The sequence below is a fragment of the Bartonella sp. EBT8 genome (assembly GCF_055796165.1).
In genome coordinates this window covers 115344-173014 of sequence record NZ_JBTTDJ010000004.1, presented here as the reverse complement: position 1 = coordinate 173014, position 57671 = coordinate 115344, and the positions used below count along the sequence as shown (strand labels likewise).

Here is a 57671-nt window from a genome sequence, read left to right as displayed (position 1 = left end):
CAAGGTTATTGTAAGAAACACTGTTTTGTATGAGGGCATGGGTTCCGATAATAAGGGAAGCTTGACCTGATATAATATCGTTTAAAATATTTTTGCGCAATTTTCCTTTTTCTCGTCCCGTTAAAAGAACTGTTCGTAGTCCAATCTTTTCAGCAAGAGGTGCAATTTTTGCAAAATGTTGCCTAGCGAGAACTTCTGTAGGCGCCATTAAAGCTGATTGACTTGAATTTTCAGCAATTTGTGTCATTGCCATGAGGGCAACAACGGTTTTTCCTGATCCCACATCACCTTGGAGAAGTCTTAACATTGGTTCTGGTGAAGCAAGATCATTTGCAATCTCTTGTATTGCTTTTATTTGTCCATTTGTCAGCTGGAAGGGAAGGGCTTTCAGCAGTTTTTGAGTGTAAGCTCCTGTTGGTGGCCGAGAAGTTCCAGAAAGAGATTTGGTTTTTAAACGCACTAAGCCAAGCGCCAGTTGACAAGCGAGCAATTCATCATAGGCAAGACGTTTGCGTGCTGTACTTTCTAAGTTTAAATCAGCAAGATCGATGGGCGCATGGATGCGGCGTAAAGCAACAGGAAAAGAGGAAAAGTTTTGTTGCTTTTTCACGCTTTCTTCTATCCATTCTGGTAAGAGAGGAATATAATCTAAAGCATTTTGTATTGCACGTCTTAGTGTTTTTGCGGATAATCCGGCGGTAGAGGGGTAAATAGGTTCAATGAAGGGAATTTGATTTTCTTGCTCACTTGGTACGATATAATCGGGATGGACCATTGAAAGTTGTCCATTAAACCGTTCAACTTTCCCTGATACAATGACTTTCTTTCCTTCCGGTAGTTGTCTCTTTAGCCAAGAATGTTGTGCATGAAAAAAGACTAAATTTATTTCTCCCGTTGGATCGTGTGCAGTGACGCGATAGGGTAAACGTTTACGACCAATTGGTGGTGGTTGATGTTGGTCAATAACAATTTCGAGAGTGAGAGTGATCCCCTCTTGTGCACAAGCAATGCTAGGACATCTTCTACGATCTATAACGGAGTGAGGCATTAATTGCAGGAGATCAATAAGGGTAATTTCATGTTGTGTAGGATTAATATTTAAGACTTTAGCCAGTAAACTATATATTTTAGGAGTAATCCCAGAAAGGGTGCGGATAGAAATAAAAAAAGGTGTAATAAGGCTTGGAGGCATGAGGAAATTTATCCTGCTCTTGTTATTTTTTCTAGTCCTTTAAAAGAGCTTTTTGGGGATAATTTATAGAAGAGGATTTTTTATTTACATTTTAAAATTTGAAGCAGAAAAATTAATGTTTTAAAATGTTTAGAATAAAAATTGTAAAAAAAGAATATCAATATTGGTCATATTCTCTCTCTTTTTCTCTTTGTGTATTTATTTGCTGTGCATAGAGATATTTTCTTAATGGAAGTCTTCTGTAAATATCATAAAAATAAAATGTCTTGTGAAGGCGCTGAATTCCATATGCTGAGTGATGCGTTTATAGATTCAAGGGTATAATAAAGGGTATAATAAAGTTAGAATATTTTCTAGTATAGACAAATAGCAGTTGCGATTTGGTATTTATTTTGTTGTAGGAAATTTAAGAGTGGCAGAAGATAAAAGTAAAACACGAGATAAAAAAAAATCTCTTCCTCGCTTTATTCATTTAAGGGTGCACTCTGCCTACTCATTGCTCGAAGGGGCTTTAAAAATTCCACAAATAATTCAACATGCGATTTCAGATCATACACCAGCAATTGCTATTACAGATACGAATAATTTATTTGGTGCTTTGGAGTTTTCACAATATTGTTTTTCTCAAGGGATTCAGCCTATTGTTGGTTGTCAGCTCGCGGTTGATTTTGGTGATGAACATGACAATCGAAGTTTTGCTAAAGGGCGCCATTCTTCTGATTTTTGCTCTGTTGTTTTGTTAGCTGCAAGCGAGGCTGGTTATGCTCATCTGGTTCGCCTTGTTAGCCGTGCTTACCTTGATAAGTGCGACACTGATCCTCCTCATATTAAAATGGATTGGCTGTCGTCACACAGTGAAGGAATAATTGCTTTAACAGGTGGCAAGGGAGGCCCACTTAATTTTTCTTTGGCAGAAGGTAGAAAAGAACGTGCTGTTGAACGTTTGATTTCTTTAAGAAAAATTTTTGCTAATCGTCTTTATATGGAATTACAGCGACATGGCTCTTTTGATCAACAAGTAGAAGATACGCTTCTTGAATTGGCGTATAAATATGAAATTCCTCTTGTTGCAACCAATGAAGCTTTTTTTCTGAATAGGCAAGGGTATGAAGCACATGATGCACTGATGGCAGTTGCAGAAGGGCAAATTGTTTCTAATCCAGAGCGTAAACGTGTAACACCAGATCATTATTTGAAGTCACAAGATGAAATGGTTGCATTATTTTCTGATCTTCCAGAAGCTTTGGAGAACAGCGTTGAAATTGCATTGCGTTGTCATACTGCTACCCCTATTAGAAAACCAATTTTGCCGCGTTTTGTAGAGAAGTCTATTGATTCAAATCGTGCTTTAGAAGTAGAAGATAGGGAATTACTAAATCAGGCTAAGGCTGGTTTAAAAATGCGGCTTGAGACAGTTGGATTGGCCGAAGGATATACAATTGCAGATTATGAGCAGCGGCTTGATTATGAAGTTTCCGTTATTACGCGCATGCAGTTTTCTGGCTATTTTCTTATCGTTTCAGATTTTATAAAATGGGCGAAGTCTCATGATATCCCTGTTGGTCCTGGGCGTGGTTCTGGTGCTGGTTCACTTGTTGCTTATGCGTTGACTATTACCGATGTTGATCCATTACGTTTTTCTCTTCTCTTTGAACGTTTTCTTAATCCAGATCGTGTTTCTATGCCGGATTTCGATATTGACTTTTGTCAAGAGCGACGCGAAGAGGTTATTCATTATGTTCAGGAAAAATATGGACGCGATCAAGTTGCCCAAATTATTACCTTTGGTAAATTACAAGCGCGTGCCGTGTTGCGTGATGTTGGACGTGTTTTAGAAGTACCTTATCGTCAGGTGGATTATCTTACGAAATTAGTTCCTGCTACACCTGGAAGCCAAGTTGAATTGGCTGATGCTATCAAGGATGAGCCTAAATTTGAGGAGGAAAAGAAAAAAGACCCTGTCATTGGGCGCACATTAGATATAGCGCTTCAACTGGAGGGGCTTTATCGTCATGCATCAACCCATGCGGCAGGGATTGTTATTGGTGATCGTCCACTGTCAGAGCTTGTTCCAATGTATCGCGATCCTCGTTCTGATATGCCTGTAACACAATTTAATATGAAATATGTTGAACAGGCGGGGCTCGTAAAATTTGATTTTCTGGGATTAAAAACACTGACTATTTTGAAAATGGCGGTAGATTTTGTTGCACGGAAGGGCATTAAAATAGAGTTGTCGAATATCTCTCTCAATGATGAAATGACCTATGCTATGATGGCACGTGGCGAAACAGTTGGCGTGTTTCAAGTGGAAAGTTCTGGTATGCGTAAGGCGCTGATTGGGATGAAACCAGATCGTATTGAAGATATTATTGCTCTTGTCGCCCTTTATCGCCCTGGTCCAATGGAGAATATTCCAACCTATAATGCACGCAAACACGGGGAAGAAGAAATTGCTTCTATTCATCCTAAAATAGATCCTCTGATTAAAGAAACACAAGGTGTTATTGTTTATCAGGAACAAGTGATGCAGATTGCTCAGGTTCTTGCTGGTTATTCGCTTGGAGAAGCGGATTTATTGCGTCGCGCTATGGGTAAAAAGATTCATAAGGAAATGCAAAAACAGCGTACGCGTTTTGTGAATGGGGCTATTGCTAACGGTGTTGATAAGGATCAGGCTGATATTATTTTTGATCTTTTAGCAAAATTTGCAGATTACGGTTTTAATAAGTCACATGCCGCTGCTTACGCGATTGTTTCCTACCAAACAGCTTATATGAAAGCGCATTATCCAGTTGAGTTCTTAGCCGCTTCAATGACGTATGATATGACAAATACAGAGAAGTTAAATGATTTCCGGCGTGAAGCATTAAGATTAGGTATTAAGGTTGTTGCACCTTGTGTGCAAACATCACATCGAGTTTTTGAAGTTGGTGATAGCTGTATTTATTATTCTCTTGCTGCCATTAAAGGAGTAGGGGAAGCGGTTGTCGATCATATTGTCGCTTGCCGTGGAAATAAACCTTTTAGAGATCTAGAAGATTTTTGTGAGCGTATTGATCCCCGTATTGTTAATAAACGTGCGATGGAAAGTTTGGTTTGTGCGGGCGCCTTTGATTGTTTTCATATTGCACGTGAAGTTTTATTGGCAAGTCTTGAAACGCTCAACGCGCGTGCACTTCGTATCCTTGAAAACAATTCTAGTGGGCAGACTGATATATTTGCGATGATAGGTGGATTAAAAGAACCTTTGATCTTGTCGCAAACCTCTCCTTGGTTACCGGATGAAAAACTTCATCGAGAATTTCAAGCAATAGGTTTTTATTTTTCTGCACATCCTTTGGATGAGTATCAAGCTATTCTTGCAAAAAAACGCGTACAAACTTGGGCTCATTTTGCCAATGCCGTTAAAGGAGGAGCAGTCGCCGCTAGGCTTGCTGGAACTGTTGTGGCAAAACAAGTGCGCAAAACAAAATCCGGAAAGAAAATGGGAATTATTCATTTTTCTGACACGAGTGGACAATATGAGACAGTTCTCTTTTCTGAGATGCTTTCGGATTACGGGGAGATTTTAGAGCTTGGAAAATCTTTTATCATTACAGTGAGTGCAGAAAATCGCTCTGAAGGTGTGAGTTTGCGACTTGAGACAGTTCAGTCTTTGGAAAAAGAGATATCACAGCATCATAAAATGATGCGCCTCTTTATAAAAAAAGTCGATATGCTTGCACAAATTGAGAAAAATTTAACCCCTAGTGGAAATGGAGAAGTAGGGCTGATCCTTATTCAAGAGGATGGAGTAAGGGAGATCGAAATTGCGCTTCCAAAGCGATATAAGGTTAATTCACGTGTGGCGAGTGCTATGAGATCAATTGAGGGTGTTGTTGAGGTGGAATTGATTTAAAACAAAAATTGTAAGGTAATTGCTTATTTGAGATTCTCTTTTTTTGAGTGGTAGCTTTATTTTTTGAATCGGATTCTAGATTTTGAAAGTTCTTACTTTATTAGGAATAAATGATGACAGTATCTCAGTATTATAAATTCAAGAAAATGTGTTTAATGTATCAAACATCATTAGAGGAATTTTATAAGTTTTTATCATATGTTTTTGTGCGATTCATCGCGTCGTACATATAAAGCCAATTAAGGCTGGACATGATACTTTCTGCTGTGCGAATTTTCATGATGAAATTACGTGCAATTGCTATGGGCCCAGTTGCATGGTAAGCTATTCTATTAAAATCTCCACGTCTTTTTACGGCTTTAATTCGGGGCATGCGTATTTTTTCGTAAAGTGAAAGAGCTTTGGTTAATGAAAGCTCTTTAAGCGAGAGAACTTCTGCTAATGTAGCGGCATCTTCGATTGCCATAGCAGTGCCTTGTGCTGCAAAGGGTAAGGCGGCGTGCGCACTGTCCCCAACAAATACTTGTCTTTCTAAACCTAAAAAACGATTCCGTTCCATTTGAAAGAGTGGCCAATAGCTCCATTCATCAATATGATCAAAGATTTGCAAAATTTGCAGATTCCAACCTTTAAAAAGAGATTTCAAATCTTCTTTATTTCCTCTATGTGCCCACCCTTTTTTTGAATTTTCTCCATGAGTAATGGCTACGAAATTAAAAACCTTTGCGGATGATTGAATGGGGTAGACGACAAGATGATTTTTAGGTCCCATCCAAGCGGTAATCGTTTGCATATTTCGTAATAAAGAACAAAAGCTTTTAGGAAGATTTTTAAATTCTGCTGTAGCACGCCAAGCAATAAAACCACTGAAACTTGCCCTTTCATGGAAAGGAGCGAATTGCCGTAATGTGGACCAAACTCCATCACATCCAATAAGAAGTGGTGTTGAATAAAACTGCTGTTGTTGTTCAGTTGCTGCACCTGTCTTTCTTGTTTTTATATGAATACTGTTAGAAGCTGTTAGAGTAGACGATATGACAGTTTCGCCTGTTTTATATTTGATAAAAGGATTTTCAATTACAGCATTGTATAAAACTTTTTGTAAAGCGGCGCGGTGAATCGTAATATAAGGAGCTTGCCAATTTTTTTCCGATAAAGTAGTAAGATCAATATGAAGTCGCGTTTTTAAAGATACCCCATCTCGTAACTCAAGAAAATATGGTCTTGTTCCTCCTTCAAGAAGCTTGTTAAGAAGTCCCCAATGTGCTAAGATACAGGTTGCATTTGGGGTAAGCTGAATACCTGCTCCGACAGCGTTAAGCTGTTTGCACTTTTCTATAAGTGTACTTGCAATCCCTTTATGAGCGAGTGCTAAAGCAGTGCTTAGACCAGCAATGCCTCCTCCAACGATGATTGGTGATTGATTCATGTGTTTCTTTCATATTGAAAGAGCAGAAAATGCACTATAATGGATTGTTTGTATGGTATAAACATCCAGTTGGATTTGTTTGATCGTATGATAGTGAAGGATTATAGCGATAAAGTGTTGAACAATAAGGGCAAATTTTTTCATCCATTGCTCCCATATCAATAAAAATATGAGGATGATCAAACGGTTGTGTAGCGCCTACACACATAAATTCTTTTACACCAATTTCAATTATTTTATATCCAAGATCATTTTGGAAATGGGGGATGTTATGATCGGCCATGGTATAAAAGCTCCGAATAAATTGCTTCAATCAGGGATGATTTGGATCATCTATCTTATATATTAGTTTGTAATAAAGCTTATAACAATGCAAGGTGCTTTTTTATACAAATCAAAGATCTTTTTGTTATTCAGGGTTATTACCGCGTTTTTAGTATTTTGGCATGGGAATGTTTTCAAGTATTTTGAAAGTTTACATGCAAATAATGTAAGAAAAATTGAGCAATTGATTATGTTATTATACGGTAATATATCATAAAGTGTTCTATGATATATTTATCGATAATGGGTTTATAAAGTATAAAGGAAGATTAGCTAAAATAGATGGAACAGAGGGTGGCAGATCAGGTTGCTATATCGGATATAACAATGAAAAATCCGGTGCGGTTTATTAATAGAGAATTTTCATGGTTACAATTTAATACCCGTGTATTGATGGAAGCTGCTAATACAAAGCATCCTTTACTAGAACGTCTGCAATTTCTTTCGATTTCGGCAGCAAATCTTGATGAATTTTTTATGGTTCGTGTTGCGGGCCTTGCTGCTCAAATTCGTGATGGGGTTACAAAGTGTAGTGCAGATGGACGCACTCCACAGGAGCAACTTGATTTTGTGTTAGATGAGATTTCACGTTTACAGCTTCATCAATTACAAGAATTGCGTGTTTTAGGTCACGAATTAAGACAGAATAATATTGAAATTATTGGTTCTGATAGGCTTTCAGAAATTGAGAAATCATGGCTCGAAAAATATTTCCTTGATATAATTTATCCTGCTCTAAAACCTTTACCTATTGATTCTGATCACTTGTTTCCCTTCATTCCTAATTTAGGGCTTTCGCTTGCTCTCCAACTATATCGGTGTATTGATCAACATACAAATAGAGTATTGTTGCCTATTCCAACGAACTTGAAGCGTTTTATTCTTCTTCCTCAAGAAGGTAATCATTTTCGTTTTATTGCTTGTGAAGATGTTATTAGCCTTTTTATCAACCATATATTTCCTGATTATAAAGTTGATGGAATTGGTACATTTAGAGTGATTCGTGATAGTGATATTGAAGTAGAAGAAGAGGCTGAAGATCTCGTTCGTTTTTTTGAAACTGCTCTTAAAAGGCGTCGTAGTGGGCAAGTTATTCGAGTCGAATTTGATGCGAAAATGCCGGAGAATTTATGCCAATTTATAACCAATTGTCTCGCCGTTCCTGATAATTTTATCAGTATTATCGATGGATTATTGGCGCTTAATATGGTGTCAGAAATTGTATCTATTCCACGTGATGACTTAAAGTTTGTGCCTTATAATCCTCGTTTTCCTGAATGTATTCATAAGCATAAGAGGGATTGCTTTGCGGCTATTCGTGAAAATGATATGGTCATTCATCATCCTTATGAAACATTTGATGTTGTTGTGCAATTTTTACGTCAAGCTGCTAGCGATCCTGATGTTGTAGAAATCAAACAAACTCTTTATCGCACATCAAATAATAGCCCAATTGTCAACGCTTTGATTGAAGCTGCTGAAAAGGGAAAATCTGTGACTGCTTTAGTAGAACTTAAAGCACGTTTTGATGAGGAAGCGAATATCCGTTGGGCGCGTGATCTTGAGCGTGCGGGCGTGCGTGTTTTTTTTGGTTTTATTGCATTAAAAACACATGCTAAGATATCACTGATTGTGAGACGTGAAGGAAAACGTCTTTGCTCTTACGTCCATCTTGGAACTGGAAATTATCATCCAGTTAATGCTAAAGTTTATACTGATCTTTCTTTTTTTACTACTGATGATGATATTGCTTATGATGTTGCCTTACTGTTCAATTATATTGCTCAATATAAACGTCCAAATGCAGTAATGAAGATTGCGTTTTCACCCTTAACATTGCGTAGTCGTATTCTTAAGCATATTGAAGAAGAAATTACCAATGCGCAACAGGGGCGATTGGCTGCTATTTGGATGAAAGTTAACGCACTGGTTGATCCTGAAATTATTGATGCTTTGTATCGTGCTAGTCAAGCGGGGGTGCAGGTTGATCTGGTGGTGCGAGGCATATGCTGTTTGCGTCCTGATATTCCAGGAATTTCAGATAATATTCGTGCAAAATCAATTGTCGGGCGTTTTCTGGAACATAGTCGCGTTTTTTGTTTTGGTAATGGTCAAGATCTCCCCAGTGAAAATGCAATTGTTTATTTTGGATCGGCTGATATGATGCCTCGTAATCTGGATCATCGTATTGAAATATTGGTACCAGTTTTAAATACAATGGTTCGGAAGCAGATTCTTTTACAAATTATGCTCGCCAATATTATTGATAATCAACAAAGCTTTGATATACTAAATGATGGAACATCAAGACGTATAACACCGCAAAGAGGTGAAAGTCCGTTTAATGCGCAGGAGTATTTTATGGCCAAAGAAGGTCTTTTGAGGTGGAAAAAATTGTTTGAATCTTCTGCTTCGCATTTGGTTGCGTTGCATCGACAGTATGCCAAACTGCGTAAAGACTGAAATCCAATGACATATATAAATGCTCAGGGTCGGCTGAAAGGGTGTAAGCCTGTCGCTGTTATCGATATTGGTTCAAATTCTGTTCGACTTGTTATTTATGAAGGGCTTGTTCGTTCACCAACAGTTTTATTTAATGAAAAAGTTCTCTGTGGTCTTGGGCAAGGTGTTGCAAAAACTGGATTTTTAGAAGAAAAATCCATGAAAATGGCTCTGCAAGCATTAAAACGGTTTCGTGCGCTTTGTCGGCAGATTGGGGCAGATGATGTTTATACACTGGCAACAGCAGCGGCGCGTGAAGCTAAAAATGGATCAGCATTTATTCAAAATGCGGAAAATATTTTGCAAAATAAAATATGCCTTCTTTCAGGAAATGAAGAGGCTCTTTATTCAGCATATGGGGTTATTTCTACTTTTTATCAGCCAAAAGGTATTTCTGGAGATCTTGGTGGCGGAAGTCTCGAACTTATTGATATTGAGAACTCTGATGTAGGAGAGGGGATAACTCTGCCGTTAGGTGGTTTACGGCTACAGTATATGTCTAATAATGATATTGCTGTTGCCACAAAAATTGTCCATGAGCATTTTTGTAAATCTGCTGTTGTTCGTAAAGGGATGGCACGTTGTTTTTATGCAGTAGGAGGAACTTGGCGCAATTTGGCAAAACTCCATATGGCAACCAAACATTACCAGCTACCTGTTATGCATGGCTATGAAGTTGATGCTGTTGAAATGGAGGATTTCTTGCGTTTTATCATGAGTGGCAGTATCAATAATATGAAAGGAATTTTCGCTGTTTCAAAAAATCGCCGTCAGCTCTTGTCTTATGGAGCGATTGTTCTTATTGAACTTATTCAGTCTACCGGATTTGAGAAAATAATCTTTTCTGGAGCTGGTGTGCGTGAAGGTTTTCTTTATTCAAAATTGCCGCAAGAGATTCGTGTTTCAGATCCTCTCATTGCAGCATGTACTGAAACGGCTATTCTCCGTGCGCGTTCACCAAAGCAGGCAGAAGAACTCATTGATTTCACTACCAATGCTTTTGATATTTTTGGAATTGCAGAGACTGAAAATGAATATCGTTATCGTAAAGCAGCTTGTCTTCTTGCAGATATTGGTTGGCGCATACATCCAGATTACCGAGGTAATGAGGCGGCAAATCAGATAGCGCTGGGATCTTATCCAGGAATCTCTCATGAGGGGCGCCTTTATGCTGCACTTGCTGTTTTTTTTCGCAATACGGGTATGTCGATTAATGAAGAATCTCTTCCTCTTTTTCAATTAGCAAGCAAAAATATAATTGAGAAGGCGCGCATTCTTGGTGAAATTATGCGTATTGCTCATCTTTTTAGTGCTTCTACCGCAGGAATTCTTCCTCATTTTTCATGGCATAAAAAGACAGATCATATTGTTTTATATATTCCTAGGCGTTATGCTGATTTATTAGGAGAACGCCCTCTTACTCGGCTAAAAAAATTATCAAAAATAATAAAATCTCCTCTTTCTTTTGAAACTTTCTAAATCGTTTTCTATCGTATATTCTTTCTATGTATTTTGATCGCTATACAGTTTCATCTTTTAGTTGTTGGGTTGCTTTTTCAATAAGGCATTTAATTTTTATGATACAATGATATGGAATATCGTATCTCCATACTTTTTTGCATTAAACTTCTTGTTTTGTAATATATCAAGCTCTTGTTTATAAAGAAGTTTTTTCTGTTTCTATTTAAATTGGAAACTTTCTGTTGTTAAGATATTGGATTATCATTTTTAAAACATATTCTAAGTAATCCCCAAACATAGATAATAGTAGATTTTATGGAATGAGAGACCTTAAAGTTTGATGAGAGCTCTTCTTTATTTTTTCAAACAAAATTGGCTTAGCAAGTTGATTGCTCATTTTTCTCTTTTTAATTTTTTACTAACTTTCACATTAATGAGGCATATAAGCTTCTTTAGAAGATTTTTTGGCGATAATCACAAAATGCAAAGGGTTGTTTTTGCAAATTAAAATTGTTTGATACTTATTTTACCATCCTGAAAATAAAATCCTATCTGTCCTTTGAGCATTTGCTCAGCTTTTTGACCAAATATTTCATAACGCCAACCATTCATAGCAGGGATATTTTTCTTTCCACATCCATTGGCGATTTTTTCTAAATCATTGGAAGTTGCAATAATTTTAGGTGCAATACCGTTTTCGTTCGCAACGAGTTTTAATAACACTTTGAGAAGCTCAATGACGGCAGTCGATGTTTCATTGAGTGGATTATGTTTGGGAAGGGGAGGTAAAGTAGCAAGATCGACCTCTAAGCCTTCGTGAATAGCTTCGATTAAAGTTTGTGCATTTGCAAGTTTATTCCAATTTTTATTTAGGCTGCGCAAACGTTTTAAAGCAGATTCGTCTTTTGGTTGTTGGGTTGCAATTTCGATAAGGCATTCATCTTTCATGATATGACGACGTGGGATATTATATTTTCGTGCTTTGCGTTCACGCCAAGCTGCTATTTTTTGTAATATGGCAAGTTCACGCAGTTTTTTTACTTTGCCTTTTACTTTTTTCCACGCTTCATCTTCAGGCATATCATAGGTTTTAGGATTTAAGAGAATCGCTATTTCATCATTCATCCAATGTATGCGCTTGTTTTTTTCTAACTGTTTTTTTAATAAGAGGTAAACATCTCTTAGATAGGTTACATCGGCAAGTGCGTAGAGTAGTTGTTTTTCGGAAAGAGGACGATAACTCCAATCTGTAAAGCGGGATGATTTATCAATTTGATGACCCGTGCAGCGTTGTACAATTTGATCATAGGAAATAGAATCACCAAATCCGCAAATTGATCCTGCTATTTGTGTATCGAAGAGAGGGTAGGGAATGATACCTCCGAGATGATAAATAGTTTCGATGTCTTGACGTGCAGCGTGAAAAACTTTGGTGATTTTTTTATCGATCATGAGATCAAAAAATGCTTGTAGATTGATATTTGGCGCTCTTGGATCAATCAGTAGCGTAACGTCTGGTGAGGCAAGCTGAATTAAACACAGTTGAGGCCAAAAAGTCGTTTCGCGGATAAATTCGGTATCTACTGTTACAAACTCTGAAGTCCGTAGAGCAGAAACTGCAATTTCAAGATCTGTTGTTTGTGTAATAAGATTCATCATTCCATTATAGCTAGATAAATTAAATTTGTCTTTTATTGACTTTTTTTTCGAGTCTTTATCCTCATATCTTGACAAGTGGTTGTTAAAAAGCGTTTGTAGCGCATGTAAAATTGTAATCAAAGGTAAAAACTATGCATCGTTATCGCAGTCATAATTGCGCTGCTCTTCGTAAATGTGATGTAGGAACAAAAGTTCGTCTTTCGGGATGGGTTCATCGCGTTCGTGATCATGGCGGAATCCTTTTTGTAGACTTACGTGATCATTTTGGAATCACACAGATTGTCGCTGATCCTGCTTCGCCAGCTTTTAAAATTATTGAAACAGTGCGTTCTGAATGGGTCATTCGCGTGGATGGGCAAGTGTGTGCACGTTCTGATGAGGTTATTAACACATTTCTTCCAACAGGGGAGATTGAAATTTTTGCCCAAGAGGTAGAAATTCTCTCAAAGTCTGATGAACTTCCTCTCCCTGTTTTTGGCGAGCCTGATTATCCAGAAGATATTCGGTTAAAATATCGTTTTCTTGATTTGCGTCGCGAAACTATGCACAAAAATATAATGCGTCGTACTGAAATTATTGCTGCTATCAGACGCTCTATGCAGGAGAATGGTTTTACGGAATTTATGACACCACTTTTGACAGCTTCATCACCGGAAGGAGCGCGCGATTTTTTAGTTCCAAGTCGTATTCATCAGGGAAAATTTTACGCATTGCCACAAGCACCTCAGCAGTACAAACAGTTATTGATGATGTCAGGTTTTGATCGTTATTTTCAAATTGCTCCATGTTTTAGAGATGAAGATCCAAGGGCTGATCGTCTTCCAGGAGAATTTTATCAATTAGATGTTGAAATGAGTTTTGTTGAACAAGAAGATGTTTTTGTAACAATGGAACCCATTATGCGTTCTCTTTTTGAAGAATTTGCAAATGGAAAACCTGTAACACAAAGCTTTCCTCGTATTTCTTATGATGAAGCAGTGCGAAAATATGGTTCTGATAAGCCTGATTTACGCAATCCAATTATTATGGAAGATGTTTCTCAGCATTTTTGTGATTCTGGTTTTAAAGTTTTTGCTCAAATTTTGGCAAATGATGAGAATGCACAAGTATGGGCTATTCCGGCTAAAACGGGAGGAAGCCGTGCTTTTTGTGATCGTATGAATGGATGGGCACAAGGTGAGGGGCAACCAGGACTCGGTTATATTTTCTGGCGTGAAGAAGAAGGAAAGTTTGAAGGTGCTGGACCTATTGCCAAAAATATTGGTGAGCAGAGGACTGAAGCACTCCGTATGCAGCTTGGCCTTGAAAGTGGTGATGCCTGTTTTTTTGTGGCGGGAGATCCAAAGAAATTTGCATCTTTTGCGGGAGCAGCGCGAACACGGGTAGGGGAAGAATTAGACCTTGTGGATCGGGAGTGTTTCTCTTTAGCGTGGATAGTTGATTTTCCATTTTTTGAATGGAATGAAGATGAGAAAAAACTTGATTTTGCACATAATCCTTTTTCTATGCCCCAAGGTGGGGAAAATGCTCTTGAGTGCCAAGATCCTCTTACTCTTAAAGCTTTTCAGTATGATCTTGTTTGTAATGGTTATGAGATTGCATCAGGTGGAATCCGTAATCATTCACCAGAGATGATGCTTAAAGTTTTTAATCTTGCTGGTCTTTCTAAAGAGGTCGTGGAAGATCGTTTTGGTGCTCTTTATCGTGCATTCCATTATGGAGCACCGCCGCATGGTGGTATGGCTGCTGGAGTTGATCGTATTATTATGCTTTTACAAGGTGTTAAAAATTTACGTGAGGTTGCTTTATTTCCTATGAACCAACAGGCGCTTGATCTTTTGATGAGTGCACCATCTGATGTTTCTCTTCCGCAATTACGTGATTTAGGGATACGAATTGCTCCTTCCGTCAAAAATGGTTAATAAATTGATTGTGTGTTGTTACCATTTTTATTCCCAGTAAGGCTTTAGGGACTTTGAATTACATTAGTGTGTATGTTGTTTATAAAAAGCTTTAAGATATATGCTTTCTTTAAGTTTTTTAACTCAAGGTAAAAGATCTTGTGTCCCAATGTTAAAAAAACAATGCAGTGTGGCTAAACGTTGCATTATTCCAAGAGAGAGATAAGATTTTATAAGTTTAGATGCTTTGTAAATTTTATCATATCAGATCGGACTTTGTGTTCATATAATATGCCCGCCTATTAAGATATAAGGAAAGAGAAGTCATTTTCTCAGAAGAAAGTGCTGTATGAATAAGTTTTTTAAAAACTCATATTTAAAATAGTGCTAAGATTATTCTTGCTGAAAATTTATTTTTAGAAAGTGTTTTCGTTGTCTTTAGAAGAAAATCATCTGATGCTTTTGATGAGTTTAGTTTAGATAAGCCAAACTTAAATTAGCAAATAGTATTATTGTTTTTATTTCCTGTTTATTCTGAATAATATCCATCGTTAGACTTAATGAATAATGTATTTTACACTTTTTTGTTTATTTGTTGTTTATGTTATTTTTTTAAGACCATATTTTACTATTTTCAAAAAGATTTTTAATTAACACATTAAGTATTTTCGTATATTGTTCAGCTGAAGTGTAAATCACATGTATAAATTTTCAAATTGATATAATTTTCTGTTCATGTTTTAATCACGGTGTTTATTTTTATATAGTCGATTTTTAATAAAAATAGTTGATTCATAGAAGATTGACCGAAGAAATCTTATAGAATAATTGCTCGCTCTTTTGGGAATTGTTGTCATAATATTATGTCTGATAAAATAAATTTACCTTTTGATAAAGAACATATTGAGCCAATAGAATTACGTTCTGCTTTACAGGAGCGCTATTTGGCTTATGCACTTTCTACTATTACTCACCGTGCATTGCCTGACGTCCGTGATGGTTTGAAACCAGTGCATCGGCGTATTGTTCATGCGATGCGTTTACTCAAACTTCATCCAGGGCAGTCCTATGCGAAATGTGCACGGATTATTGGTGATGTCATGGGAAAATTTCATCCACATGGTGATGCATCTATTTATGATGCATTAGTGCGCTTGGCTCAGAGTTTTGCTGTTCGTTATCCCTTGATTGATGGACAAGGCAATTTTGGTAATATTGATGGAGATAATGCTGCTGCTATGCGGTATACGGAAGCACGTATGACTGAAGTGGCTGCATTGTTGCTGGAGGGAATTAATGAGAATGCGATTGATTTTCGTTTAACCTATAATGAGGAAGATGAAGAGCCTGCTGTTTTACCGGGAGCTTTTCCTAATCTTTTAGCAAATGGTTCATCTGGTATTGCTGTTGGTATGGCGACATCTATTCCACCCCATAATGTTGCTGAGCTTTGTGATGCAGCGCTCCATTTGATTGCACATCCCGATGTTAATGATAAGGAATTGAATCAATTTGTGCTTGGTCCTGATTTTCCAACAGGTGGTATTTTAGTTGAGCCTAAAAAGAGTATTGAGGAATCTTATCGTGTTGGGCGTGGTTTTTTTCGTTTGCGTTCACGTTGGCATCAAGAGTCCGGCAGCCGTGGTTCTTATGTGATTGTTGTTACTGAAATTCCCTATCAAGTTCAAAAGTCACGCCTTATTGAAAAAACAGCGGAATTACTGCTTGCACGCCGATTACCAATGCTTGAAGATATTCAAGATGAATCGGCAGAAGATATTCGCATCGTTCTTATTCCTAAAAATCGCACTGTTGATCCTGAGCTCCTTATGGAATCTCTTTTTAAATTGACCGATTTTGAAATAAGATTTCCTCTTAATCTTAATGTTTTGTCTTTAGGAAAAATACCAAATGTTCTCTCTCTGCGGGAAAGTTTGCAGCAATGGCTTGAACATCGTCAAGAAGTTTTGATGCGTCGCTCTACTTATCGACTTGATGAAATTGATCGCCGATTAGAAATTCTTCATGGCTATCTTATCGCCTATTTAAACCTTGATGAGGTTATTCAGATTATTCGTGAAGAAGATGAGCCCAAAAAAGAACTTATCGGCCGTTTTGAATTAACAGAAAATCAAGCTGAGGCAGTTCTTAATATGCGCTTGCGCTCTTTACGTAAACTTGAGGAATTTGAAATTCGTAAAGAATTTGAAAGTTTGAAAACTGAAAAAGAACAATTGCAGAATTTATTATCCTCTCGTGCTAAGCAATGGAAAATAATTTCAGAAGAAATTATAAAAATTCGCAAAACTTTTGGCCCTGATACTTTATTAGGAAAAAGGCGTACCACATTTGAAGAAGCACCAAGGCATGATATTGATGATATTCACCAAGCGATGATTGAAAAAGAGCCGGTAACTATTGTTATTTCTGAAAAAGGTTGGATGCGTGCTTTGAAGGGACATTTGAGTGATTACAAAGCACTTGCCTTTAAAGAAGGCGATTGCTTAAAGATAGCATTTCCAGCATTTACAACAGATAAAATTATGGTGATAAGTACTGGTGGAAAATTTTTTGCTATTTCTGCAAATAATTTGCCTGGAGGGCGGGGACATGGTGAACCAATTCGTATTTTAGTCGATATGGATGATGAGCATGATGTCTTGACAGCTTTTGTCTATAATGCACAGGAAAAACTTCTTTTAGTTTCATCTCATGGAAATGGCTTTATTGTACCAGCAGCCGAAGTCATTGCCAATACACGAAAAGGCAAGCAGGTTATGAATGTGAAGTACCCTGATAAAGTGAAGCTTTGTGTTCCGGTAAAAGGTGATCATGTTGCAGTGGTTGGTGAAAATCGCAAAATGCTTGTTTTTGCCATTGAACAAATACCAGAAATGAGTCGTGGTAAAGGTGTTCGTTTGCAACGTTACAAAGAGGGGGGTATTGTTGATATAAAAACCTTTAATTTATCAGAGGGGTTAAGCTGGCAAGATACGGCTGAACGCTGCTTTAATCGTCAAGCTGATGATCTCATTGAGTGGATAGGAATGCGTGCTGGGAGTGGGCGTTTGGTGCCAAAAGGCTTTCCAAAATCAGGAAAGTTTGCCAATTAAATTATAAAAACATGAAAGAAAACATTGTGTGGTTTTATTAACTTTTTCATAGCAGCATCTATTCGTTAGGACTGTTATGATGTGGCCTAAAAAGGTGTCCACGTTCCGCGCATAAGACAAGAAGTATGGCGATGAGGCTGAGAAAGAAAAATCCTGCCGAATTTGGGGTGGTTGTTTCATTAAATTGTTGGGCAATAAAAAAGCCAAGGCCTGTTGCAATAGAGGTTTGAAGAAAACCAGATACAGAAGATGCTGTACCGGCGATTTCACCGACAGATTCGAGAGCAAGTGTGTTGAAATTGGCCATAATACCGCCGCAGGCAAACATCAATATACAAAACAGCAGCATGTAAAGGGAAAAAGGAATAATACCATCTGTTAAGGTGCAACTAACAAACCAGAGGCATGACGTGGCACAAAATAGCAAAAGCATCGTATGAGCTATACGGCGCATTCCAAGGCGCCCAACCAATTGAGAATTAAAAAATGATGAGAGTGCTTGAAAAGCTGCACCGACGGCAAACGCAATTGGAAACCAGAGTCCTAGATTATAAATCCCTTCGTATGTTTGCTGCGATGTATTAACAGCGGTAAAAATACAGCCTAAAATAATGGAAGTTGCCAGTGTGTAGCAAAGTGTTGTCCGATTAGTAAGAACAATCCATAAGTTATGTTTGATTGAAGAAAAGGAAAGAGAGCGTTGTCTATGAAGAGTCTCGGGTAAACGCAGTTGAATCCAAATCATCAGTCCAAAACCGATAATTGCCATGAATATAAAGATAAATTGCCAGTTCCCGAAGAGTAAAATAGCTTGTCCTGTTGCGGGTCCAATCATTGGCGCAATAAGAAAAACCATCATGACGATAGACATAACTTCTGCCATTTTTCGACCACTATAAAGATCACGTACAATGGAAACTGTGAGCACGCGCATAGCAGCTCCTCCCATACCTTGTAAGACACGTAAAAAAAGTAATAGAGAAAAATTGGAAACAAAAGCACAACCAATTGCTGTAAATGAATAAAAAGCAAGACCAATAAGAATAATTTTACGGCGCCCATAACGATCGCTTATGGGACCAAAAAATATTTGTGAGATGCCATAGCTAATGAGATAACTAGAAATGATATAATGTTGATCATTTTCATTGATAGCGTTTAAACTGTTTAAAATGTCAGGCATGGCTGGTAGCATAATATCAACGGCTATAGAATTGATAGCCATGAGCGCGCCAATAAGAAGAACAAATTCTTTATAGCCAATTCTTTTTCTAATTGTATCACTATGCTCTTGTTCATCGATTGAATATGACATATTGCATCCTTGAAATAAAAATTTCGATTGAACACAGCTCTATAAAAGGATAAAAAGTAAGAGATATCTTCTTAAGAGATTCTTATGATTTATTGCAGGAAATGCCTTGTTCTTTTAGCAGCTCTTGCAACTCATTATTTTGGAACATTTCTTTAATAATATCACAGCCGCCAACAAACTCACCTTTGATATAGAGCTGCGGAATTGTTGGCCAATTGGAATAATCTTTGATTCCTTGACGTAACTCGTTAGAAGCTAAGATATTAACTCCTTTATAGTTTACCCCTAGATAGTCGAGAATTTGAACAACTTGTCCTGAAAATCCGCATTGTGGAGCATCAGGTGTTCCTTTCATGAATAAAATGACATCATTTTCTTTAATTTCGTTGTCAATAAAATCATGAACAGTGTTCATCTCTATCCCTCGATATTGTAAATTTATGTGAGTGTCTATTTACGCTTGTACTATTTTCTAATCGTATTGAGTGATTGAATGCAAGAAGAAATTTTAAATTATTTAGGAATATTTGTTTGCAACATTAAGGCATGAAGGTCATTTCCCATATTGCCTTTAAGAGCATCATAGACCATTTTATGTTGCTGAATACGGCTTTTACCACGAAAACTTTCGGAAATAACTTCTGCAGCGTAGTGTTCTCCATCTCCAGCAAGATCACGAATCGTTACAATTGCATCGGGAATGCCTTCGCGAATAAGCATTTCAATTGCATGAGCACTCATTGCCATGATTATCCTCCTTTATTTATTTTTAATTAAGAATAGCATCCGCCAATAGGGAAAAATAACTTTCTATTCTTTGCCCATAAATTGCGGGAACCAATTTTCATAAGCTTGTGTGAGTTTTTCTAGCGAAAGTGTCAATACCCCATCTATATTGAGAGAATTCCCCTCAACTAAACCAAGCTCTGTGAAAGGAATCGCACTTACTTGTGCAAGTTCTTTAAGTTTGTTGAGAGCACGAGGTTTGACCGCTAAAAGATAACGGCCTTGATCTTCTCCAAAAAGCTCCGCATGATGTGGTAGTTTATTGCTTAATTGGGCTTTAATCCCTTTACCTGCTTTAATTATCATTTCTGCAAGTGCAATGGCTAATCCTCCATCAGAAATATCATGAGCAGCATTAACAAAATCGCCATGAATGATATCTCGAACAAATTGTCCATGTTTTTTTTCAAGCTCTAAATCTACAGGAGGCGGGGCGCCTATATCAATATTTAAAATGTGACGTGCGTAAATTGACTGTCCTAAATGAGAGCCACACGCTCCAATTAAAACAATCCTATCTCCATTTTGCATACCACTGATTGTTACCATTTTAGACCAGTCGTCTAGAAGTCCTACACCAGCGATTGTTGGTGTGGGAAGAATGGCTTCTCCATTGGTTTCATTATAAAGGGAGACATTGCCTGAAACGATAGGAAAGTTAAGAATTCTGCAAGCTTCACCTATGCCTTTAATGGCTAAAACCAATTGTCCCATAATTTCAGGTTTTTCAGGATTACCAAAATTAAGATTATCTGTAGCAGCGAGGGGGATTGCACCTGTTGTGCTAATATTTCGCCAGCATTCTGCTACAGCTTGCTTTCCTCCTTCATAAGGATCAGCCTCACAATAGCGAGGCGTAACATCAGAAGAAAAAGCAAGAGCACGTTTGTCATTATTGCTTACGCGTATGATTCCTGCATCGCCTCCTGGACGAACAAGGGTATTTCCTTGAATAAGCGTATCATATTGTTCATAAACCCATCGCCGTGAACTTTGATCAGCAGAATTGAGCAAGTGAAGGAGCGCATCACCAAGATTTTCAACCCTCTTAACATCTTCTACTTTAAGAGTTGGTTGTTTTTCCAGCTCACTCCAAGGGCGATCATAAACAGGTGCTTCATTACCGAGTTCTTTGATAGGAAGATTGACGACTTCTTCTCCTTGATGCAATACACGGAAACGCAAATCATCTGTTGTTTTTCCAATAATAGAAAAGTTAAGACCCCACTTATGAAAAATTGCTTCTGCTTGTTTTTCTAATTCTGGTTTTAGCACCATGAGCATGCGTTCTTGGCTTTCGGAAAGCATCATTTCATAGGCTGTCATGTTTTCTTCACGGGTGGGAACTTTATCAAGATTAAGCTGTATTCCTAAATTCCCTTTTGCTCCCATTTCAACTGCAGAGGACGTTAGTCCTGCTGCACCCATATCTTGAATAGCAACAACAGCTTTAAGTTCCATGAGTTCTAAGCAAGCTTCAAGAAGGCATTTTTCTGTAAAAGGATCACCTACTTGAACGGTTGGGCGTTTTTCATCGATTGAAGCATCAAATTCTGCGGAAGCCATTGTTGCTCCACCAACACCATCACGTCCTGTTTTGGCTCCAAGATAAACAACAGGAAGTCCTACTCCTTGTGCTTTAGAATAAAAAAGGGAGTCTGTCTTGGCAATACCAGCGACAAAAGCGTTAACAAGGATATTGCCATTATAACGCTTGTCAAAGTTTATTTCTCCACCAACAGTTGGAACACCAAAAGCATTACTATAGCCACCAATTCCAGACACAACACCAGAAACAAGATGGCGTGTTCGGGGATGATTAGGAGATCCAAAGCGTAAGGCATTCATAGCAGCGACGGGGCGAGCACCCATTGTAAAGACATCACGTAAAATACCTCCTACACCTGTTGCCGCACCTTGATAAGGTTCGATATAAGAGGGATGATTATGGCTTTCCATTTTGAAAACAACGCATTGCCCTTCACCAATATCGACAACACCAGCATTTTCACCAGGTCCTTGAATGACACATTTTCCCTCTGTTGGGAGTGTTTTAAGCCACTTTTTAGATGATTTATAGGAACAATGTTCGTTCCACATGGCAGAAAAAATTCCAAGTTCAGTAAATGTTGGCTCTCTTCCAATTAAAGTGAGAATGCGTTGATATTCATCATCTTTTAGGCCGTGCTGTGCAATTAATTCTGGTGTAATGGCGATGGTATTGCAAGGATTCATGAGTACTTTATCCGTTAAATTAATCGAAATTTAGCATTTTTATTATTTTAAATCTAGCAGCTTAAATTATAAGTGATCTGATTGTTTGATAAGAAAGAAGTCCCTAAAGCGTTAACTGAAATATTGGTCATTTATTTTGTAAATTCAAAGACTTATAAATAGCTCTTGAATATTTTTTCATGTGTTAAAAGAAGTGTTATCCATTTTATCCATAATGTGCCTGATTTGTATCCTTACTCTGCGTAGGAGATATTCAGATTTTTAACTTTAAAATAGCACAAGAATACACTCTACTTTTTATCATCAACGATTTGCCAATTCTAAAGCACTTTGAAAAAGTAAACGACCATCAGTACCACCATGTGCCGATTCAATGAAGTTTTCAGGATGAGGCATCATACCAAGAATATTTCCAGCTTTATTGATGATACCGGCAATATCGTGAATTGAACCATTAGGATTTGTATTTTCTGCATAGCGAAAAACAATTTGTTTATTGTCTTCCATTTTTTTTAAAGTTTCATTGTCAACAAAATAGTTTCCATCATGATGAGCAACAGGACAACGAATGATCTGTCCTTTTGAATAGAGTCGAGAGAATCGCGTGTTGGCATTTGCTACTTCAAGCTTTATTTCACGACAAACAAATTTTAATGAAGCATTCCGCATTAAAGTGCCAGGCAACAATCCGGCTTCCAATAAAATTTGAAACCCATTACAGATACCGATTACTGTAACACCTTTTTTTGCTTTCTCATGAACAGCTTGCAAAACTGGTGTTCGCGCACCAATTGCACCACACCTTAGGTAGTCTCCATAAGAAAAACCACCAGGAATAACGATGACATCGACATCTGGAATTGTCGTGTCTGTTTGCCAAATTTTAAACGGTTCACTGCCTGTTATATGATGTAATGCAGCAATCATATCCCGATCGCGATTGAGTCCAGGTAACTGAATGATGGCAGTTTTCATGAAGAGCCCCCACTTAAAGAAGTTCTATAGTATAATTTTCAACAACAGTATTTGCTAGTAACTCTTCACACATCTTTTCAAGTTTTTCCTTTGCAGCCTCATAAGGCTGATCGTCAAACACGATATCAAAAATCTTTCCTTGACGAATGGAATGAATGCCTTTGAAATCTAAACTTTTTAAAGCACCGACAATTGCTTCTCCTTGTGGATCAAGAACGCTGTTTTTTAAAGTAACTGTAACGCGTGCTTTCATTTCTTATTTCCTATTTATAAAATTCCTCTCCTTCAAGAGGTGTATTGACCAATATAACGAAAGGTGACATAATGCCACCTTGTTGTTTATTTTACTAAAACTGGACCACTTGGTCGTGGAGGTTCATTTTCATTGATGATACCAAGGCGTTTTGCAACCTCTTGATAAGCATTAATAAGCCCTCCCATATCACGCCGAAAACGATCTTTATCCATTTTTTCTCGTGTTTGCATATCCCATAGTCGAGCAGAATCAGGCGAGATTTCATCAGCAAGAACAATGCGCATTGCTTCATCTTCCCATAATCGACCAAACTCCATTTTAAAATCAATAAGTTGAATATTAACGCCTGCAAAAAGCCCAGAAAGAAAATCATTAATACGAATCGATAGTTGCATAATGTCTTCTATTTCTTGTGGAACAGCCCATCCAAAGGCAGTGATATGTTCTTCCGTTACCATTGGATCATCAAGAGAATCATTTTTATAGTAAAATTCTATGATGGATTGCGAAAGAGCAGTTCCTTCTTCTAATCCTAAACGCTTAGAAAGGGAGCCAGCAGCAACGTTACGAACAACGACCTCCAATGGAATAATTTCAACGGCTTTAATGAGTTGCTCGCGCATGTTTATACGCTTGATAAAATGCGTTGGAATACCCAAACGGCCAAGATGGCTAAAAATATATTCCGAAATGCGGTTATTTAAAACCCCTTTTCCGTCGATAATTTCATGCTTTTTTGCATTAAAGGCAGTTGCGTCATCTTTAAAAAATTGAATATAGGTCCCTGGTTCAGGTCCTTCATATAAAATTTTGGCCTTGCCTTCATAGATACGGTTGCGACGATTCATTATGATTCTCTATTATTTGAGAGGTTTTAATAATACTGAGAGATAGTATTATCCTAATTGGTGGAAATTCTCAATGATTGCTATAACACTTCTTATCATTTTTGTCATTGTGGCTCTGATCCCAAGAAGGAGTAAATTTCATGGATGGAGATAAAGTGAAAAGAATTCACTTCCTTAAATTAAATTTTTGCAAGAAAACGGGAGAGAACCATAAGTCCCTCCGGCCAAGGACCATGCCCAGACTCTTCATTAATGTGGCCAGATTGTCCCGCATCAACAAAGAGCGATCCCCAATCATTGGCAAGTTTTTCTGCTACTGAAAATTGACAAAATTCATCATTTTGACTGGCGATAACAACAGAGGGAAAAGATAATTTTTTGCAATGATAGGGACCAAATGTCATTAAATATTTGGGGCGTATTTTTTCATTGGTGACGTCTGGAGGTGCAACTAAAAAGGCACCACAAACTTTTTCTGCGTTTTGTTGCGTTGCATGAAGAGCTGTGGGAACTCCTAATGAGTGGGCAATAATCACAACGGGTTTTTCAGCTTGTGCAATGGCGATTTTAACTTCATTAACCCATTGTTTAAAAATAGGTTTTGACCAGTGGTTTTGTTTAACGCGGCGGGCTGTAGACAATTTATTTTCCCACCGTGTTTGCCAATGATCAGAACCAGATCCTTTGTAGCCAGGAACAATAAGAATATCGAGTTGATTTGCTTTCATGAATTGTTTCCTTCACTACAACAGGTTTTACATCATCGCTGGAAAACAAGACGTTTATGTTTGTTTTTGTATTCACTTTTTATCATTTCCCAAAAACACGTCTAAAAATTGTGTTGATATGTTTGGTGTGGTAAGAAAGGTCAAATTTTTCACGAAGTTCTGCTTCACTTAAAGCTTTTGTCACATCTTTGTCGTTGAGTAATTCTTCTAAAAAATCTTTTCCTTGTTCCCAAACCTTCATCGCATTTCGTTGTACAATTCGATAAGAATCTTCCCGACTCATTCCAGCTTGCGTGAGTGCTAACAGGACGCGCTGTGAATGAACAAGTCCTCGAAATTTATTGAGATTTTTTTGCATATTTTCTGGATAGACAATTAAATTTTCAATGACAGATGTGAGTCTGGCAAGAGCAAAATCAAGGGTAATTGTAGCGTCTGGACCAATATACCGCTCGACAGAAGAATGAGAAATATCACGTTCATGCCAAAGTGCTACATTTTCCATTGCAGGTATTGAAAATGCACGCACCATACGCGCTAAACCCGTTAAATTTTCTGTTAGGACTGGATTACGTTTATGCGGCATGGCCGATGAGCCTTTTTGTCCAGGTGAGAAGTGTTCTTCTGCTTCAAGGACTTCGGTTCGTTGTAGATGCCGTATTTCAATGGCTAATCTTTCAATAGAGGAAGCAATAACACCAAGCGTTGCAAAAAACATGGCGTGACGATCGCGCGGAATAACTTGAGTAGAAACCGGTTCAGCACACATTCCGAAGGCTTTTGCTACGTGTTCTTCAACGCGTGGGTCAATATTCGCAAAAGTTCCTACAGCTCCTGAAATAGCACAGGTAGAAATTTCTTCTCGTGCTGCAAGAAGACGTTTGCGACAACGAGAAAATTCAGTGTAGGCGAGGGCGAATTTAACACCAAATGTTGTTGGTTCCGCATGAATACCATGACTTCGTCCAATGGTGATTGTTTCTTTATGTTCAAAAGCACGTTTTTTTAATGCTTCAAGAAGTTGATCTATGTCTTTTAGTAAAAGGTCACTAGCACGCATCAATTGAATATTAAGCGTTGTATCTAGGACATCCGATGATGTCATCCCCTGATGAATAAAACGTGCTTCTGGTCCAATAAATTCAGCGAGATGTGTTAAAAATGCTATAACATCATGTTTTGTAATCGCCTCAATTTCATTAATGCGATTGACATCAAATTCGGCTGCTGTTCCCTTTTCCCAAATGATTTTTGCTGCTTCTTTTGGAATAATTCCTAGTTCAGCTAAGGCATCACAGGCATGTGCTTCAATTTCAAACCAAATACGATATTTCGTTTTTGGTGACCAAATTGTTACCATTTCAGAACGAGAGTAACGTGTTATCATAATTTTTCCTTATTGTGAGAGAAGTGCTGCTTGGCGCAATGCATTAATGCGTGTTTTATAAAGCTCTTTGTTTCCATTTTTATAAATTGCAGAGCCTGCAACAAATACGTTTGCACCAGCTTTTGCTGCTATCCCGATTGTATCAACTGTGATACCACCATCAACCTCAAGGTCAATAGGTCTGTTAGCAATCATGCTTCTAACACGTTTGATTTTATCTTGCATTTCTAGAATAAAACTTTGTCCGCCAAAGCCAGGATTGACGGTCATGATCAGAATAAGATCTATTTGATCAAGCAAATATTCAAGGATATATTCTGGTGTACCTGGATTAATTGCAATGCCTGCTTTTTTCCCACTTTTTTTTATTATTTGCAGTGAACGATGAAGATGGCGACTTGCTTCAGCGTGAATGGTTATAATATCTGCACCCGCTTTTGCAAAAGACTCAAGATAAAGATCGACTGGTTCGATCATCAAATGAACATCAAATATTGCTTTGGTTAAGGGGCGTAGAGCCTTGACGACTTCAGGACCAAAAGTAATATTAGGAACAAAATGGCCATCCATGATATCAAGATGGAGCCAATCTGCACCGGCATCAACAACATCCAATATTTCCTGTCCAAGTTTGGAAAAATCAGAAGCTAAGAGTGAAGGTGAAATGAGTTGCAAATGGGGCATGAATGTCTCCTTAATTGACTGTTCTTATCATGTAGTTCTGTATACTAAAATAACTTTTGTGTTATGACGTAAAAGAAAAAATACGTGTAAGAGATATTTTTATGAAAAGAGCCTTTGAAATTTTAAAGCTGTATAAGTGAAAGACATGCAAAATCATACAACACATTTAATGCCTGAACTTCAATGTAATATGACTGTTTCTTCGCAAGAATATCGGGATGCTATGAGTCATTTCGCAGGGGCTGTGCATATTGTGACAACAGATGGCCTTAAGGGAAAGCGCGGGGTGACAGTTTCAGCATGTTGTTCTTTATCTGATGATCCCCCAACACTCCTTGTTTGCCTTAGGCGGCATAATCCTAAAAATCGATTATTTATAGAGAATGGAATCTTTTGTGTTAATAGTTTGGCAGGAAAACACCGTTTACTAGCAGATATTTTTTCTAGGCGTTACAACTGTATACAAAATGAACGTTTTGATAGAGCACAATGGGGTACTTTGGAGACTGGTGCTCCTAGCCTCTTAGACGCTTTAGCATCTTTTGATTGTCGTTTGATTTGTTGGCATGAACATGCAACGCATTGTATTTTAATTGGTGAAGTTGTTGCCGTCAATTGTAGTCAAGAAAAAGACGCTTTGATGTATTTGAATCGTGAATATCATACTCTTCTTTTGTAGGGATTTTTATTTTTTCATATGAGATGATTTGTTGTTGGTCCATTTGAGGCTGAGCTTAATGACGCGGTAAGATTATTTCTCATGACATTGGATGTCTGTGTTTTCCTTTTTTATAGGTTTATAGGGGTAACCAGAAAAGGAAAGTATAAAAAATGTCCTAATCAACAGTCGTGCTAACAGAGAGTGTATGCTATGCAAAAAAGTGGCTAAAGATTTGAATTATGATGACTTTAAACATATTTATAGGGTGCTATAAAAAGACATTTTACTCTTGTGTTGATGGTGGTTGCACAATATATAGACCTCACATACCATATACGGAGGTTTTTATGGCATGAGCGAAGAGGTTGATGATCAATATCGCCCTAGTGAAGATGAGCCTTTTATGAATGAACGGCAAAAGGCGTATTTTCGTGCTAAATTAGTTTCTTGGAAGAATGATATATTAAGAGAAGCTCGTGAGACTTTGGAAAATTTGCAGGAAGAGAATGTTGGTCAGCCTGATTTGACTGATAGAGCGTCTTGCGAAACTGATCGTACAATCGAATTACGTGCTCGTGATCGCCAGAGAAAACTCATTTTGAAAATAGATGCTGCTTTGGAGCGCATAGATAATGGGACTTATGGTTTTTGTGAGGAAACTGGAGAACCCATTAGTATAAAGCGTCTTGAGGCCCGACCAATTGCAGTTTTATCGTTGGAAGCACAAGAACGCCACGAGCGGCGGGAAAAAGTTTATCGTGATGATTAAACGTCAACGAGGGTGATAAAAAAATGAAATACATGATAGTAAAATGTGTGTATTTTATTTTTTATGGGGAGGGATAAATAAAGATGGCTCCTGCCGTCCTTCAATTTCGGCGGTGATGGCTGAATCTTCCACGTTTTGATTCGTAAAAGAACGAGAGGTTTCCTTCTTCGTATGCTCGCTTTTTACGGAAAGAAATTCTTTTTCTGTAAGATCTAAAGGAAAATTGGCTTGTGTCGTTATTGATGTTGGCTGGATTCCTTTTTTTTGTATGAGAGATGGACTGGTGATATTGGATTCTACAACAATATCTGTGAATCCGCCAATAAGAAGCAGATGTTCTTTATCATCACAACGTATTAAAACAAGACGACGTGTACGATCGATAGCAATTGTATCACAGAGAGTTAGTCGTGGTGGGTGCTTTTTCCTCTTGATGCTGAGCTTTCCTCTCTTCAAACGGCGTAAAAAGAGGATGATTGTAGCAATAGCTATTATTGTTATTATACAAAACATAAAACTTATGGTTATGTTAGTGGCGGATTCACCTATTTGACTTGATAACCAGACATACATAGAATTTCTCCCATTTTAGAATGAAAATATTATTTTCTATTGAGATGTTTGTAAATACACCCTTAAAAGGTTCACTCATAATATAAAAACAAAGCTTTTAACATTGAGTGATTTTTTTTAGAAAGATATTATTGATATAGACTTCATAAAAATGATTATGGAGGCAATTTATGGCGTAAGCAACAGCAATCAAGGTAAACTGAGATGGATAAAGGTTTTGAGAAAAGTAAAAGATCATCATCTTTTTTTGTAGATCGAAGAGGTATGATTCTTAGCATTATTGTTATAATAGCTTTTCTTTTCATTATAGGTATTCTCAGTTTTTTTTATCCGCACAGCTATTTGCAAAAAACTGTGTTACTATCTTTTTGGGCTTTAGCGGTGATAGGGGTTGCTGCACTTGTTTTGAGTGGGATAGGGGTGTTAAGATACAATGCTGCGCAGTGGCATGATGAATTTGATCTTAGTATCTTCAATAATATTGATGATGCAATTATAGTTTCTGATTTATCAGGTGTTGTCCATTATTCTAATCAACGTTATCGAAAACTTCTTACCTATAAGCCTCAAGCTTCTTGTTATGTGGTTATTGCTGATCTTCCAGGAGCTGGTGCACTTTCATATCGCTTAAAGGTTGCAGCATGTAGTAATCTTGTAGCACAAGAAGAATTAAGGATAGAACGGTCGATCTTTACCTATCCTACACAAAAAAAAATCTTTTGGTATAATATCTCTGTTCAACCAATTACAAAACACAGAAAAAAACTTTTATTTTGGCGTATTGCTGATATTTCGCATTTAAAGGAATATCGTGAAGTTTTTTTCTCGGATCTTCAAGAAGCTATCAATCACTTAGATCAAGCTCCTGTTGGTTTTTTATCTGTTAATACACAAGGGATGATTGTTTATGCAAATGCGGTTTTTGCTGAATGGTTTTCAATTGATTTAGCAAATTTTACTGTTGGTCAATATAGTTTTGATCAATTGTTAAAGAGCGTTGGAGCGAATAGCGCATGGAATGATATTTGTTTGCAAAGCAACAAATATCAAAATTCAGGTTATTCTTTGCCTTATGCGTTTTCGTTATATTTAAATTCAGAGACTGCTGATAAGAAAATATTGAATTGTTTTATGTGTGCTTCTTCTCTCCTAGAGAATGAAGCTCTTTATCGTATTGTGATAATTCCACAACAAATACAAAAGAGAGAAAACGACGATCAATTAAAATTACCCAGTGCATTGTTAGAGTATTTTGATGCGAGTCCCTTTGCAATAGCTGTAGTGGATCAGAAAGGACAATCACTTCATATGAATAATGCCTTTTCGTTACTTATGGGATGTACGGGAAAAACTCTTAATTTTTATGATGTTATATCCAGTCGTGATCATGCGCAGTTAGAACGCGCATTGCAAAAAATTACAACAAGTAAAAATTATACAGCTCTGATAGAAACTATTTTGAAAAACAATGAAGAACGTCATGTGCGTCTCCATGTTATGTCTGTAAAGTTATCTTATGATGATGTCTTAAGAGATTTTGCCATTCTCTCTGTCATAGAAACGACAGAACAAAAAGTGCTTGAAGATAAAATGGTGCAAAGTCAGAAAATGCAAGCTGTTGGGCAATTGGCTGGCGGCATTGCTCATGATTTTAATAATGTGTTAACAGCAATTTTGATGTCATGCGATCTTCTTTTAAATACACATCGTAGTTCTGATCCAGCTCATGCTGATCTTATCAATATCAAAAATAATGCCAATCGCGCTGCTGCACTTGTGCAGCAATTGTTAGCTTTTTCTAGAAAGCAAACCCTTCGCCCTGAAAAGGTTGATTTTACAGAATTTTTATCAGATATGCGTAATCTTATTCTACCCCTTTTAGGAAATAACATTCAGTTAAAAATTATTCATGGTAGAGATTTGTGGAGTGTCGAAATCGATCAAGGGTCTTTCCAGCGTGTTATTATGAATTTAGTCATTAATGCGCGTGATGCCATGCCAGATGGAGGTTTTGTTACGATTGCAACAAAAAATATTACAAAACAACAGAGTGCTGAATTTGATCATGTTGGTTTTGGAATTGGTGAGTATGTGCAATTGACTATTTCAGATACAGGAACTGGTATATCTGCTGCTGCACAAGAAAAAATGTTTGAACCATTTTTTACAACAAAAGAAGTTGGAAAAGGAACAGGGCTTGGTTTATCAATGGTTTATGGAATTATCAAACAGACAGGTGGTTACATTTCCTGTGATAGCAAAGAAGGCGAAGGAACAGCATTTCATATCTTTCTTCCTCGTTATATTCCTAATATTTGCGATGAAATTTCCCCGCAGATTGAAAAAGTGAAAGAGCAAGAAAAAAATACAGATTTAACAGGATCTGCGACTGTTTTATTGGTTGAAGATGAAGATTCTGTCAGAATGGGTGGGGTAAGAGCGCTTCAAATGAGAGGGTATACTGTTTTAGAAGCAGCAAGTGGGGTGGAAGCCCTTGCTGTTCTTGAAGAAAACAAAGGTGCTGTTGATATCATTGTTTCCGATGTAGTAATGCCAGAAATGGATGGTCCTACTTTGCTCAAAGAGTCGCGTAAAAAATATCCTGATATCAAATTTATTTTTGTTTCTGGATATACGAAAGATGCTTTCACTAAAAATCTTCCACAAGATGCTGTTTTTAGTTTTTTATCTAAGCCTTTTACACTCAAACAGTTGGCTCTAACAGTTAAAGAGACACTCGAACAATAAAATGAAAACTTATCTAATAGAAAAATTGTTTATTTTAAGATTTTTTAGATAAAAGTTAGAGATTCTTAAAAGGATAATCATGATAATTTTTAGAAAGAATTACTTAAAAGAGTAATTAAATACTTGTAATTATACACCTCAAGAAAGCTATTGCATAGATTTTATACAAAATTATTCATGAAACAAAGGATTTCATTCCATCAAGATCTTTATAATGTTTAAGAAGAATAAATTAACGGTAATATTGAAGTGAGCTGGTTGGCAGAATCAAAAGGATAAAAGCTGTTGTTGAAGATCTAGCATTTTATCGTTTCCTTTAATGAAGGCTTTTAAAGCCGCGGGATAGAGTTTATGTTCCACTTTAAGAACTCTTTGGGCTAAGCTATCAGCGGTATCATTTGGACAGACGGGAACAGCTGCTTGAGCAAGAATCTCTCCTGCGTCCATGTCTTCTGTAACAAGATGAACAGTGCAACCAGTGATTTTAACGCCTGCTTGTAAAACTCTTTCATGTGTATTTAAACCTTTAAATGAAGGTAAAAGAGAAGGATGAATGTTTAAAATTCGTCTCTCATAAAGTTTTACAAATTGCGGTGAGATGAGGCGCATATAACCAGCAAAGCAGAGTAAATCCGGTTGATATTGGGCTAAAACCGCAAAGATAGATTCTTCATGTGCTTCCCTAGTAGGGTAACTTTTGCGATCAATAACATGAATAGACAAGTTATTATGATAAGCTTTTTCAATACCAGCAGCATGAGGCTTATCACAAATAACTGCAACGATTTCAGCAGGGTATTCCTTTTGTTTACAGGCTTTAGCAAGAGCAACCATATTGGATCCGTTGCCAGAAATAAACACAACAATTTGTTTTTTCATAAATGAAGTACACCTTTGTAGAATATTCCTTTATCTTGGCTTTTTGTTAAAATGCCAAGAAGGGTAACTGTTTCTCCTTGCATTTCAAGCGCTTGTATAACTTTTTCAACTGCATATTGTGCTACGATAATAACCATGCCAATACCGCAATTGAATGTTCGTAGCATTTCTACTTCCTCTATTTTTCCTTGTTTGGCAATCCATGAAAAGATAGGCGGAACATTAATGACAGAAAGATTAATTTCAGCGCACAGAGAAGAAGGAAGTATTCGTGGAATATTTTCAGGAAAGCCCCCTCCTGTAATATGAGCAAGTGCTTTTATTCCTTCATGATTTCGCATGATAGGAAGAAGAGATTTTACATAAATGCGTGTTGGTGTGAGCAATGCGGTACCAACGCTGATTTGAGGATTAAAAGGAGCAGGATCTTCCCATTTTAGATTGCTTTGTTGAATGATTCGTCTTACCAGAGAAAAACCGTTGGAATGAACTCCAGATGAGTTAAGTCCTAAGATAATATCGCCTTCCGTAATGTCTTTTGAAGGGAGTAATGCACTACGTTCGCATGCTCCTACAGCAAAACCTGCTAAATCATAGTCTCCCTCTGCATACATATCTGGCATTTCTGCCGTTTCTCCGCCAATAAGAGCTGCACCTGCTTGTTTACATCCTTCCGCAATTCCGGAAACAATTGCAGTACCTTGTTCAGGGTTAAGTTTACCAGTTGCAAAATAATCGAGAAAGAAGAGAGGTTCGGCACCTTGTACCAGTAAATCATTGACACACATAGCAACGAGATCAATGCCCACAGTGTTATCAATACCGGTTTCAATGGCAATTTTTAATTTTGTTCCTACACCATCATTGGCTGCTACGAGAATGGGATCTGTGAAGCCTGCCGCTTTTAGATCAAAGAGACCACCAAAGCCACCAATTTCGGCATCAGCTCCTGCTCGTTTTGTTGAGCGTATGAAGGGTTTAATTTTTTCTACCATGACATTACCCATATCGATGTTTACACCGGCTTTTGCGTAGGTGAGACGACATTTGGACTCATCATTTATGATATCTTGATTGCTCATTGGAGCTTTCCTTCTGAAAATCAGGTTTTGACGTTATGTAAAGCCATGATAGAGTTATCCCTACAAGAGATATTGATTATTTACCATTTAAGAGAAAATAAGCAACTCTTCTTGAGACCCATGTTGAAGAAGTTTATAATCTTTGTGAAGAGTTTTTTTTAGGATATTTTATGAGCAAGATATCAGATAATCATGGACAGTCTTCTTGGCAGTTAATGAAAAAGAAAGTTAGTAAGAATGGTTCCCATGATCGTTATAAGGCTTATGTGCCGGCTTATACTCAAATGCCGTTGCCGAATAATATGAAAAAACAAGTTTTTTTCTGGCTTGGTACGCTGGTTTTTTTTATTCTTTTTATGTTTATTTTTGGATCTATTTTGCTTCCTTTCGTAGCAGGAATTGTCTTAGCTTACTTTCTTAATCCTATCGTTCAATTGTTTGAAAAAATTGGTATTCGTCGTGTTTTTGGCACTATTCTTATTACCTTGTTTATCATTGTTGTTTTTGTTGCCGCTTTAATCATTTTAATTCCTATTATCAGTTGGCAAATACAGCAGTTCATGAGTGATGGTCTGCCTGTTTATATTAATCGGATTCAAACGTTTTTCGTTGAGCATGATTTTGATTGGGTTAGACGCTATTTTGGTAGCGATCCACATGAATTACAGAGTAATATTAAAGGGCTTTTGGGAAAAAGTTCTGATTTTATTACCTCTCTGTTAAATTCACTTTTGAAGTCAGGAAAATCTATCGTTAATCTTGTTAGTCTGTTTATTGTGGCTCCTGTAGTGACATTTTACATGTTATTAGATTGGCCGCGTATGGTTACAGCAATTGATTCGTTGATACCACGAGATCATCTTGAAACCGTTCGCAGTATTTTTTATGAAATGGATAGAGCGATCGCTGGTTTTGTTCGTGGACAAGGAACAGTTTGTTTAATATTGGGAGGGTATTATGCTATTGGTCTAAGTATCACAGGGCTTAATTTTGGTCTTTTGATTGGTATGTTTATTGGTCTTATCAGCTTTGTTCCTTATATCGGTACAATGAGTGGTTTTCTGCTTTCAGTTGGTGTTGCATGGGTTCAGTTTTATCCGGATAATTGGGTATGGATTATCGTTGTTATAGTTCTCTTTTTAATTGGACAATTTATTGAAGGCTCCATTCTTCAACCAAAACTTGTGGGTTCATCAGTGGGGCTTCATCCTGTGTGGTTGATGTTTGCACTTTTTGCTTTCTCTTCACTTTTTGGTTTCACTGGTATGCTTGTTGCTGTTCCTGCGGCAGCGGCTGTTGGCGTTTTAGTTCGTTTTGCTCTTCATACTTACCGTAACTCTCAGTTGTATTCACGAAGTGGAAATTCGGAGTCATTAGAATGAATGGGCATGAGACGCAATTACCCTTAAACTTTTCTTATAATTCGGTTTTCCATGATTTAGTGGTGACAGAAAGCAATCGTATGGCTTTTGAACTCATTGATCATTGGCCAAACTGGATCTTACCTATCGCAGTTTTGGTTGGAAAGGAAGGATCTGGAAAAACCCATTTTTCTAGTATATGGGCGCAAAAAGCTGAAGCTTTAACGATTCCCCGTAATGAAATTGATCAGGCTATTGCAGTAGCTTCTTCAGGAAGATCTTTTTTAGTTGAGGATATTGATGCTGGTGAAATTAGTGAGACAGGGCTTTTTCACTTGATTAATAGTATTAAGCAAGCAAATCTTGATGCACGTCATGCTACTTTGTTGATAACTGCATGTACAGTTCCTTCTGTGTGGGATTTAAAGTTAAAGGATCTAAAAAGTCGCCTTAATTCTGTTATGTTAGTTACCATTAATCAGCCTGATGATGCATTGTTAACAGCTGTTGCTTTTAAACTTTTTTCTGATAGGCAGATTATCGTTCATCCAGATGCTGTTTACTATCTTGTAAGTCGTTGTGAACGTTCTTTATCTTCATTAAAGCGTGTGATTGATTCTGTTGATCAGTTAGCATTACAGAGAAAAAGTAAAATAACGCGGGCTGTTATTGGTGAAGTTCTTAACATGCAAATGCAGTAAATACTTTGAGCGTGATACAAATTATTTAATAAGAAGTGCTTGTGTTCTATTGTAATTATAGCGTGCAGATAGAAAATTCATGATTTTAGTTTTTAGCTTTTTAGGCATTCGTCGCGAATAAATAAACATATGTTTTCATTTTGCTCCTTTTTTGCATGATGCACCTTTCTATAATGTGCTTAATACACATTATTTTATAGTTATAGAGAAGAGTTCAATGTTTGTTGACCTTAGAGTGAATTCTTTCTCTTGTGGATATCCTTTTCTTATTTTTGCAATAAATTGGTCATTTAGAGGAAAAAAAATTAAAAAAGCTTGTTCTCTGTAAAGAAAAATAACAAAATTAAATAAAAATGTGTTTTTCTCTTGCACTTCTGTTATGAAAATTTTAGGGAATATGCATTGAATCAATGTAAATGGCGGAGCGTAGCGCAGCTTGGTAGCGCACCTGATTTGGGATCAGGGGGTCGTAGGTTCGAATCCTATCGCTCCGACCATATTTTGTGGTTTTATTATATTAAGAAATCACCCAATTGGGTGCCTGTGGTGGAGAAATTATCATTCAAGCATTGTGTGTTCTGAAGGAAAGTTATCATGATCGCACGTATTTATAGTCCTGCGAAGACAGCGATGCAGTCAGGCAGAAGGAATGTTGGTTTTTGGATTTTGCAATATGAGCCGTTACAGGCAAAAATGCGTGAACCTCTTATGGGGTATACGGCGACATCTGATATGAAGAATCAGATAAGAATCCGATTTAATAGCAAAGAAGAGGCAGTTTCTTTTGCGCGTAAGAATTCTATTCCTTATCGTGTAGAAAGAGCACAGAAGCCGATTCGGCGTGCTATTTCTTATTCTGATAATTTTCGCAGCGATAGGCAGCAATCTTGGACGCATTGAGTGAAAGATGCTATTTTGGATTGAGAAAATGATCAATTGGTCCCGTAGCTCAGCTGGATAGAGCAACGGCCTTCTAAGCCGTGGGTCACAGGTTCGAATCCTGTCGGGATCACCATATCTCAGGACAATCAAATAAAAATTGGGAAATCTTTCTTCTTTTAATTTTATTGATTTATTTTTCATTGTTCTGAGTATTTTTGTAATTTTTTATAAGCTTCTTAGGATAGAAAAACGCTGTGCTATTTTCTGTTCAGTTAAGAAGACACTTTCATTTTAAAACTAATAGTACTTACAATAACTGTGTGTAGTGCTGGTTATCTTCCAATTCATGACTGTTTTAATTTTTCTACATTGCATGTTTTATAAAGTGAGTTGCTAAAATTAGCTCTAATGGGCTTAGTGCACTTTATTACAGGAGAAAGTTTCATCTCTAATAGAATCAGGTTTAGAGGATGATTCCCATTAAAAAAATCAGAAGGAAAACAACAATTTTGTTTTCAATGAATGATGTTATTAATTAAATTTTTCTAGATTTTCTAGATCATATCCTCATAATACAAATATCTTCAGATACACTTTAAATACCTTTTAATGCTAGTATTTATTAATCTCTTCTTTAGCTATGGTTGAAGTTTTCTGCGTTAAAAAATTTTAGTAGGTTTATATTAGAAGCAGAATTTTTGTTCGAAAGAGTATTATAGCTCCTACTTCCCATGCCGTATTAAGATTTTTGATAATGACTTAAATGATCTTCTCAATTGGTTGGTCTATGTATTGCTTATGGATTCCATATAAAGTTATAAACATGAAAACTCTTTATATTTATTTTGAGTATCGCAAATTTAAATTGGATTAAAGCAGCATTCTCGCTGGCGAGTCTTCGTCGTTAATTAAGATAGAAAGATACCGATTTGTTACGTTTTTCTTGATAAGAAACAATATCTTTTTTCGATACAAAATGCTGTTTATCGGATGCTTAATTTTTTAGATAGTGTATCGTTATTTTCAAATATTTTTCTTGTTTTCTCTCTTTTTTCTTTATAATTTTTCAGCCGATTCTGTTGGGTGTTTTATATTGAAAGGCTAACAGCCTTTTTCAGTTACACGTTAAAAATATTATGCAAATAAGATATATAAATCCACGAGCTTCAAAGTAACCATTGCTTATTTTTAAATTTCATTAGGAATGTGGTGCGAATACAGGCATTCAGCTTTTATTGGAATTTTTTCTTTTAATCTTTATTGTAAAATAGCTATATTATAACCTTGTATTCAAAGATTTTGGCTAAAAGTTTGCTCTCCAACGAAAGATTCAATGAGTATGTGGATCATATCAGGTGATGATGAAAGAAAAGCAGTTTCTTATTTTAAAATTATTTAGAATAAAGCTTCTGAGTTATTAAACTGTAAAATTGTCGGTATGTTTGCTAGAAACATGAATAGTCATTTTATAATATGATTTAGCAAAATTCAAAGAATTATTAAAAATCATGTTACCAATACCTGTGCTTTATAAACATAGGCTCTGAAATCCTTTTATCTGCATGCCTCTTACTGAAAATAGAAAGACAACTAATAGCTTAATAGAGATATAAAGTCATGGTGGGCGTGACAGGGATTGAACCTGTGCCCCCTACGATGTCAACGTAGTGCTCTCCCGCTGAGCTACACGCCCATTCAATGATGTTGCATACAACACATAGAATTACAAACGTCAATGCCTAATTTAATTTTCTAATGAAATAGGCATGAATAATTTGGAAAAGTGCATTTTAAGCAGCTATAAGTATCTTTTCAACCTCATTCACGAGTTCACGTAAATGAAACGGTTTAGACAGTACTTTTGCATCAGGAGGTGCATCGCTGTTTGAATTAAGGGCAACAGCTGCAAATCCTGTAATAAACATTACTCGTAAATCAGGATCAATTTCGGTAGCGCGTCGTGCTAGTTCAATTCCATCCATTTCTGGCATTACGATATCAGTAAGCAAAAGCGAAAACGGTTCTTCTTGTAGACGTTCATATGCGCTAGCACCATTATCAAAATCGGCGACTTCATAGCCTGCACGTTCTAAGGCTTTTGCCAAAAAGCGACGCATATCATTATCATCTTCTGCGAGCAGGATTCGTTTCATGATTATGTTCCAATGGCTCCATTCGTCATAGTTTTTTGCCACATCAATTATACAATAGCGGATATTTATAAAAAAGATGATAAAATGCTTATAATTGGAATGAATGGCAAAATGGTTAATTCTTATATTCTTGTCAATAATACAGCGTATTAGTTGTTAGTTCGTTAAATTCGAAATGTATGTCACATTGAAAGAGAAAAGCAGTATCGGAATATTTAAAACGTAATTAATGGCAGTTTCTTTTTGCTTTTTCTATTCTCAACACAGTTTCATTAAAGAAATTACGAAATACACACTTGAAAAATTGCCTAGCTAGGGCAGTCAGAACAATGTTATATTAATTACTATTTTTGAAAAGGTATAAAACAGAGCAGAGTTTTTCTTATTATTTTTTTCCGTATACTTTGAGTTGTCATTTGTAAACGTATAAGATTTATTTATAGAGTATTTTCTTTAAATCGATAAAATCACTATTTTCTGATGATATAATATAATAACCTTTATTATCAAATAATAATATAAATATATTTTTGCTATTTTATTTAATAATATATTCTATTGTATTAATACTATTTTTTAGTATTTTAATTGTTTGTAAAATAATATTAATTTTCTACGATTGTTAAAATACATTGGAAGTAACCGTTTTATTTTTTTATTAAAAGTATAAATTGTTTTAAGTTTTTATAGAACAAAAAATATTGTAAAAAGGCCTTTTATATAACAAAGAAATAATCTTAAATCTGTATTTTTACTTAAAAACCAATATATTTACTCTCATAGAATTCAATTATGGTTTTATTAAGAAATATTATCTTATAGCCATGCTATTGGGAATAAATGCATCAAATGCAGCCCAAAATTGTTTTTTGTAACTTTCTTTATACATGATTGTATCAAGTTCAGCACCTGTAATGGTTATACTCTCTGTCAGGCGTGTGTGTTGGCATAATTGTCGCACTTCAATATTATTGATAATATTGTTTTGATTAGCGAGAATAAACAGTGTGGGAATTTGTAAATGTCCATGAAGTACACTTTTTTTAATAGAATCAATTGTGTTAAGTGCTGATGCCATCCATTGAGATGTTGGAGTTTTGATGAGGGGGATGTGTGTTTTTTTTTCCTGCTTTAATTGCATATTTGCTTGTTTTGTTTGTTTTAGTTTTTTCCCACCTTTAGCTGGTAAGAAACCAAGACCTATATCAGAAAGAAGTTGTGTTAATTTATGTTGAAAGCCATTTACCTTATTGCCAAACGGAGCAAAAAGAGGCGATACGCAAAGCATTCTATTAAATTGATGATTAATAAGATCCAGTCCGCCAAGTGCTATCAATCCACCCATACCATAGGTTAGCATATAGTAAGGTGGTGGACAATCAGAATAAACAATATTTTTAAGAAATTCATATAAATCTTTGAGATCATTGTTAATATCAAAATAATGATGACGATTCTGTTTTCTCGTCCTGAATTGCGATTTTTCTTGACCATACCAATTAAATATTGCTGCATGAAAACCGCGTTTAGAAATTTCATTCATTGGTGAAAAATATTCTTCTAAAGTAGAAGCATAGCTTTCAAGAATAACAACAGTTCCTTTGGATTTTTTCATTTCAGGATACATTATTGCAAAACGAATTTCTCGATCAATGGCTGTCTTAAGATAATTATTATGGATATTAGAAGAAAAGTGATTCCAGTTTGTCGAGTAAAGAGGTGTTTCCAATTGAAAACCTTTACAGTGTATTTTTGCAACTTAATGCGAAATATGAGAACGAAAGGATTGATGTTTATATAATGATGAAGAAGAGTTAAGAAACGGTTATGTTACTTTAATATAATATGTTTTACGAATTCAAGCTCAAAAGAGTTGACAGAGGAGAGAGCAATTCCCAGATAAATAGTGTGGTCGCCATTCTGGGACTGCTGGTTTACAGTTAGGTTTGCTATTTGGGAACTTTGTAAATCAATTCACTATAGTCGCTCTAAAGGAGGGCAATATTATGCGTCAAGTAGATTTTTCACCATTTTATCGTTCAACAGTAGGTTTTGACCATCTTTTGAATTGGTTTGATTCTAGAACACAACCAGATGACATTTCTTCTTATCCACCCTATAATATTGAGCGTTTAACTGAAGATTCTTATAGAATTTCTATGGCGGTTGCTGGTTTTTCTCAAGATGAAATCGATATAGAAACGCATTGCAATCAATTGATTGTTAAGGGTGAGAGAAAGCCGGACAATGATGATAAAGAACGGGAATTTCTTTATAGAGGCATTGCTTCACGTGCTTTTGAGCGGCGTTTTCATTTGGCTGATCATGTTAAGGTTATTGGAGCAGAGCTTGGTGATGGACTTCTTCATATTCAGCTTAAAAGAGAAATGCCGGCCGAACTAAAACCAAAAAAAATAACTGTGAAGACACTCTCTGCTATGAAAAATGATAACAACCATGGTATGCGTAAAGAGAGTGTAGAAGTTGAGAAAACTGAATGATTATCAATATCTTAGGATAGTAAGTTAACGCGAGATAAAAGTCTCGCGTTTTTTATATTTTTTTTATTGAAAAGAAGATTTTTTTGAATAATTTTTTATCAATTGATAATTCATTGTAAACTAAGACAGTAGAGTAAATTTTTGAAATTTCATATCTGTATAAAAATAATAATTATAGTTTGATATGAAGTTTTGTCCTACATAGGATCAAGGGAAAAATTGGGTAGGAATATGTAATAATTTGTTGTTTTTATGCATATTTTTTACCATTAAATAAGTTGTTGATGAAATTGCATTTTTGTACATAAAAATTAAAAAAGTAGAATATTTTGTAAAACTTTTAAAAAAGTGAAATAAATATAAGTAAGCTCATTCCAAAACAAGCCAAAAACAATAGAAATATCCGATTATAACATTAGTAAGTTGTTTTTATAACGTACATATTTTAAATATTAATAATATTTTTGATGTAATTATTCTTAATAAATAATGTATTATTTGTTTTATATAAAAAATAATTAATTACTATAAAAACATTAAATATTTATTTGTACATATTTATATAATTTATTGTATCTATTAATATTTTTTATATGTATTTATTTTAAACTGTGTTATGCAATCACAATTGCTATTATTATAGATAGCATATTTATGTAAGTCATTTTATTTACAATCAGTTATCAGTATTTATTCAGACTTGTCAGAGAAAAACATAAAGGGGAATTCTATTGAAGGTTCAATTATTTTGAGATCAGTACGTCAACCATCGTTAACAAGGACTTTAGCTAATTGTTTAGCTGATTGCCTATTGACGCAGGGAATGTTGATACATTGGGTTGATTTACGTGAACAGTCCTTGCCGATTACTGATCCAGACTATCATCATTGTGTAGAGGATAATCCAAGTCTTGCGGTACGTCAGTTTATTAAGACAATCGCGGAGGCTGATGGTATCATTCTCGCCAGCCCTCTTTATCAAGGGTCTTATTCGGGTGTTTTAAAAAATGCTATTGATAATTTGGCTTATGATGCTTTTTAAATAAACCTGTTGGGATTATCTCTCATGGTAGTACAACCCAAAAATGCGCACAACCGTGTGAGCATTTAGTGCCAGTGGTGCGTACACTTTATGGGCACACGCTACAATGTCAAGTCGCTTCAGCCAAAGAGGATTTTACATCGGATGATGAAGGTCGTACATGGAAAGTTATAAGTGAAGAGGTGCAAACACGTTGTGAGCGGCTTGCTGATGAAATGTACGTATTTTTGTGAGCCAAAAGGGGGGGATGATAAAAAATGATGCAATATCGTTATTTAATGTTAGATAGTACGGAGCTGCTTATTTCCCTAGTGTCAAGTCTTTAAAGCTACAAGAAGTGATTATTGTAGTACGTTTTCTATCTCATTGATATTAGCTTGAGGTATTGTAAAAAAATATCCGTGTGTACCGTTGGATTATTATTTTACAGCTTCATGGGCACAGTTTTTAGAAGCTGTGAGATGCAATGGTATAGGCTAAAATATTGCATATTATGGATTTATTCGTTTGCCCATACATTTTTTACAAGTTTTGATGAAGCAATTGGCTCTTTTGGTTAAGCCACCGTGTATTCTTTATGTTTTTGGTCGTAACGCTAATAACAAGATGATTGTTGCGTGTGCGTGCAAAAATAAGGCTGATTTAATGTTAGTTAAATTAGGACGAAAAACGGCACCAAATGGCTAGCGGTGGCTTACCTATCAGGAGGTAAGAAATAGGTATTTTACACAATGAAAGGTCGTATGAATGAATTAAAATTGTGATTATTTAAGATGGTGAAGTGGATTAGGATTTTTTTTGTATATTCTTTTTAAGCATAAATACTTGTTATGAAAAGAGTAATATCAAAATCGGTCAAGCTCTTTCTATGGTTCAGTTGATGGGGGAATGCATGAGATTGAATAAGGATTAGTCAAAAAAATCATAATTAGTATGCTTATTAAAGTAAAAACTGTGTAAGACATAATTTAAGTTGATAAAGTCAGCGAGTAAAAAATAAGATCATATAATGAAGAAGCAGAAGTTATAGAAGAGTTATGCGATGAGAAATTAAATATTAAAAAAGGAAAAATTATTGATACGCTGAAAGCGCAATTGGTGTTGATGCATTTGATTCAAATGCATATTTTTCTGATCTACTTTAAAAGAGCGGGTGTCTAAGCTTTTGCTGTACCAGATGCTATGGTGGTTATCCGTAATGCGGCCAAAGAAGTTGCCGTAAATAAAAAATAAGTGGTGTGTTTTCTTGAATTTTAAGATAGATGAATGCAAATCAATAAGACAATTATTTATCGTATGTAATTTGAAACAAAGAAATTTGTAGCTGACGTAATAAATGTATTAAAGAGATGAGTTTCATTCCTTCATTGCAATCGATTTTGTAAATTGCAAGAAGCAGTGTTAATTTTTAAGGTGCAGGGTATACACAGTGCTTTTAAAGCAGTCTAAGAATATAAAGGGAATATATCATAGTTTGTCGAATATTGTTCAAATACGAGTGATAAGCACAAAATTCACCTCTGAGACAATTTTTGATATTATCCATGTAAAATGGGTGTTCTCAAAATTTTATACAAAATCTGTAAAAGTTTTTTAGAAAATATTTAAGTCTTTTATCACTGAGGACGCATTAAGCTTTTTGTAGAGGGTGTTAGATATTTAAAATAAAAATATGGCAAGGCGTATTTTGAATCTCTAGATATGAGGGGTAACGATTAATGAAAAAGCTATGATAAATTGGCGAAAGTGTAGGCACACATTTGTCAGCGCCGATGGAAAGCTCTTGTTGGGACGTAAGGCTGATGTGTAAAATATTCTTGGGTTAAGCTGTGGCGCTTTAGGACAAACTTTATTTCAAAGGCACCTTATTTAAAGGATCAGTTTTTGTCTTCATAAGGTGCAAAGTGATCTTAAAAAAATAAAGTGGGACGAAATCTCATGTTAAAACATACGAAATTTGGTGACGAGCTATAGTAATTTTGTTCAAAATAGATACATCTTATATTGACGGATATATTTTTTAGAAAAATGGTCGGAGCGGCGGGATTTGAACCCACGACCCCTTGACCCCCAGTCAAGTGCGCTACCAAGCTGCGCTACGCTCCGGATCTTTGTAAAACGACTAACCGACTGTTTCTTTAAAGGCAAGAGAAAAATAAACGGAAAATCTAAATTATTCTTGCAGTTTTAAAGAGAGTTTGTGAAAGTGAGCATACGGTTTTGCGAGATCTATATGCTTTAAAATGCATTTATTTTTTTGCACTTAATTAAGAGCGAAAGAAAATGATAGTGGCTTGTTAATATTTTTATTTGTTCATTAAAAATTTTGCAAAAAGGTAAGCACTTTTATAAGGATAATAGCAGAATTAAGGATATTGAAGAATTTTTCTCTGTTTGTGATTTTTATAAAAGAAGCATTCTTCATAAGATAGGAGGATAGTTAAATAGTAATCTCAAGTTGTATAATTATACAGCCAAATTATTGCCTATAAGATTTTTATTACTGTCAGAAAAGCTTAAAAACATTTCAATTTATACCTTGTTGTTTTATTTCTTATATACCAGATAAATGGATAAAGTAGATGAAACATGTTCAAAGTTTTTGTTTAGCAAGAAAAGAGTAAATGATGAGCCGTTTTTCGGTAATAAATTTGACAGAAGCTGCAGCGAATCGTGTTAAAGCGATTATGGATAAAAAAGAGGCGCGGGGTATTCTTATCGGTATAAAGAAAGGGGGATGTGCTGGGATGGAATATACCGTTACCCTTGTAAAGGAAGAAAATCTAGAAGCAGATGTTGTTGAAATGAACGGTGCTCGTGTTTTTATAGCACGTGATGCGGTATTGTTTTTATTAGGTACGCAGGTGGATTACGAAGTGACAACTCTTCGTTCTGGTTTTGTATTTAAAAATCCTAATCAGGTTTCAGCATGTGGATGCGGTGAATCAGTAGAACTTCGTCCTGCTTTGCAGAATCAGCTAGATGAAACGTATAAAGCCAATTGAGCACTATGAAGAGATTTCATTAAGTGATTCGATAGTTTGGTAATTTTTTAGGTTGATAAAATTTGATATTTATTATTCCTCAGTTTTAGCCTTATTCCAAAGCTCTTCCATTTCACTCAAGGTTGCATCAGTCAATGTTTTAGATTGAGTGGATAGATTTTTTTCAATATAGGTAAAACGATTTCGAAATTTTTTATTTGTTTCTTTTAATGCTTTTTGTGAATCAATATTCAAGTGACGTGCAAGATTAAGCAGAGTAAAATAAAGATCACCAAATTCCGCTTCTATATTTGACGTTTTATTATCTTTTATTGCTTCTTTGAGTTCATTGAATTCTTCTTCAATTTTTGCAAAAAAATTATGATTCTCACACCAATCAAACCCCACTTTGGCAGCTGCTTTTTGTAAAGCGAGCGCTTCTTGATCTGCTGGCTGAATGTTTTTTACTTTTGCAAGAATGCTTGTTGTGAAATCGTTTGAAGAACTTGCTTCTTCGCACCATTTTTTCTGTTCAGCCCGTTCTGTTCTTTTAATCTGTTCCCATTCTTCTGCTACAAAACCACGTTTTTTTTGCTCTGCATTTCCAAAAACATGGGGATGACGTCGAATCATTTTTGCAGTGATTGTGTAAACAACGTCTTCAAAGGTAAAACACCCTTCTTCTTGTGCAATTGCAGCATGATAGACGACTTGTAAAAGAAGATCACCGAGTTCATCACAAAGATCTGTTCGGTTTTTCCGCTCAATAGCATCGATAACCTCGTAAACTTCTTCGAGCATATAGGGTATAAGGGATTCAAATGTTTGTTTTATATTCCAGACACATCCGTTATTAGGATTGCGTAATGCCGTGACAATTGCGATAAGATTATTGATATCTTTTGACGCGATCATTTATGCATTTCCTATAAATCTTTTTTAATATATTAGCTATCCCAACGCCTATGTAACCAAGTCCATTGTCCGGGATATTCACGTATCCAACTTTCAACAATATCATTTAATTTTTGCATAGAAGCAGCTATATCAATTTCATTGTTTTCATCAAGTGGGAGTTTTATACGTTCATATAGTTCTAAGCGATGATGCCCTCCAGCTAGTCGGATACAACGTGCTGGGTAAATATCGCAATCATATTGTCGTGCAAGTTTTATAATTAAGGGATTTGTTTTCAATGGTCTATTAAAAAATGTTCCTAAAACACCGCGACGAAACTTTTGATCAACAAGCATACCAACATTTTGCCCCTCTGCTAATTTTGCAGCTAATGCCCAAGCTGCACCTGCTTTAGAAGGGACTAGATGTCCCATAGAAGTTTGTCGAGCCTTCAGGACTCTTTTTGCAATGTAGGGATTATTGGGTGGTCTAAAGAGTACTGTCATATTAAGACCAAAACTTTGAGCGCAGATAGGGAGAAGCTCAAAATTACCAGTATGAGCTGTAAAGAAAATATGCGGTTTTTTTTCATCCTTTAATCGTTGAAATATCTCGACCCCCTTAACTTCAATGAGTCCTGGTTGGTCTGCATGAGGATCAAAATCAAAAATTCTATCAAGAAAAATATATTCAGCGAGAAATTTTCCTATATTCTCCCACATTTCCATTGCAATTGTATGTAGTTCTTTTTCTGTTTTTTCTGGATATGCAGCTTTAAGATTTGCGAGCGCAATTTTATGACGATGGACACGAGGACCAATTTTTTTTGCTACCCAAGAAAAGAAAGAAATTCCAATGTTAGCAGGAAAATATTTTAAAATATTTAAAGAACCAATGAGTAAAAATGCCCATAAAAAGTAAAATATTTTTTTTACTATAATTTTAATACGATACATAAAAATTTTAATATAAAATTTTATCATAATTTAATCGATTTTAAGAATAATTTTACCAAAAACATCACGGCTTTCCATGCGCTGTAAAGCTGTATCAATTTCATCAAATCTAACAATTGTATCAATGACAGGGTGTACAACACCTTGTGCCATTTTTTGCATAGCGTTATGCATATTTTCTATACGACAGCCGAAGGAACCAAATATTTTCAATTGTTGCTGAAAGAGATGCATGAGATTTATTGATGCTGTAACTCCAGAGGTAGAACCACAAGTTACTAATCGTGCTCCTCGTTTCATACACAACAGAGAACCATTCCATGTCTCAACCCCTACATGCTCAAAAACAACATCTACACCTTTTTTTTGAGTTAATTTGCGGACCACACCTTCAAAACGATCTTTACGGTAATTAATAACATGATCTGCTCCAAGAGCTTGTGCTTTTGCAATTTTTTCATCTGAACCTACGGTCGTAATAACTGTGCATCCCATATGTTTTGCAAGTTGAATGGCTGCTGAGCCAATACCCGAACCACCCGCTTGTATCAGGATTGTTTCTCCGGCTTGTAGTTTTGCATTATCGAAAAGCATATGTTCTACAGTGCCAAAAGTAATTGGAGCTACAGCTGCTTGTAGTTCATTACATTTTGGAGGGGCTGGGACTAATAGGCGTGCTGGTAGATTGACAAGTTCACAGGCAAATCCATCAAGATGAAAACCGTAGACGCCTTTTACATGACTGCAAAGATTATCACGTCCCTCACGACAAGCTTGGCATGTTCCACAGGTTTGGGCTCCATAAATTGAGACGATCTGTCCGAGTTGTAAATTTTTAACATTACTTCCTCGTTGTATGACCTCACCAGAAGCTTCTGCACCAATGATGAGTGGCATTTTTCTTTTAGCAAAGGCCATACCACGCCAACCCCATACATCAATATGGTTAAGAGCAACGGCTTTTATCCGCACTGTTACTTCATCATGATTGGGTGGCGGTGGCGGGGAAATATTGGTGATTTCAAGCTGGCGTTCATTCAACAATTGCAGTGCATGCATTATTTCTCCCCTCAAATATATATAGCTCTTAGGTTAAGTATACCAAGTTTGCTCAGTTTAAAAAGGTTTAGCCTTTATATGCGGTGATAACAAGACTTGTGTTTTGACCACCAAATCCAAATGAGTTAGATAAAACTGCATTGACACGAGCTTTACGGCTATGATTAGGAACAACGTCTAAAGGAATAGCAGGATCAGGATCATCATAATTGATTGTAGGGGGAAGCGTTCCCGATTGAATTGTTAAAAGTGAAAAAACGGCTTCTATAGCGCCAGCGGCAGTGAGTGTATGGCCAATCATTGATTTATTAGAAGAAACAGGGATATGTTCTAAAATATCACCGAAGACTGTTGACAATGCGAGATATTCCATCTTTTCATTTTCAGGTGTTGAGGTTCCATGGGCATTAATATAGTCAATTTCATTGATGGTTATTTTTGCATCATCTAAGGCTTTACGAACAGATTCAATTGCTGGGGAAGCGTCAGGTTTTGAGCGTGTACGATGGAAATCATCCGCTGTTTCTCCACAACCAGCCAAAATTCCTAAAATCGTAGCATTGCGATCTAATGCGTTCTTAAGAGACTCAAGAACAAGAGAGCCTGATCCTTCTGCCATAACAAAACCATCTCTATCACGGCTAAAGGGTTTTGCTGCTTTTTCTGCAGGATCATTCTGGGTTGAAAGAGCAGATAATAAGGAAAAGCGAATAAGAGATTCTGCAGAAACTGAACCATCCGTAGCAATGGTAAGTGCACGATTTGTTTCTCCCCGTCGAATAGCTTCAACGCCTAATTGAATAGCTGTTGCACCAGATGCGCAGGCGGTAGAGAGTGTAACAGGAAGTCCCTTTGTTCCAAATTGTTTTTGAAGATTTTCTGCAATGGTACCAAATTGTGTGTTCTCAAAGAGTTTTTTGTGAATCTTATGGCGGCAGACTTCAAGAAGATGAGCATAAGAAGGTTCATTATTGAATGCCTCTTCTTGATCAAGGGCAAAACGCGCTGCCCATTCAAGCTCAACAGGAGGCGCTGCTAAAAAAAGTGGTCCATCAAAATTCGTTTTATCAAGCACGGCTTGCGTTAAAGCTTCTTCTGCTGCGAGATAAGCGAGTTTTTCAGAGAGAGCTGAAGCACCAAGTGTACTTTCTTTAAGAAAATCAACAGTTCCAGCGATATATGTCTTTAATCCCTCAACAGAAAAACGCGTTATTTTATGGATTCCGCTAACTCCACTTGTTAATTTTTGCCAATTTTCGTGTTTGCCTTGTCCCAGTGATGTTACAATTCCTGCTCCAGTTACGGCGACAAGTGGACGTCCGAGATGATCATCATATTTCACTACAGAAATCTCCCTCAAACAGCAGTTAGTCGGACTAGACCTTCAGCTCTTTTTATTCCAATCGTTGTGACAAATGCTTCTTGCACTTCTTTAGAAAAAGGCTTTTCATGATCACTTAAGGCTGGAAAACTGCGTTTTTTTTCAACAGAAATGGCGGCAAGTGCGAGTGCTAAAGGAAATTGTGCTTCCCGCATATACCCAAATAATGTTGTAACACCGCGATAAGAAAGATCAGCAGCCTCAAGAGCTCTTTTTTCTGCTTTTGTTACTTCATGAAAACCTGAAGCAGCTGAAATGGCTAAAGTAGATTTAGCTGCCATTGTTTTCAGCATCGATACAATTGATTCTTCAAGGGGAATTTTTGTTCTATCTATTTGATCCGTCAGTATCTGGTTAATTTCAGCATAAGCATGTGCATTCCGTTTTTCTGCGTGTGCTCTGCTTTCAAGGACCAGAAAAATAGCACCAGAACCAGTTATAACACCGCCTCCAGGATATTTTTTACGTTCCCACACTGGTGTCCACCCATCCCGTGTTAAAAGGTTTCCAAGTTCATGGGCCAGCAACATATCGTAACCTTGTGCATTATAGGAGCTGCCTACCAGTGCGTGTGTACTCTGTCCTGATCGAATACGGGCTACCGCAATTTGAAGTGCAGAAAGTCCACACCCTTCTTCTCCCATAAAGGTGCGAGAAGATCCGGTAACTTTATGAACAATTGAAATATTTCCAGCTAAAAGATTTGATAATTGCGCTAGAAATAAAGTGGGACGAAGTTCAGTGGAAAGGATCGAATTTAACATGGAAGCAGGATCAATTGCTGTCCGTGCTTGTGAGAGAATTTGTGTATCAACAATAATATCACGTTCTCCTCCACTTGCTGCAACAATCATATCCATTGTTGATGTTAATTGTTCATTATTTTTCATGCCTGCATCATCAAGAGCAAGACCAGCCGCATAGGTACCAAGGCGTTGCCATGTGCCCATTTGCCGTTGATCACTTTTTTTGGGAATTTGTAAACTCCAATCAATTTCAGATAATTGATGGACAATGTAGGGGGAAAAAGTTGTACAATCAAGATTTGGTGTAATTATAGGATCGTTTAAGAGTTCCCAATGGTGTTCAACTCCTTCACCTAGAGAGGTTATAAGTCCTATACCAGTAATGAATACAGCTTGATCATGCATGATGGAAAAGTTATTCTGCCTGCTTTAAAGCAACGAGTTCATCAATTTTTGTACAGAGGTTTTTAAGAACAAAGTATTCCTCAGTTGTGACGGCACCTTCGTTAACTTCTTGTGTCCACTGTTCTAGTGGAACTTTAATCCCAAAAGTTTTATCGATAGCGAAAACAATATCAAGAAAATCAAGACTATCGATTCCCAAATCATCAATTGTATGGCTTTCAGGTGTGATTGTGCTACGATCAATTTCACTAATTTCTGCGATAATATCGGCAACTTTATCAAACGTAGAGGACAATGTGCAGTTCCTTATTATAGGGGGTGATAAAATCAAAATATATTCATTTTCCTTATTTTAGTCCCTTTTTCCTTCAAAAAAAAGCTTAATTCAGAGAGTAGCTGTCTTTTCATAGAGAAAATAAGTTTGCAGTGTTTAAAATGACACACTTTAAGTTTATGATAAGATTTGAAATTTTATTTTGTGTTCACTTATTTTTATTTATTTTGCTCATGGAATTTTTTCTATTGGCAGCGAGAACAGCAAGAGCTGTCATATTAACAACTCCTCGTGAAGTTACTGAAGGTGTTAGAATATGTACAGGACGTGAGGCTCCAATTAAAATGGGGCCTACGTGAAGTGCATTGGTTAGATTTTTTACGAGATTGAGTGTTATATTCGCTGCATCAAGTGTTGGAAAGACAAGCAAATTAGCTTCACCTTTGAGGCGCGAATCGGGAAAAACGCGATCGCGAAAAACTTTAGAAAGTGCAGCATCACCGTGCATTTCACCATCAGCTTCTAAATTTGGGCATAATTTAGCAAGAATTTCTGTCGCTCGGCGCATTTTACGTGCGCTTGCTGTATTTTTTGAGCCAAAGTTTGAGTGTGATAATAATGCTGCTTTTGGTGTTATACCAAATGCTTCAATTTCTTGAGCTGCCCGCACTGACATTTCTGCTATTTCTTCTGCAGAAGGATCTTCATTGACGTAAGTATCTGTTAGAAAAAGAGTGCGACGTTGAGAAATAAGCAAACTTACAGCAGAAAAATGACGAACATTTGAATCAAGACCAATAATTTGTTCAATCAATTCAAGATGACGTTCAAAACGTCCTTCTAAGCCACAAATCATTGCATCCGCTTCTTCACGCATCACGGCAAGTGCTGCAATCGCTGTTGTTGATGTTCTGACAATTGTTTTTGCAACGTCGGGTGAAACACCACGTCTTCCTGTGTACCGAAGAAATAAATTAACATAATCACGAAAGCGAGGATCATCTTCTGGATTTGTAAGTTCAAAATCTATACCGGGGCGAATTCTTAAACCAAAGCGTTTTAGTCTTGCCTCTACGACATGTGGACGGCCAATGAGGAGAGGTATTGCCGTTTGTTCTTCAAGTACAACTTGTGCTGCTCGAAGTACGCGCTCATCTTCACCATTGGCATAAATAACCCGTTTGCGTTTTGCTGTTTTTGCTGCTGCAAAGACAGGTTTCATCATTAAGCCGGAGCGGAATACAAATCGATTAAGGATATCATGATAGGCTTCCATATCTTCAATCGGCCGTAATGCAACACCAGTTTCCATTGCGGCTTTCGCAACAGCAGGGGCTATACGCAGTATTAATCGTGGATCAAAGGGGGAGGGGATTAGATAGTCTGGACCAAAAATAGGAGGGGGGGTTGAATATGCACGCGCTGCAACATCTGAAGTTTCTTCGCGAGCGAGAGCTGCAATTGCATGAACTGCGGCCATTTTCATTTCTTCATTGATTGCTGTGGCTCCAACATCTAATGCACCACGGAAAATATAAGGAAAACAAAGAACATTATTAACCTGATTGGGATAATCAGAACGTCCTGTGCAGATCATTGCATCCGGCCGTGTGGAGCGTGCTTCTTCTGGCATAATTTCCGGTGTTGGATTAGCAAGTGCTAAAATTAATGGATTTGGAGCCATTTTTTTCAGATATTCAGGTTTCAAAACACCACCCGCTGATACACCTAAAAAAATATCCGCATTATCAATAATTTCGGATAGAGTTCGGGCATCAGTGTTTTGTGCATAACTCATTTTCCAACGATCCATAAGAGCTTTGCGACCTTTATAAACAACTCCCTCTAAGTCGCTTAGCCAAATATTTTCAACTTTTGCTCCAAGGCGAACCAAAAGATTAATACAGGCTAAAGCTGCGGCACCCGCGCCAGAAGCAACTATTTTGGCGTTTTCAATTTTTTTTCCAGAAAGATTTAAGGCATTTAATACCGCTGCAGAAACAATAATAGCAGTTCCATGTTGGTCATCATGGAAAACTGGAATATTCATACGAGAGCGGAGTTTTTCTTCAATTTCAAAACATTCAGGAGCTTTAATATCTTCGAGGTTAATACCACCAAATGTAGGTTCTAAAGCAGAGACAGTTTCTACCATTTGTTCAATATTGGGTGTATCAATTTCAATATCAAAGACATCAATATTAGCAAATTTTTTAAAAAGAACAGCTTTTCCTTCCATAACCGGCTTTGAGGCGAGGGGACCAATATTTCCTAAGCCCAATACAGCCGTTCCATTTGATATAACTGCGACTAAATTAGAACGGGAGGTATATTGCGCTGCAAGATTTGGATCTTTGTGAATTGCAAGACACGGTGCAGCGACTCCTGGGGAATAAGCAAGAGCCAGATCACGCTGATTATCAAGGGGTGTTGTCGCTTGTATTTCTAATTTTCCAGGTTTTGGATACTGGTGATAAAAGAGTGCGGCACTCTCAAGTTCAGTTTTTTGTGAACTGAAATTACGATTTCGTTCTGTAGACATTTTTATGATATCCAAGTTATAGTATACATTTATATGAGTGTTCCATTTGTGATAAGGTTTTATCTACTGCTAAAGCTTAATTTCTCTAATTACAAAAATGCAACGAGTGTGAACAAATTCTTCTGGATTGTTTAATTAATTTGATGTTTCTTTTTGCTTGCACTCATTAATTTTGTTTTGATATCAGCCCAATGAGTTTTTTCTCCTTAATCACAATTCGTGGAAATGAGTCATTTTTTTAATAAGTACAATATTCCTGATGCTTACATTACCAAGCAGTTATCTTTTTTGCAATGCTGGTGAGATAAGCAAGAATAAAAGAGTACTTTTATTCATTTAACCTGATTGTTATAAATGCGTGCTTTCTTTAATATGTTCTACAAGTGGATGTATAATTTATAGACCACCCTTTATAAGTTCTAATCTTCTGTATAATTTTAAAAAGTTTTTTATTATAGAAAAAACGTGTATTTCAATAAATAAAACTTGAGTTGGAAAATCTCTCATTAAGTATTTTATACGTGTATTGTTCGTTTTTTATCATAGCTCTGTAGAAGAGGGTAACAAAGAAACTAAGAAAGGGGTATGCTTGCTTATCCTCTTTTCATTTATTTGGGAATTGAGTATGCTACTTTGAGAGTGCTATTGCTTAGAATAGAGCAGAAAGCGGCATACAAATCATTTCTTTAATTTGTAATATAGCACTCCATTTGAAAACCAATGCATTATATGTAACGATAAACTCTGAATACAAATAGAAAAACAAAAGTGGAAAAATATCTTTCCCACCTCTGTTGTTCTCTATTGGATACGGCCACTTGCATGAGCAAGCATTGTATAGACCTTTCCAGTATCCGATATCAGATATTTCCGAACGGAGTTAGAAAAACCAGAACCATGGGATACCTCACGTAAGAGTTTTTCAAAATCTGCAATATACTGATTAACTGAACGCTTAAAATCAACATCATTCATATATTTTTTCTTAATCATTTCAAACATGTTTTTCCCGCTTAAAGTATAGAGATGTTCTGTTACGATGTTTTTTTGTCCACGCTGATAATGATCCCATAGTTCAACGACAGCATTGTGGTTAATAGCCTGTAATATACCTGTTGCTAACGAGTTAAGAGACACATTTGCAGGACGTGGTTTTGTTTGTACGGATGCTAAAACACCATTATCAGGCATTTCATCATACCAAGTTTCTTCACGCGAAGCTCTTTCTAGGAGATTTGATACCCATTTATTTTGCCTTTTTTTGCTTGGGTCTTGTTGTAAAATAGGTTTAGGCGGCACGATTTTCTTGATGACATCAGGGGTAATATTATCATTTCTCTGAAGTGTTGATGATGTAGGAAGTGCCGATATCCGCCGCTCATTTGCATTCTTTTGATCAGCTTTTTGTACAACATTTGCTAAATCCTTTAATGCTGTAATTTGTTCATTGAGAGCAGTACGAATTGTTTGCGTTGTTTCTTTTGTTGTTGCAGGTATTTTTTGAAAACTCTCATGAATATCATTATTAATTTTTGAAAGTTCTAAACGAATCTCATCCGCTGAACGGCGTATATCCTCTGCTGCTCCTGAAAAACGCGTTGAAGCTTCATTAATCAGCTGATTAAGTGATTGTTGGAGCGAATGTGTGGAATTACGTGTATTTTTATCAGTACGTTCAAGTGCTAAGCTGAGAACATCTTCATAATGTTCAATGAGCTGATTGATTTCATTAGACTTTGAAACAAGAGCATCGCTTAACGCAGAGAGCGTGTTATGTTTCTCTTCAAGCGTTGTATTCAATGAATTTTCGGACTGTTCAAGAATGTGAATAGTCTCAGACAGTGTTTTAGCATGTTCACCGAAGCTGCTTGTGATATGACTAATTTGCTCAAATGTATTTTGTGAAAGCCCTTGCAGAACTTCGACATTATTATTGAGTGCTTGATTGGAGGCTGAGAGATGCTCCGTCACTTGTTTAGTGTTGCGGAAGAAATTATTTGCTGTCTCGCTAAATTGACCATCAATATTTTGAACGGCCGATAATAAAACATTGCTATTTTCGTGGAAGCTGTAAACTGATTGATTCAACTGTTTAAGAATAGATGAAACATTGTTGACGAGATCTTCTTTCATAGCAGTTACTGTTTGAACTGTTTCAGAATTGGCTTGAGTCAAACTATTCACTAAAGATTCGCTGTGTGCATAAATTCTTTGTTCCGCATCTTGTGTTGAGAGAGAAAGTTGTTCACCAATATGTGCTGTTAAATGACTAATTGACTCCGTTGTGCTTTGTGCTGCTTGATTTAAATGGTCTGTCAATTCAGTGATTTTTCCTACATGTTCTGAAATTTGAGTAGCTGTTTGATTTTTTGCTTCTTCCAAACGGCTGCTCACATCAGAAAGCTGATATCCTAAATTATTTTTAAGATTCTGCATCGAATGATGAAGAACATTGCAGCGTTCGCTAAGGACTTGTTCAATTGCTGTTGTTGAAGTATGAATCGTTTCATTCAACAATGCTTGTGCATTATGACTGGCAGTTGTGAAAGCTTCAACGGTATGAGCTGTTTGCTCAGACAGAACAGACAGAACTTTTTCACTGGTATCATAAACTGTTTGTTTAACGTTTGATACAATGCGATTACCAGATTCTGAGAGAATATTTTCCGCTTTTAAGGCAACATCTGCAACAGAGGAAACTATCTGTTCACCTGTAGAAGAAAGAACATCAGAGGCTTTGATAATCTTATTCTGTAAGTTATCTGTAACACTATTAACAGAATCCTCTAATGTGATGCGCATATTATCAATGTTTGTTTCCAACGCTTGTTGAATTATCTGGCTTTGTTCATTATTAAGCATGATAGAGGTTTTTAATGTGTCAGAACGTTCCTCAAGAGCAGATGTTTGCATTGCGATCGTTTCACATACTTGGCCAAGTTTTTCGGACAAAGTCTCCTCTAGCGTGGTTGCATGCTCAAAGATCTTATGGGCACGGATTTCCAGATTTGTGTCAAACGATTCTATGCGCGTATCAAGGGTTTCAAAGAATGTACCACTAGACTGAGAGAGAGTGCTCCTTAAAATTTCGGCATGGTTTTCTAAGTTTTTAATATGGCTTTGAACAGTTTCAGTAATATTATTGTTATTGGCAGCAATTGCATTCTCAACCAAGTCTATCTGTTTCTTTAATGCAACATCGACACGTATATCACTTTTTGCGATGAGATTATGGATCGTTTCCATCCGTTGCTCAAGTGTACGTGCCTGATCTGCAAGAACTTCATTAAGAGAAAAACTATTAATCGCTAAAGAGTCACGCAGAGCATCGGCACGTATATCAATATTTCTAGCTTGTGCTTCTAAAGCTTCTTTTGTTGTATTGCTGCTTTGTACAATGACTTCTTGGAGTCTTTCTGTGCATTGAACTATATTTGCAACATGATTTTCAGCATGCTGATCAACGATTTGAACGTTATCAATCAAAACCTGTTCAAGACTTGAAGTGTTTTGAGCCAAGGTATCAATTTGATCTTTTAGTGTCTCAGCAATTTTATGCTTTTCTTTATCAAGCATATCTGCCATCAGAGCTCTTTGATCAGAAAGCTGTAATTTGAAGTCTTTTGAGCGCTCTTGTATGATATCAATGACAGCACTATCGACATGTTGAACTTCCTCTCTTAGCCGTTCTTTACTTTTATCGATTGCGGAAAGAATAATCTCATGCCCATTTGTAAATGCCTCGGTAATATCAGCGGTTCTTTCTTGCAGATTTGTATTAATTTGCAAGACATGGGACTCCAAGAAATTCCCAAGCTTTTCAGCATTATCTTCTAGCATTTGACTGCGAGCAATAAAGGATTCGATGATAGAATCACTGTGTTCTTTAAGAGAAAGATCAACAGTTGCTAAACGGTTTTCAAAAGCCTCAATTGCTCCTGAAGTTACGTTATCAAATTTAGAAGAAAGATTGTATGCTTTTTGATCGAGCTGTATGATTTTTTTATCGAAACTCTGTAGAAATTGATTGTTGCGATCAATAATAGCTTCATCCAGTGTTTTAAATTTCTCATCAATATTATGGAAAGTCTGGTCTGTCGCTGTTTGTATATGCGTTGCAATTTTAGCGATGTGCCTTTCAGCTTTAGCAGCTGTTTCATTAAAGGTTTTCTCTATTTGTTTTTCATTATTATCAAAACGTTCTGAGAAACCATCAAAGTTTTTTCCTAATTCATGGAAAAACTCGGTGTTTTTTTGCTGAATTTGTGTCGTGGTTTGATTAAATTTTTCAACAAGCTGATTTGTTACACCATCACCTGCGTAGGAAAGTTTTGCAACAAGATCTTCTCCTTGTTTTTGTAAAGTCTGAGAAAGAGTTT

Annotated in this window: 43 protein-coding genes and 4 tRNA genes (2 of these 47 cut by a window edge); 18 read left to right on the top strand and 29 right to left on the bottom strand. The window is 36.5% G+C overall.

Annotated elements, in window-relative coordinates:
* Positions 1–1192 carry the 5' portion of an ATP-dependent DNA helicase RecG gene (gene recG / locus AC0QT4_RS04615; RefSeq protein ID WP_473200543.1) on the bottom strand. The gene continues 917 nt to the left of window position 1, outside the view, so the window shows 1192 of its 2109 coding nt (coding positions 1–1192); it begins with the start codon at positions 1190–1192; the stop codon falls past the left edge of the window.
* Between the two features lie 412 nt (positions 1193–1604).
* Here recG and dnaE point away from each other — a divergent pair, with 412 nt between their 5' ends.
* A complete protein-coding gene (dnaE, locus tag AC0QT4_RS04610) occupies positions 1605–5093 on the top strand; it encodes a DNA polymerase III subunit alpha (protein ID WP_473200542.1) in 3489 nt (1162 codons plus the stop codon).
* Positions 5094–5274: 181 nt separating this feature from the next.
* Here dnaE and AC0QT4_RS04605 read toward each other — a convergent pair whose 3' ends face one another.
* Both AC0QT4_RS04605 and AC0QT4_RS04600 read right to left on the bottom strand, forming a co-directional pair.
* Positions 5275–6522 carry an FAD-binding protein gene (locus AC0QT4_RS04605; RefSeq protein ID WP_473200541.1) on the bottom strand — a complete coding sequence of 416 codons (1248 nt, stop codon included), beginning with the start codon at positions 6520–6522 and terminating at the stop codon, positions 5275–5277.
* Positions 6523–6556: 34 nt separating this feature from the next.
* The gene (locus AC0QT4_RS04600) at positions 6557–6805 is read right to left on the bottom strand and encodes a zinc-finger domain-containing protein (RefSeq protein ID WP_473200540.1); all 249 of its coding nucleotides are present in this window, start codon (positions 6803–6805) and stop codon (positions 6557–6559) included.
* A 323-nt stretch (positions 6806–7128) separates the two neighbouring features.
* Here AC0QT4_RS04600 and AC0QT4_RS04595 point away from each other — a divergent pair, with 323 nt between their 5' ends.
* On the top strand, positions 7129–9309 hold the full coding sequence (locus tag AC0QT4_RS04595; protein ID WP_473200539.1) for an RNA degradosome polyphosphate kinase: 2181 nt from the start codon (positions 7129–7131) through the stop codon (positions 9307–9309).
* Positions 9310–9315: 6 nt separating this feature from the next.
* On the top strand, positions 9316–10827 hold the full coding sequence (ppx, locus tag AC0QT4_RS04590; protein ID WP_473200538.1) for an exopolyphosphatase: 1512 nt from the start codon (positions 9316–9318) through the stop codon (positions 10825–10827).
* Positions 10828–11313: 486 nt separating this feature from the next.
* Here ppx and rnd read toward each other — a convergent pair whose 3' ends face one another.
* Positions 11314–12468 carry a ribonuclease D gene (rnd, locus tag AC0QT4_RS04585; RefSeq protein ID WP_473200537.1) on the bottom strand — a complete coding sequence of 385 codons (1155 nt, stop codon included), beginning with the start codon at positions 12466–12468 and terminating at the stop codon, positions 11314–11316.
* A 131-nt stretch (positions 12469–12599) separates the two neighbouring features.
* On the opposite strand from rnd, the gene aspS reads away from it, so the two are divergent.
* A complete protein-coding gene (aspS, locus tag AC0QT4_RS04580; protein ID WP_473200536.1) occupies positions 12600–14390 on the top strand; it encodes an aspartate--tRNA ligase in 1791 nt (596 codons plus the stop codon).
* Positions 14391–15232: 842 nt separating this feature from the next.
* Entirely contained in the window at positions 15233–17482 is a 2250-nt protein-coding gene (gene parC / locus AC0QT4_RS04575) for a DNA topoisomerase IV subunit A (RefSeq protein WP_473200535.1), read from the top strand.
* 58 nt (positions 17483–17540) lie between these two features.
* Here parC and AC0QT4_RS04570 read toward each other — a convergent pair whose 3' ends face one another.
* The 10 genes from AC0QT4_RS04570 to rpe all read right to left on the bottom strand — a co-directional run bounded on the left by AC0QT4_RS04570 (position 17541) and on the right by rpe (position 26696).
* Positions 17541–18797, bottom strand: a complete 1257-nt coding sequence (locus AC0QT4_RS04570; RefSeq protein WP_473200534.1) for a multidrug effflux MFS transporter — start codon at positions 18795–18797, stop codon at positions 17541–17543.
* An 82-nt stretch (positions 18798–18879) separates the two neighbouring features.
* Complete coding sequence (gene grxD, locus AC0QT4_RS04565; RefSeq protein ID WP_473200533.1) at positions 18880–19212, bottom strand: Grx4 family monothiol glutaredoxin; 333 nt, start codon at positions 19210–19212, stop codon at positions 18880–18882.
* A 98-nt stretch (positions 19213–19310) separates the two neighbouring features.
* Complete coding sequence (locus tag AC0QT4_RS04560; protein ID WP_473200532.1) at positions 19311–19544, bottom strand: BolA/IbaG family iron-sulfur metabolism protein; 234 nt, start codon at positions 19542–19544, stop codon at positions 19311–19313.
* Between the two features lie 63 nt (positions 19545–19607).
* The gene (purL, locus tag AC0QT4_RS04555) at positions 19608–21818 is read right to left on the bottom strand and encodes a phosphoribosylformylglycinamidine synthase subunit PurL (protein ID WP_473200531.1); all 2211 of its coding nucleotides are present in this window, start codon (positions 21816–21818) and stop codon (positions 19608–19610) included.
* Between the two features lie 303 nt (positions 21819–22121).
* A complete protein-coding gene (gene purQ, locus AC0QT4_RS04550) occupies positions 22122–22793 on the bottom strand; it encodes a phosphoribosylformylglycinamidine synthase subunit PurQ (protein ID WP_473200530.1) in 672 nt (223 codons plus the stop codon).
* Between the two features lie 13 nt (positions 22794–22806).
* A complete protein-coding gene (gene purS / locus AC0QT4_RS04545; RefSeq protein ID WP_473200529.1) occupies positions 22807–23046 on the bottom strand; it encodes a phosphoribosylformylglycinamidine synthase subunit PurS in 240 nt (79 codons plus the stop codon).
* A gap of 86 nt (positions 23047–23132) precedes the next feature.
* On the bottom strand, positions 23133–23897 hold the full coding sequence (purC, locus tag AC0QT4_RS04540) for a phosphoribosylaminoimidazolesuccinocarboxamide synthase (protein WP_473200528.1): 765 nt from the start codon (positions 23895–23897) through the stop codon (positions 23133–23135).
* 179 nt (positions 23898–24076) lie between these two features.
* A complete protein-coding gene (locus tag AC0QT4_RS04535; protein ID WP_473200527.1) occupies positions 24077–24625 on the bottom strand; it encodes an RBBP9/YdeN family alpha/beta hydrolase in 549 nt (182 codons plus the stop codon).
* Positions 24626–24707: 82 nt separating this feature from the next.
* A complete protein-coding gene (gene purB / locus AC0QT4_RS04530) occupies positions 24708–26012 on the bottom strand; it encodes an adenylosuccinate lyase (protein ID WP_473200526.1) in 1305 nt (434 codons plus the stop codon).
* A gap of 9 nt (positions 26013–26021) precedes the next feature.
* The gene (gene rpe, locus AC0QT4_RS04525; protein WP_473200525.1) at positions 26022–26696 is read right to left on the bottom strand and encodes a ribulose-phosphate 3-epimerase; all 675 of its coding nucleotides are present in this window, start codon (positions 26694–26696) and stop codon (positions 26022–26024) included.
* A 145-nt stretch (positions 26697–26841) separates the two neighbouring features.
* Between rpe and AC0QT4_RS04520 the strand changes: the two genes are divergently transcribed.
* Together AC0QT4_RS04520 and dksA are read left to right on the top strand one after the other, a co-directional pair.
* Positions 26842–27375 carry a flavin reductase gene (locus AC0QT4_RS04520; protein ID WP_473200524.1) on the top strand — a complete coding sequence of 178 codons (534 nt, stop codon included), beginning with the start codon at positions 26842–26844 and terminating at the stop codon, positions 27373–27375.
* A gap of 334 nt (positions 27376–27709) precedes the next feature.
* Positions 27710–28126: an RNA polymerase-binding protein DksA gene (gene dksA / locus AC0QT4_RS04515; RefSeq protein WP_473200523.1), complete on the top strand. Its 417-nt coding sequence runs from the start codon at positions 27710–27712 to the stop codon at positions 28124–28126.
* A gap of 54 nt (positions 28127–28180) precedes the next feature.
* Here the strand turns inward: dksA and AC0QT4_RS04510 are convergent, their stop codons facing one another.
* Complete coding sequence (locus AC0QT4_RS04510) at positions 28181–28699, bottom strand: flagellar biosynthetic protein FliO (protein ID WP_473200522.1); 519 nt, start codon at positions 28697–28699, stop codon at positions 28181–28183.
* Positions 28700–28903: 204 nt separating this feature from the next.
* Here AC0QT4_RS04510 and AC0QT4_RS04505 point away from each other — a divergent pair, with 204 nt between their 5' ends.
* Complete coding sequence (locus AC0QT4_RS04505) at positions 28904–31447, top strand: ATP-binding protein (RefSeq protein ID WP_473200521.1); 2544 nt, start codon at positions 28904–28906, stop codon at positions 31445–31447.
* A 267-nt stretch (positions 31448–31714) separates the two neighbouring features.
* Here the strand turns inward: AC0QT4_RS04505 and purN are convergent, their stop codons facing one another.
* Entirely contained in the window at positions 31715–32326 is a 612-nt protein-coding gene (gene purN / locus AC0QT4_RS04500; protein ID WP_473200520.1) for a phosphoribosylglycinamide formyltransferase, read from the bottom strand.
* Positions 32323–33408, bottom strand: a complete 1086-nt coding sequence (purM, locus tag AC0QT4_RS04495) for a phosphoribosylformylglycinamidine cyclo-ligase (protein ID WP_473200519.1) — start codon at positions 33406–33408, stop codon at positions 32323–32325. The genes purN and purM overlap by 4 nt, the downstream gene beginning before the upstream one ends.
* A 170-nt stretch (positions 33409–33578) precedes the next feature.
* On the opposite strand from purM, the gene AC0QT4_RS04490 reads away from it, so the two are divergent.
* The 5 genes from AC0QT4_RS04490 to AC0QT4_RS04470 all read left to right on the top strand — a co-directional run bounded on the left by AC0QT4_RS04490 (position 33579) and on the right by AC0QT4_RS04470 (position 36485).
* A complete protein-coding gene (locus AC0QT4_RS04490) occupies positions 33579–34790 on the top strand; it encodes an AI-2E family transporter (protein ID WP_473200518.1) in 1212 nt (403 codons plus the stop codon).
* Positions 34787–35470, top strand: a complete 684-nt coding sequence (gene hdaA / locus AC0QT4_RS04485) for a DnaA regulatory inactivator HdaA (RefSeq protein WP_473200517.1) — start codon at positions 34787–34789, stop codon at positions 35468–35470. The genes AC0QT4_RS04490 and hdaA overlap by 4 nt, the downstream gene beginning before the upstream one ends.
* Positions 35471–35890: 420 nt before the next feature.
* Positions 35891–35967, top strand: a tRNA-Pro gene (locus tag AC0QT4_RS04480).
* Positions 35968–36064: 97 nt separating this feature from the next.
* On the top strand, positions 36065–36370 hold the full coding sequence (locus tag AC0QT4_RS04475) for an ETC complex I subunit (RefSeq protein WP_473200516.1): 306 nt from the start codon (positions 36065–36067) through the stop codon (positions 36368–36370).
* Positions 36371–36408: 38 nt separating this feature from the next.
* Positions 36409–36485, top strand: a tRNA-Arg gene (locus AC0QT4_RS04470).
* Positions 36486–37970: 1485 nt separating this feature from the next.
* Here the strand turns inward: AC0QT4_RS04470 and AC0QT4_RS04465 are convergent.
* The 3 genes from AC0QT4_RS04465 to AC0QT4_RS04455 all read right to left on the bottom strand — a co-directional run bounded on the left by AC0QT4_RS04465 (position 37971) and on the right by AC0QT4_RS04455 (position 40234).
* A tRNA-Val gene (locus AC0QT4_RS04465) sits at positions 37971–38045 on the bottom strand.
* A gap of 97 nt (positions 38046–38142) precedes the next feature.
* Positions 38143–38505 (bottom strand): cell cycle two-component system response regulator CpdR, encoded by a 363-nt coding sequence (gene cpdR, locus AC0QT4_RS04460; RefSeq protein WP_004858948.1) that lies wholly within the window; start codon positions 38503–38505, stop codon positions 38143–38145.
* Positions 38506–39316: 811 nt separating this feature from the next.
* Complete coding sequence (locus AC0QT4_RS04455; RefSeq protein ID WP_473200515.1) at positions 39317–40234, bottom strand: alpha/beta fold hydrolase; 918 nt, start codon at positions 40232–40234, stop codon at positions 39317–39319.
* A 277-nt stretch (positions 40235–40511) separates the two neighbouring features.
* Here AC0QT4_RS04455 and AC0QT4_RS04450 point away from each other — a divergent pair, with 277 nt between their 5' ends.
* The 4 genes from AC0QT4_RS04450 to AC0QT4_RS04435 all read left to right on the top strand — a co-directional run bounded on the left by AC0QT4_RS04450 (position 40512) and on the right by AC0QT4_RS04435 (position 42735).
* On the top strand, positions 40512–41006 hold the full coding sequence (locus AC0QT4_RS04450; protein ID WP_473200514.1) for an Hsp20 family protein: 495 nt from the start codon (positions 40512–40514) through the stop codon (positions 41004–41006).
* A gap of 748 nt (positions 41007–41754) precedes the next feature.
* Positions 41755–42048: an NADPH-dependent FMN reductase gene (locus AC0QT4_RS04445; protein ID WP_473200513.1), complete on the top strand. Its 294-nt coding sequence runs from the start codon at positions 41755–41757 to the stop codon at positions 42046–42048.
* Between the two features lie 77 nt (positions 42049–42125).
* Complete coding sequence (locus AC0QT4_RS04440; RefSeq protein WP_473200512.1) at positions 42126–42281, top strand: hypothetical protein; 156 nt, start codon at positions 42126–42128, stop codon at positions 42279–42281.
* Between the two features lie 274 nt (positions 42282–42555).
* Positions 42556–42735 carry a hypothetical protein gene (locus AC0QT4_RS04435; RefSeq protein ID WP_473200511.1) on the top strand — a complete coding sequence of 60 codons (180 nt, stop codon included), beginning with the start codon at positions 42556–42558 and terminating at the stop codon, positions 42733–42735.
* 1342 nt (positions 42736–44077) lie between these two features.
* Here AC0QT4_RS04435 and AC0QT4_RS04430 read toward each other — a convergent pair.
* Positions 44078–44154: transfer RNA gene (locus tag AC0QT4_RS04430), tRNA-Pro, on the bottom strand.
* A gap of 521 nt (positions 44155–44675) precedes the next feature.
* Between AC0QT4_RS04430 and sufA the strand changes: the two genes are divergently transcribed.
* Positions 44676–45053, top strand: a complete 378-nt coding sequence (gene sufA / locus AC0QT4_RS04425; RefSeq protein ID WP_473200561.1) for a Fe-S cluster assembly scaffold SufA — start codon at positions 44676–44678, stop codon at positions 45051–45053.
* 72 nt (positions 45054–45125) lie between these two features.
* Here sufA and mazG read toward each other — a convergent pair whose 3' ends face one another.
* From mazG to AC0QT4_RS04385, 8 genes are all read right to left on the bottom strand, one after another.
* Positions 45126–45947 carry a nucleoside triphosphate pyrophosphohydrolase gene (gene mazG, locus AC0QT4_RS04420; protein ID WP_473200510.1) on the bottom strand — a complete coding sequence of 274 codons (822 nt, stop codon included), beginning with the start codon at positions 45945–45947 and terminating at the stop codon, positions 45126–45128.
* 32 nt (positions 45948–45979) lie between these two features.
* The gene (locus AC0QT4_RS04415) at positions 45980–46909 is read right to left on the bottom strand and encodes a lipid A biosynthesis lauroyl acyltransferase (protein WP_473200560.1); all 930 of its coding nucleotides are present in this window, start codon (positions 46907–46909) and stop codon (positions 45980–45982) included.
* A 6-nt stretch (positions 46910–46915) separates the two neighbouring features.
* Positions 46916–47944 (bottom strand): zinc-binding dehydrogenase, encoded by a 1029-nt coding sequence (locus AC0QT4_RS04410; protein ID WP_473200509.1) that lies wholly within the window; start codon positions 47942–47944, stop codon positions 46916–46918.
* A gap of 67 nt (positions 47945–48011) precedes the next feature.
* Positions 48012–49286, bottom strand: coding sequence for a beta-ketoacyl-ACP synthase (locus AC0QT4_RS04405; protein WP_473200508.1), 1275 nt, complete (start codon positions 49284–49286; stop codon positions 48012–48014).
* A 14-nt stretch (positions 49287–49300) separates the two neighbouring features.
* Positions 49301–50476, bottom strand: a complete 1176-nt coding sequence (locus AC0QT4_RS04400) for a beta-ketoacyl-ACP synthase (protein ID WP_473200507.1) — start codon at positions 50474–50476, stop codon at positions 49301–49303.
* 10 nt (positions 50477–50486) lie between these two features.
* Positions 50487–50771: an acyl carrier protein gene (locus tag AC0QT4_RS04395; RefSeq protein WP_473200506.1), complete on the bottom strand. Its 285-nt coding sequence runs from the start codon at positions 50769–50771 to the stop codon at positions 50487–50489.
* 187 nt (positions 50772–50958) lie between these two features.
* The gene (locus AC0QT4_RS04390) at positions 50959–53292 is read right to left on the bottom strand and encodes an NADP-dependent malic enzyme (protein ID WP_473200505.1); all 2334 of its coding nucleotides are present in this window, start codon (positions 53290–53292) and stop codon (positions 50959–50961) included.
* Positions 53293–54093: 801 nt separating this feature from the next.
* On the bottom strand, positions 54094–57671 hold the 3' portion of the coding sequence (locus tag AC0QT4_RS04385) for a hypothetical protein (protein WP_473200504.1). 985 nt of this gene lie beyond the right edge of the window; the window shows 3578 of its 4563 coding nt (coding positions 986–4563); its start codon lies beyond the right edge, outside the window; it ends in the stop codon at positions 54094–54096.

Coding starts and splice junctions, on each gene's coding strand:
- AC0QT4_RS04605 (WP_473200541.1), bottom strand. CDS start 6,522: ATGAATCAATCACCAATCATCGTTGGAGGAGGCATTGCTGGTCTAAGC.
- AC0QT4_RS04600 (WP_473200540.1), bottom strand. CDS start 6,805: ATGGCCGATCATAACATCCCCCATTTCCAAAATGATCTTGGATATAAA.
- AC0QT4_RS04595 (WP_473200539.1), top strand. CDS start 7,129: ATGGAACAGAGGGTGGCAGATCAGGTTGCTATATCGGATATAACAATG.
- ppx (WP_473200538.1), top strand. CDS start 9,316: ATGACATATATAAATGCTCAGGGTCGGCTGAAAGGGTGTAAGCCTGTC.
- rnd (WP_473200537.1), bottom strand. CDS start 12,468: ATGATGAATCTTATTACACAAACAACAGATCTTGAAATTGCAGTTTCT.
- aspS (WP_473200536.1), top strand. CDS start 12,600: ATGCATCGTTATCGCAGTCATAATTGCGCTGCTCTTCGTAAATGTGAT.
- parC (WP_473200535.1), top strand. CDS start 15,233: ATGTCTGATAAAATAAATTTACCTTTTGATAAAGAACATATTGAGCCA.
- AC0QT4_RS04570 (WP_473200534.1), bottom strand. CDS start 18,797: ATGTCATATTCAATCGATGAACAAGAGCATAGTGATACAATTAGAAAA.
- grxD (WP_473200533.1), bottom strand. CDS start 19,212: ATGAACACTGTTCATGATTTTATTGACAACGAAATTAAAGAAAATGAT.
- AC0QT4_RS04560 (WP_473200532.1), bottom strand. CDS start 19,544: ATGGCAATGAGTGCTCATGCAATTGAAATGCTTATTCGCGAAGGCATT.
- purL (WP_473200531.1), bottom strand. CDS start 21,818: ATGAATCCTTGCAATACCATCGCCATTACACCAGAATTAATTGCACAG.
- purQ (WP_473200530.1), bottom strand. CDS start 22,793: ATGAAAACTGCCATCATTCAGTTACCTGGACTCAATCGCGATCGGGAT.
- purS (WP_473200529.1), bottom strand. CDS start 23,046: ATGAAAGCACGCGTTACAGTTACTTTAAAAAACAGCGTTCTTGATCCA.
- purC (WP_473200528.1), bottom strand. CDS start 23,897: ATGAATCGTCGCAACCGTATCTATGAAGGCAAGGCCAAAATTTTATAT.
- AC0QT4_RS04535 (WP_473200527.1), bottom strand. CDS start 24,625: ATGAAAGCAAATCAACTCGATATTCTTATTGTTCCTGGCTACAAAGGA.
- purB (WP_473200526.1), bottom strand. CDS start 26,012: ATGATAACACGTTACTCTCGTTCTGAAATGGTAACAATTTGGTCACCA.
- rpe (WP_473200525.1), bottom strand. CDS start 26,696: ATGCCCCATTTGCAACTCATTTCACCTTCACTCTTAGCTTCTGATTTT.
- AC0QT4_RS04520 (WP_473200524.1), top strand. CDS start 26,842: ATGCAAAATCATACAACACATTTAATGCCTGAACTTCAATGTAATATG.
- dksA (WP_473200523.1), top strand. CDS start 27,710: ATGAGCGAAGAGGTTGATGATCAATATCGCCCTAGTGAAGATGAGCCT.
- AC0QT4_RS04510 (WP_473200522.1), bottom strand. CDS start 28,699: ATGTATGTCTGGTTATCAAGTCAAATAGGTGAATCCGCCACTAACATA.
- AC0QT4_RS04505 (WP_473200521.1), top strand. CDS start 28,904: ATGGATAAAGGTTTTGAGAAAAGTAAAAGATCATCATCTTTTTTTGTA.
- purN (WP_473200520.1), bottom strand. CDS start 32,326: ATGAAAAAACAAATTGTTGTGTTTATTTCTGGCAACGGATCCAATATG.
- purM (WP_473200519.1), bottom strand. CDS start 33,408: ATGAGCAATCAAGATATCATAAATGATGAGTCCAAATGTCGTCTCACC.
- AC0QT4_RS04490 (WP_473200518.1), top strand. CDS start 33,579: ATGAGCAAGATATCAGATAATCATGGACAGTCTTCTTGGCAGTTAATG.
- hdaA (WP_473200517.1), top strand. CDS start 34,787: ATGAATGGGCATGAGACGCAATTACCCTTAAACTTTTCTTATAATTCG.
- AC0QT4_RS04475 (WP_473200516.1), top strand. CDS start 36,065: ATGATCGCACGTATTTATAGTCCTGCGAAGACAGCGATGCAGTCAGGC.
- cpdR (WP_004858948.1), bottom strand. CDS start 38,505: ATGAAACGAATCCTGCTCGCAGAAGATGATAATGATATGCGTCGCTTT.
- AC0QT4_RS04450 (WP_473200514.1), top strand. CDS start 40,512: ATGCGTCAAGTAGATTTTTCACCATTTTATCGTTCAACAGTAGGTTTT.
- sufA (WP_473200561.1), top strand. CDS start 44,676: ATGAGCCGTTTTTCGGTAATAAATTTGACAGAAGCTGCAGCGAATCGT.
- mazG (WP_473200510.1), bottom strand. CDS start 45,947: ATGATCGCGTCAAAAGATATCAATAATCTTATCGCAATTGTCACGGCA.
- AC0QT4_RS04410 (WP_473200509.1), bottom strand. CDS start 47,944: ATGCATGCACTGCAATTGTTGAATGAACGCCAGCTTGAAATCACCAAT.
- AC0QT4_RS04400 (WP_473200507.1), bottom strand. CDS start 50,476: ATGCATGATCAAGCTGTATTCATTACTGGTATAGGACTTATAACCTCT.
- AC0QT4_RS04390 (WP_473200505.1), bottom strand. CDS start 53,292: ATGTCTACAGAACGAAATCGTAATTTCAGTTCACAAAAAACTGAACTT.